The organism is Pseudomonas sp. Pseusp10 (assembly GCF_059492225.1).
Genome location: NZ_CP168528.1, coordinates 6,027,208 through 6,084,878, shown reverse-complemented (window position 1 = coordinate 6,084,878; position 57,671 = coordinate 6,027,208). Strand labels below are relative to the sequence as shown.

Genomic DNA, 57,671 nt, shown 5'->3' with positions numbered 1-57,671 from the left:
TCAACGAGCTGTCGAAGCAGGAAGGGCAGATCATCCTGTTCATCGACGAACTGCATACCATGGTCGGCGCCGGTAAGGCCGAAGGCTCGATGGATGCGGGCAATATGCTCAAGCCGGCCCTGGCCCGCGGTGAACTGCACTGCGTGGGTGCCACCACGCTCAACGAATACCGCCAATACATAGAGAAGGACGCCGCTCTCGAGCGACGCTTCCAGAAAGTGCTGGTGGACGAGCCGAGCGAAGAAGACACCATCGCCATCCTGCGTGGCCTCAAGGAGCGTTATGAGGTTCACCACAAGGTGGCGATCACCGACGGCGCGATCATTGCCGCGGCCAAGCTCAGCCATCGTTACATCACTGACCGGCAGCTACCGGACAAGGCAATCGACCTGATCGACGAAGCCGCCAGCCGCATCCGCATGGAGATCGACTCCAAACCGGAAGTGCTGGACCGTCTGGAGCGTCGCCTGATTCAACTTAAGGTGGAATCCCAGGCGCTGAAGAAAGAAAGCGACGACGCGGCGAAGAAGCGTCTGGAAAAACTGCAGGAAGAAATCGCTCGTCATGAGCGTGAGTACTCGGATCTCGAAGAAATCTGGAACTCGGAAAAAGCCGAAGTCCAGGGTTCGGCGCAGATCCAGCAGAAAATCGAGCAGTCCCGTCAGGAGCTGGAAGCGGCCCGCCGTAAGGGCGACCTGAACCGTATGGCGGAGTTGCAGTACGGGGTGATCCCGGACCTGGAGCGCAGCCTGCAAATGGTCGACCAGCATGGCAAACCTGAAAACCAGTTGCTGCGCAGCAAGGTGACCGAAGAAGAGATCGCCGAAGTCGTGTCGAAGTGGACCGGTATTCCGGTGTCGAAAATGCTCGAAGGCGAGCGCGAAAAACTGATGAAGATGGAAAGCCTGTTGCACCAGCGTGTGATCGGCCAGGACGAAGCGGTCGTGGCGGTTTCCAATGCGGTGCGGCGTTCGCGTGCCGGGTTGTCCGACCCGAATCGCCCGAGCGGCTCGTTCATGTTCCTCGGCCCGACCGGTGTCGGTAAAACCGAGCTGTGCAAGGCGCTGGCCGAATTCCTCTTCGATACTGAAGAGGCAATGGTGCGGATCGACATGTCCGAGTTCATGGAGAAACATTCCGTGGCTCGCCTGATTGGTGCTCCTCCAGGCTATGTAGGCTACGAGGAGGGCGGTTATCTGACCGAGGCGGTGCGTCGCAAGCCTTACTCGGTGATCTTGCTGGACGAGGTCGAGAAGGCGCATCCGGATGTGTTCAACATCTTGCTGCAAGTGCTCGAAGACGGGCGTCTGACCGACAGTCATGGCCGTACGGTGGATTTCAAGAACACCGTGATTGTCATGACGTCCAACCTGGGCTCGGTGCAGATCCAGGAGCTGGTCGGTGATCGTGAGGCCCAGCGTGCAGCGGTGATGGATGCAATTTCCAGCCACTTCCGGCCGGAGTTCATCAACCGGGTCGACGAAGTGGTGATCTTCGAGCCATTGGCGCGGGATCAGATCGCCGGCATTACCGAGATCCAGTTGGGTCGTCTGCGTAGCCGTCTGACCGAGCGGGAGCTGAAGCTTGAACTCAGCCCTGAGGCCATGGACAAGCTGATCGCGGTCGGATACGACCCGGTATATGGTGCTCGACCGCTCAAGCGCGCGATCCAGCGCTGGATCGAGAACCCGCTGGCGCAGTTGATCCTGTCCGGTCGATTCATGCCGGGCGATACCGCTCACGGTGTGGTGGAAAACGACGAAATCGTCTTCGTCTGATCCTCTGTGGGAGCGAGCTTGCTCGCGATGGTCGTTAACGATAACGCGTACTTCCTGGATGAGCGCGGTGTCATTGAGTCCATCGCGAGCAAGCTCGCTCCCACAAGAACAGCATTGTTCGCATTGCGAGGCCTTTTTTTCGTTAGGCTGTTGAACTCAAAGGAAAAGGCTTGTAAAGTGCGCCCCGCAGTAAGTCACCCGCCAGGGTTTCCGCTCCCCAAGCAGGAATCCAAAATAAGTTGCAAATCATTAACTTGAAAGCAATTTAGGGGGTTGACAGAGGTGCTGAAGATTGTAGAATAGCGCGCCTCAGACACACGAACGCAGCGATGCGAACGGGTTGAAGAGAACGCTGTAAAGCTTCAAAGTTGTAAATTGAAATGTGTAGTTCCGTGATAGCTCAGTCGGTAGAGCAAATGACTGTTAATCATTGGGTCCCAGGTTCGAGTCCTGGTCACGGAGCCAATTTCAAACCGGGGTATAGCGCAGTCCGGTAGCGCGCCTGCTTTGGGAGCAGGATGTCAGGAGTTCGAATCCCCTTACCCCGACCATATTTGGGTCGTTAGCTCAGTTGGTAGAGCAGTTGGCTTTTAACCAATTGGTCGTAGGTTCGAATCCCACACGACCCACCATTTTTGAAACCAGCTAGCGCTGGAATCGAATCTTAAGATCAGACGCCAAAAGCTCTGTTCGCAGAAGGCGCCTTTCAAAGGTGCCTTTTTTTACCGGGGTATAGCGCAGTCCGGTAGCGCGCCTGCTTTGGGAGCAGGATGTCAGGAGTTCGAATCCCCTTACCCCGACCATATTAAAAATCCTCGTATCGAAAGATACGGGGATTTTTTTTGCTTTCGAAAATACTGGGCGTGCCGCAAAACCCTGTGGGAGTGAGCTTGCTCGCGATGACGGTGTATCAGGCGACATTGATATCGACAGAAAGGACGCCATCGCGAGCAAGCTCGCTCCCACAGGTTTACATCAGTGCAGCTTGAGCCGTGGCTCAGTACCACGCCCGATCTTGCTGCCGAGCATCAGCATCGCCGTGCGAAACGGCCCGTACAGCGCCATCTGGTGCATGCGGTACAGCGACACGTAGAACATCCGCGCGAGCCAGCCTTCGAGCATCACACTGCCGGTGAGGTTGCCCATCAAGTTACCCACAGCCGAAAAACGCGACAGCGAGATCAGCGAGCCGTAGTCGGTGTACTTGTACTCCGGCAACGCCTTGCCTTCGATGCGCAGTTTCAACGATTTGGCCAGCAATGAAGCCTGTTGGTGAGCGGCCTGGGCACGTGGCGGCACATTGCGGTCGCTGCCCGGTTGCGGGCAGGCGGCGCAGTCACCGAACGCGAAGATGTTCTCGTCACGGGTGGTTTGCAGGGTCGGCAGCACTTGCAGCTGATTGATGCGGTTGGTTTCCAGGCCATCGATGTCCTTGAGGAAACCCGGTGCGCGAATCCCTGCGGCCCAGACTTTCAGGCTGGCCTTGATCACGTTGCCATCGGCGGTGATCAGGCTGTCTGCCGTCACTTCGCTGACAGCGGCATTGGTCATGACGTTGACCCCGAGTTTCTCCAGGGTTTTATGCACCGGTCCACCGATACGCTCGGGCAGGGCAGGCAATACCCGTTGCCCGGCTTCGATCAGGGTGATGTGCATGTTTTCCGGTTTGATCCGGTCCAGGCCATAGGCCGCCAGTTCATGGGCGGCGTTGTGCAGCTCGGCGGCCAGCTCGACCCCGGTGGCACCGGCACCGACGATGGCCACGCTGATTTGTTCGACCGCGTCGGTTTGCCCTGCGTGAGCACGCAAGTAGTGATTGAGCAGTTGCTGGTGGAAACGCTCGGCCTGTTTGCGAGTGTCGAGGAACAGGCAGTGTTGCGCCGCGCCCTGGGTGCCGAAATCGTTGGTGGTGCTGCCGACTGAGATCACCAGCGAGTCGTAAGGCACTTCGCGGGCTGGCACCAGTTCCAGGCCGGCTTCGTCATAGGTGGCAGCCAGCTGGATTTTCTTGCGCGCGCGATCGAGCCCGCTCATGCGCCCCAGCTGGAACTCGAAGTGGTTCCATTTGGCCTGGGCGACATAGTTGAGTTCGTCTTCGGAAGAGTTCAGGGAGCCGGCCGCCACTTCGTGCAACAACGGTTTCCAGATGTGGGTCAGGTTCGCGTCGACCAGCATCACACTGGCCGTGCCGCGCTTGCCCAGAGTCTTACCCAGACGGGTAGCCAACTCCAGACCGCCGGCGCCGCCGCCAACGATGACAATACGATGAGTCATGGGGATATCTCGCAAGGCTAAAAGAAATCTTTGTCGTCGTTACCCAAGCGAGCGCAAGGCAGCTCATAGCGTCAGGTAACTGATAAGTCGGCTCAACAGGCCCAGACCAATGGTCACTGCCAGCACCAGCACCAGGAGCATCCACGGCCGGAATGGCCGGCGCTCGACTCGGTGCTGGGACAGTTGCAGGTACTCTTCGACATGCTTCTGGTCGTCGGGGTTCAGGCGGCTGGTCATATCGGGCCTCGTCAGGGGTAGACGTTGCTGAGTGTGTAGAAGCTACAGGGAAATTATTCAGCTGTGAACGGAGCTTAGCTGCTGACCGGGGAAAGGCTCGAGGCTCAAAGGCTGATCCCGACGTCAAAGACAATGCTGCGCCCCAGGTTGCTGCGCAGGAAGTCCGGTGCATCCGGATGGGCGAACAGCACGCGGGCAAATGTCGGCCCAACCAATGACAGCGAACGCCAGCCCTGGCGCAGGTATTCGGTCGGCGGCGGGAAATGGCTGTTGAGGTCCAGCACTTCGCGTTTGAGGCTGGCGAAGGCAATGATGTCCAGCTCACCCAGATCCATGCCGCGTTCTTTGTAGTTGTGCGCCTTTTTGCGCAAGGTCGGCGCCAGTCTGAGCAAAAACTCATTGGCCGGTATGCGCCGGGGCTTGGCTTCGCGGCGCACCAGTTGGCTCAGGGAAAACGCGCTGCGGCGCCTTTGCAGTTCGTTGCGCCATTCATCGTTGAGGCGCCGGCCTTCGTCGAGCACGAAGAACACCTCGAAACTGGCATCGCGAAACAACACATCCGGTGGCTCCCCGGCGGGGGCAAATTCATCGGCACGATAGGGAATATTCAAGCCTTGCAGCAGGCGCTGGCAAACCCAACGCTCACGCTCCCATTTGCGGGCATTGGACAGGAATGCGTTGGCCTGCTCGGCGGCGATGGTCAGCAGGCGTAAATAATCTGAGTCATCCATAGGCCCAAGCTTAGCGTTCAATTGCGACAAGCAGAAAGCTTTGCATCGGCTGGAGCAACTTTGCCGCCGTAGTAGACTGCCGGGTATCGGGCCTGAACAACCAGGGAGTCTGCGGTGAAGGACAGAGGATTGGCCACATGATTGGTGCAGAGCTGCTGACACTGGAAACGCTGTCAGTCGGCTGGCTGATTTACCTGCCAGTGCTGATCTGGGCGGTCTGCCGCGCCCCATGGGTTGAGTTGTTCACCGACAGTCGGCGCCAGCATTTGCTGTTCGGGACGGTATTTTCGCTGTTTCTGCTGTGGCTGGTGCGGCGGGATTTCGATACTGGCGTTTCATATCACTTTATCGGCATGACGGCGGTGACCCTGCTGCTGGACTGGCCACTGGCGATCGTCGGCGGGCTGGTGGCGCAAGCGGGGCTGGTGCTGCTGGGGCGTCAGGACCTTACGGCGATGGGAGTGAATGGCGCGCTGTTCATTCTGTTGCCGGTACTGGTCACTGAATGCTGCGCGATTCTGGTAGAGCGTGCGCAGCCAAAAAACCTCTTCGTGTATATCTTCGTCTCCGGTTTCTTTGCCGCGGCACTTTCGGCGTTGCTGTGTCTGGTGCTGGCGCTCACGGTGTTGTGGTACGACGAGTTGTTTGCCATGCCGTACTGGCTCGAGGATTTTGTCGGTTACCTGTGGCTGATCATCTTTCCCGAGGCGTTTATCAACGGCATGGTGGTCAGTGCGCTGGTGGTGTTCTGCCCGGAATGGCTGGAGACGTTCAACCGCACCCGCTACCTCTCGGCACCGTGGAAAGACGACGACCCCAAGCCTTGATCCGGATCAAGGCCTGAAATCGCCGCAGTCGGGATCAATGACGCGGGTCGAAGTCGCCGCTGAACATCTCGTCCTCGGCATCGGGGGGCACTGGAATCTTGTGTTCTTCGGACGCCCAGGCACCCAGGTCGATCAGTTTGCAGCGGTCGGAGCAGAATGGTCGGAATTTACTCTCGGCCGTCCATTCCACGGGGGCGCCACAGGTTGGGCATTCGACGGTTGTTGGTTGGCTCATGACTGGCCTCCACGCAAAGAAAGATAAAAGTGATGCAGGCGTTCGACCTCGCTGTTCAGCCAGGCAAGGTCGCGGTCATTGACCACGACGTCGTCGGCATGGCTCACGCGATCCTGGCGGCTGGACTGGGCCTTGAGGATCGCCTGGACTTGCTGCTCGCTGGTCTGGTCACGTTGCAGGGTGCGTTCGATCTGCAATTGTTCGGGCGCATCGATCACCAGCACCCGTTGGGTCATGGCGTATTGCCCGGACTCGATCAGCAGCGGCGAAACCAGAATTGCATAAGGCGATTTTGCCAGCGCCAGGTGGTGAGCGATTTCCTCGCCGATCAGTGGATGCAGGAGGGCCTCCAGCCAGCGGCGTTCTTCGGGAACCTCGAAGATCAACTTGCGAAGCGCAGCGCGGTCCAGTTGCCCGTCGGATTGCAACACGCCGGGGCCGAAGTGTTCGGCGATTTTTGTCAGTGCCGGGCGGCCAGGTTCAACTACCCAGCGAGCGGCATGATCGGCGTCGACCACATGCACGCCCAGATCGATGAAGTGTTGGGCAGCCGCACTTTTGCCGCTGCCGATGCCGCCGGTCAGGCCGAGAATCCAGGGTTTTTCCACAGGGGTATTCATTTCAAACCGACAAACTGCCAATAGAGGTCGGTTATTTGACCACCCCAGAGCAAGGCAATCCAGCCGGCAATGGCCAGATAGGGGCCGAAAGGGATCGGCGTTGAAGTTTTTGCATTGCGCAAGCGCAGGGTAATCAGCCCGATAATGGCCCCTACCAGCGAGGACAGCAGAATGGTCAGTGGCAAAATCTGCCAGCCACCCCAGGCGCCCAGCATCGCCAGCAGCTTGAAATCACCGTGGCCCATGCCTTCCTTGCCCGTGATCAGCTTGAATAGCCAGAACATCGACCACAGGAGGGTGTAACCGGCTATCGCACCCCATAACGCCTCGTGCAGCGACACGAACAGGCTGAAACTGTTGACGATCAACCCCAGCCACATCAACGGCAGCACCAGTACGTCCGGCAATATCTGATGTTCGGCGTCGATCAGGCTCATCGCCAGCAAACCCCAGCTCAGGATCAGCACCAGGCCGGCGGGCCAACCGAAGCCGAAGTGCCAGGCAACAAACGCCGACAACAGCCCGCAAGCCAGTTCGGTCAACGGATAGCGCGGGCTGATCGCTGCTGCACAGGCTGAACAGCGGCCGCGCAAAAACACATAACTGAGCAGCGGGATGTTTTCCCAGGCGCGGATTCGGTGACCGCAGTGCGGGCACTGGGAGTGGGGCAGCATCAAGTTGTAGGTCGGCAGCGGCGTTTCGCCAGGCAGCCCGAGAATGTCATGGGCCTGCTCACGCCAGTCGCGTTCGAGCATTTTCGGCAGGCGCCAGATCACGACATTGAGGAAGCTGCCGACCAACAGGCCGGTGATGCCTGCGAGAAGGACAAAGGCCAGCGCAGAGTGAATCAGGATTTCATTCAAGGGCATGTCAGATCGCTGAGCCGAGTTGGAAGATGGGCAGGTACATGGCAACTACCAGTCCACCGACGATAACACCCAGCACCACCATGATGAACGGTTCCATCAGGCTGGTGAGGTTATCGACCATGTTATCGACGTTTTCTTCGTAAAATCCCGCGACTTTGTCGAGCATGGCGTCCAGGGTCCCTGACTCTTCGCCGATGGCCGTCATCTGTATCGCCATGTTCGGAAAGACGCCGCAGGTACGCATGGCGAAATTCAATTGCATGCCGGTCGAAACGTCTTGCCGGATGCGCAATACCGCGCGCTTGAACACGATATTGCCGGTCGCGCCGGCCACTGATTCCAGGGCCTCGACCAGTGGCACGCCGGCAGCGAAAGTGGTCGACAGTGTACGGGCGAACCGGGCCACGGCGGACTTGTGCATCAGGGTGCCCACCAGCGGCAGTTTCAGCAGCCAGGTGTCCATGCGGTCACGAAAGGCCGGGGAAGTCTTGAAGGCGTGGCGCATACCGAAGGCCATCGCGGTCAGCGCGCCAAGGACCGTCCACCACCAGGCCTGCATGAATTGCGAAAGGCCAATGACCATCACGGTGAAAGCCGGCAGTTCGGCGCCAAAGCCTTTGAACACCGACTCGAACTGCGGCACTACATTGACCAGCAGAATCCCGGTGACAATCGCCGCGACGAACACCACCACCAGCGGGTAGGTCATGGCTTTCCTGACCCTGGCCTTGAGACTTTCGCTTTTTTCCTTGTAGGTCGCGACCCGCTCCAAAAGGGTGTCGAGAGCACCGGCCTGCTCGCCGGCATCCACCAGGTTGCAATACAGTTCATCGAAATACCGGGGCTTCTTGCGCAGGGCGGCGGCAAAGCTGTTGCCTGCCACGACTTCCTGTTTCAGTTCGTCTACCAGCTTGCGCATGGCCTGATTGTCGAAGCCTTCGCCGATGATGTCGAACGACTGCAACAACGGCACGCCGGCCTTCATCATCGTCGCCATTTGCCGGGTGAACAGGGCGATGTCCTGGGCCTTGATGCGCTTGCCCATGTTGAACAGCGAATGGTTTTTTTTGCGAACCTTGCCGGGATTGATGCCTTGCTTGCGCAGTTTCGCCTTGATCAGCGCCGGGTTTTGAGCGCTGAGCTCGCCGGTTACCTTTGTACCTTTGCGGTCGATGCCTTCCCATGCATACACGCTGATTTTCGTTGCCTTGACCGTCATGTTCAGTCCTGGGTAATCCGGTTGAATTGCTCTTATAGCCTAGTCAAACGACTGAGCCAAACCCGCAAGGGTGAGGTGACAAAAAACGTCAGTTAGTGCTGATCCCGGTAGTAGGGCCGGGCTTTGCGGCCGCTACGGCCCCAGCCAATAGGGGCTTTGGCGTTGGCACAGGCTGTGCTGCCATGGGGCAGATCATGAGCCTTCGACTCATGCATGGAGCCTGTACATGAACAATCAAAAAGGTTTTACCCTGATCGAGTTGCTCGTCGTGGTGGCGATCATCGGGATCCTGGCAACACTGGGTCTGCCGATGTATTCCAAATACCAGGCTCGGGCCAAAGTCACGGCGGCGCTGGCCGAACTGACAGCAATGAAGGTGCCGTTCGAGGATGTGATCAACCAGGGGGACACCCCGACAATTGCCAACGTGGCGCCCGCCGGCGCGACATCGACTAACCACTGCGCCCTGTCAGTGACGGCTTCAACGCCAGAAGGGGCGGGATCAATCGTTTGTACGTTGCAGAATGCCCCGGGGGTGGTCGTGGGCAAAACCGTCACCCTGACACGGAACGAAACTAAAGGCTGGTCGTGTAAAGGCACCGTATCCCAGGATTATTTGCCTAAAGGGTGTTCCGGTCCTGCGACATGAATAGCTGAATCAAGTCCCCGCCATTGCGTAATGCCGATCAGTTAAGCCACAACGCAATCTGTAGCAGCTGCCGAAGGCTGCGTCCGGCTGCGCAGCAGTCGTAAATCCGGCTTTCACGATCTCTCTGACGTACCGCGAACTTTGATTTTACGACTGCTGCGCAGCCGGACGCAGCCTTCGGCAGCTGCTACAAGGAAGGCGTAGCGGTACCGCCATTGCGAGGTTTTTTGTTTGTCGGCTGGTTATCTAAAGCTACAGGGAAAGCTCAGAAATTCAGCACCTTAGGAACTTTCCACAAACCCGCAACTTGCATGCAGCGTTTCTGCGTCTCGTGCATTTTGCATGATTCCGGGGATTAGCTAATTTTATAACTTATTGATTTTAAAGATTTTATATCTGCTTAAAAGTTGGCACAGCGTTCGCAATATCCTTGGTAACCCTGCCGACAAGACAACCGGCAGACTTTCCAGAAAAACAGGAGTTACTCGTATGAAGAAGTTCGCTATTGCTGCCGCTACTGCTACCGCGTTGACCCTGACCATGGCAAACGCGGCATTCGCCCAGACCACTCAAGCCACCCAGGCTCCAATGACCCTGGCGGCGGGTGAAATGACCAAGGCTACAGAAGCTACTTCCGATACCTGGATCACCACCAAAGTCAAAGCCGACCTTATGACCGAAAAAGGCATTCCAGGTAGCGACATCAAGGTTGAAACCAACAAAGGCGTGGTATCGCTGTCGTCGACCACCGCCGTGACCGAAATGCAAAAAGATACGGCTGTGGCCATCACCAAGAAAATCAAAGGCGTCAAGGCGGTCTCCGCTGACGGCCTCAAAGCCGAGTAAGGCAAGGCTTCTCGCCTGGACCGGGAGAGGGCGCGATAGACGGGCCGAGCCATACGTCTGTTGCAACCTGAGCGTTCATGCGAACGGCCCACAGGATCTGGCCACCACAGGCCCCGCGCATTTTTGCCGGGGCCTGTTCCATGTGTAGCACCGCAAATCAATTTGTAGGAGCGAGCTTGCTCGCGATGGTGTCAGAACAGTCGAAATCAATGTTGCCTGAAAGACAGTCATCGCGAGCAGGCTCGCTCCCACATTGAGTGGTGTTCACGTGAATAGGTGACGGCTTCAGTTTCCGCGTTTGCTGGTGATCTGCTTCAGCCGGTTACCTTCGAACCGCAAGTATTGATACATCCCGCCATTGGGTCCGTAGGTCCATTCCTCGACCTGGAACTCCTCGCGCCGATCGGCACTGCGCTTGTAACCCAGCAAGTCGCGGCTGACCGGCTCGCCGCATTTCTGCAGGACCTCACTCGAGCGATCGCCGACGCTGATCAATTGGCTGCCACAGCGCAAGGTATCGGCCGCCCAGGCCTGACTGGCGGATAGCGCCAGAACCAGGCCTGCCAGCCGCCGAATCATCACTCGGCATCCAGATGCATCGGTGTCACTACGCGGCCGTCACTTTGCGCCTCCCCCAGATTGGCGTCGATGAAGTACACACGGTCATCTTCCAGCTGGGCCTTGTCGACCAGATAATCCTTGATGCTGCTGGCGCGTTCCTGGCCCAGTTGACGCAACAGCACGTCGCTGGAGCTCCAGAACTTGATCACCTCGCCACGCATTTTCGCTGTGCGCTCTTCCTTGCCCAGGTCCTTCCATTCGGCAGGGGGTTGGGTTTTCAGGCGGGTGCGGTAGATGCCTTCGAGCAGAGGGCCTTTTTCCCCTTCCGGCACTTCCAGCAACGACGCCTGGGCCGGGACCTTGTCGCCGCGACGCTGGAGCATTTTGTAGTAGTTGTATTGGTATTCACGCTCCAGGCGTTGTTCGGCGATCAGCGGGCCATCGCTGCTCTGGGCGGCGGTGCCTTCGATTTCCAGGCGCAGGGCCGGGCGTTCCTTGAGCGCTTTGGACAGTTTGTCCAGGGCGCCTTCAGCGTCCTTGCTCAGGTCGCTGGAACCGGCTGCGAATGAAACGCTGCCCAGGTCTTCCGAGCCACCACCGTTGACCAGTCCGCCAATGAGTTTGAACGGCGCTGCCGCGGCTTTGACGATCAGGTTGCGCAGGGTTTGCCAGATAATCGGCATGACGCTGAACTGAGGGTTGTTCAGGTCGCCGCTGACCGGCAGTTCGATGGAGATCTTGCCATCGACGTCCTTGAGCAAGGCAATCGCCAATTTCAGCGGCAGGCTCACGGCATCCGGGCTATCGACTTTTTCACCCAGTTGCAGTTGTTCGACCACCACTTTGTTTTCAGCTTTGAGCTGGCCCTTGGTGATCTGGTAGTGCAGGTCGAGGTTGAGCCGGCCTTTGCGGATACGGTAGCCAGCGAATTTGCCGGAGTAGGGCGTCAGTGTGGTCAGTTCCACGCGTTTGAAGCTGGTGGCGATGTCGAGGCTGGCCATCGGGTCGAACGGATTGACCGAGCCCTTGATGGTCACCGGCGCATAGCGATCGACCTTGCCCTTGACGTCGACACCGGCCGGTTTCGGCTGGCGACTGTCAATGGTGCCGATCTGCCCGTTGAGTTGCTGGATGGCGGTGGCGAAGTTCGGGGTCAGGCTGAAGTCGGCGAAGTTGGCCGAACCATCATTGATGAAAATGCCGCCGATGTGGATGCCCAACGGTTTTTCATTGCTGGCCGGTTTGCTCGCCGCCGGTTTTTCCCCGGAGTCCGCCGGTTGCGGGATCAGCAGGTCATCGATGTTGGTGGTGCGATCATCGTTGATCATGAAACGCGCATAGGGCTGGAACAGGTTGATCTTGTCGATCGACAGGCTGTCCCCATGCTGATAGTTCAGGCCTTCGACCACGACCTGTTGCCACTTGAGAAAGTCGCGGGTCTTCAGAGTGTCCAGGGTATGCAACTGATCGACCTGGGCGCGGCCGGTGACGTTGAAGGCCAGGGGCTCGGTGCTTTTCAGGTCGACCGCCAGATCGCTGCCGAGCATGCCGCTGCGCAGTTCCAGGCGAATGAACGGCGTGATGTAGGACTGGGCAACCCGCAGGTCGATATCCTTGGTCTGTACCTTCAGTCTGGCGCTGACCGGGGCCAGGTTGACCTCGCCGTCGGCCATGATCTTGCCTTGCTTGCCCACGCCGGTATCGAGCTTGAGGGTAAAGGGTGAACCGTTGAGGCTGTCGAAGTTTTGCAGGTCGAGGTTCAGCGGGCTCAATTCCAGGGCGACGGCGGGTTGAGCCTTGCGGTCGGCCAGATGCACCTGGTAGTTGCGCAACTGCACGTCCTTGAGCAGCACCTGCCAGGGTTTGCCTGGCGCGGCCGGTTCAGGCTTCGGTGAATCTGCCGCCGCCGGAGCACTGGCCGGTTCGGCATCCGCCTTGGCTTTGGCAGCAGGTTTTGACGGTTGGCTGGCGAACAGTTTCTGCCAGTCGAGTTGGCCGTCCGATTCCAGCGCGGCCCAGGTTTCCAGTTTGTTGCTGCGGATCTTGCCGACCACCACTTGCTGTTTGGCCAGATCCACTGTGGTTTCGCTGACGTCCAGGCGCTCAAGCTTCACCAGTGGCCGGCCATCCGGGGCCTTGATTGCGAAGGGTGCGATGTTGACTGCCAGATTGCTCAGCAGCAGCTCGGTTTCCTTGGCCAGGTTGAACTTGTAGTCGGTACTGATGCTCATGACGCCGTTTTCGAGGTCCAGTGGCACGGCATCGCGCACATAGGGCCAGAAGGCTTTCATCTTGCCATCGGTGATTTTCAGCTTACCTTCGGAGGCGATCGGGATCAGGCTGAAGTTGCCGGTCCAGTCGATCTGTCCGCCATTGGGGCCGACGGCCACCAGGGTCATGTCGGCGCTGTCATCGGGCAGGGTGCTGAGGTTCTTCAGCTCGAAATCGAGTGTGTCGTAGAGAAACTCGATGGGCTCACTGGGCCGGGCATCTTCAAAGTGTACGGCGCCGCCCGCCAGTTTGATCCGCTCGATGCGCAGCGGAAACGGCTTGGCATTCGGGTCGGCGGGTGTGGGTTCGCTCGCTGGCAGCTTGAACAGCCCAAGCAGATTGAGTTGGCCGTCCTTGCTGAACAGGATTTCGGTCTTTGGCTTGTCCAGTTCGACATCGGACAGGTGCACCGCCTTGGTCCACAGGCTGTCGAATTGCAGATTGGCGTACAGGCGTTCGAAGGCGACCTGCTCCTTGCCGGGCTCGCCGATGTTCAAGCCCCAAAGGGTCAGTTCAAGGCTGAACGGATTGAATTCGATCCGCTGGATCGTGGCGGGGATGGTGGCGTAGTTGGCCAGTTGCTGGTTGGCAACGCGCAACGCGACACCCGGTAAAATCAGAAAACCCAGCAAGCTGTAGAGGGCCAGAGCAGTCAACAAGGCGCCGATGGCGCGAATCAATCCTTTGTACATGTGCGGCGTCATCTGTCTGATTCGGAGTGCGTTGGAGTATGGCACGCGTTTCCGGTTCCGAAGTGATCGGCCTGTTCAGGAAATTCAAGATTTCTCCCACAGCGCTCAGAGCTGCAAAATCAGGGTTTTCAGCGGTGGTTGCTGATCCATCGACGGGAAGTCGGCGCCTGGCTTCATCACGCTCCACTCACGCACCGGCCGCCCGGCCTTCTCTGCGCAACGCAAAACCTGCTCGCGCCAGTCGTCCATGCTGACTTTCGCCAGGTTATTGCAGCAGATCAGCACACCGTTATCAGCGGTGGTCAGCAGGGCCGGTTTGAGCAGGCTCTGGTAGTCGCGCAGCAGGTCGACGGTGCCGAATGCGCTCTTGGCCCAGGCCGGAGGGTCCAGCAGTACCAAATCGTACTGGCGCTGCTCCAGGCGCTGATAGCTCGGCAGTTTTTGCCCGCGACGCTGGCTGATCGGCAGGCCGGCCAGTTGGCGAATGGCCGGGAAGTAGTCGGACTGGATAAATTCCATGGTCGGCAACTGCGGATTGAGTACACCGTTCTCCCGACCGACCGCCAGGTTGCCTTCGGCGAAGTCCAGGTTGCACACCTCGCGTGCGCCACCGGCGGCGGCACTGAGGCCGACACCACAGGTGTAGGCGAAGAGGTTCAGCACGCTTTTGTTCTTGCTGTGATCCTTTACCCAGCCGCGGGTATTGCGCAGGTCGAGGAACAGCAATGGGTCCTGTCCGGCATGGCGACCTCGCACCCGATAGTTCAGGCCCCATTCGTGGCCGACCAGATCTTGCAGGGCGGCTTCGTCGGCGCGGTAGACGATGTCTTCGCGATCGATGCGCGAATTGCCACGGGAGCGGTCGTTGTAGACCAGCAGGGTGTCAAACCCTAGATGTTGATTGATCGCTTCGTGCAGTTGCAGCAGTTCCTCGCGCAACAGCGATTGGTGGAAGCTCTGCACCATCAGTTGCGGACCGTAGCGGTCGATGGTCAGCCCGCCGGCACCTTCCTGGCTGCCGTGGAACAGGCGATAGCAATCGGTGCCTTGCTGGTGCAGTTCGGCGAGCAGGTCTTGGCGTTGATCGAGGGCGGCGCGCAGCGCCTGATTCAAGGAAGACATGCTGGGCGCCTTGCAGGAGAGAATTGGGCGCGGGAGTTTAACAGTTTTGGCGCGGGACCGAGGCGCGGCCTTCGCGAGCAAGCCCGCTCCCACATCGGATTTTCTGTGAACATAAAACCTGCATTCGACATAGATCCAATGTGGGAGCGGGCTTGCTCGCGAAGCTTTTGATCTTTGTTCTTTCTAAGTAATCCCCATCCGCCGCTTCGCCCGCTGCACCGATCCGTTACGCACCGCCCAGCGCAGCATCGGCGCACTGCGATTGACGCTGGCGCGGATCAGCTTGCGTTGCAGCGGGTTCTGGCTGACGCCGAGCATATCGCTGGCCCAGTCCGGCAGCAGATCGATCCCGGCCTGCATCATCAAACCACCGAAAGGCTTGGCCAGGCGGCTGGGGGCGGGGGCGTTCAACAACAGGCGCAAGACTTCCCGACTGCGTTCGTCGCACAGCAACTGTGGACGCATGCGCTCAAGGTAGTCGGCAATTTCCTGCCGCGAGCGGGGCACATCCCGGGCCCCGAGTCGCTCGGCGATCAGGGCAATTTCAGCGTAGTAGCGATCCTGATCGGCCAGGGACAGGTGCGGGTTGCGATAGCGCAAATGCGCGGCCAGGAAGTTGCTGACTTCTGCCACGTGCACCCACGTCAGCAATTCGGGATCGCTGGCGGCGTAGGCGCGTCCGTCCGGTGCCGTGCCAGTGATCTGCAAATGGATGGTGCGGACTTTTTCGATCAGCCAGTCGGCGTCCTGTCGAGAACCGAACGTGGTGCCTGAGATGAACTGCCCGGTGCGGCGCAAGCGGCCGAGCATGTCTTCTCGAAAGTTCGAATGGTCCCAGACCCCGGCCAATGCCAGCGGGTGCAGGGCCTGCAGCATCAGGGCGCTGATGCCACCGATCAGCATGCTGCTGAAATCACCATGGACTTGCCAGCTCACCGAGTCCGGCCCGAACAGCCCGGGGTCGCCCTTGGGGTTTTCCAGGTCGAGTTTGCCCAGGGACAATCCGCTCAGGCTCATGATCTGGGTTTCGATGCGGGTGCGGATGAATTCCATGGCAACTCAATAGGTTCTGTAGGAGCGAGCTCGCTCGCGATGGACGTTAACGATAACGCGTATTTCCTGAATATACGCGGCGCGCCTGAGTTCATCGCGAGCGAGCTCGCTCCTACAGAGGGCAGTACGTTACCGGTTCAGGCGTTTGTCGATCAGGCCCTGCACCACGCTCGGGTCAGCCAGGGTCGAAGTATCACCCAGGCTGTCCAGTTCATTGCAGGCGATCTTGCGCAGAATGCGCCGCATGATCTTGCCTGAGCGGGTTTTCGGCAAGGCCGGCGCCCACTGGATCAAGTCCGGTTTGGCGAAACTGCCGATTTCCTGGCTGACGAGGGCCAGCAATTCTTTCTTCAGTTCATCGTTGGTTTCGACGCCGTTCATGGGCGTGACGAAAACATAGATGCCCTGACCCTTGATGTCGTGGGGGTAACCGACCGCAGCGGCCTCGGCGATGCTCTCGTGCAGCACCAGCGCGCTTTCCACTTCGGCGGTGCCGATACGGTGGCCGGATACGTTGATCACATCGTCGATGCGCCCGGTGATCCAGTAGTCGCCATCCTCATCGCGCCGAGCGCCGTCACCGGTAAAGTAGTAGCCGGGGTAGGGCTTGAAGTAGGTGTCGACCATGCGCTGGGGGTCACGATAGACACTGCGGATCTGCGCCGGCCAGCTGGACTTTATGGCCAGTACACCGCTGCCGGCGCCTTTGATTTCCCTGCCTTGCTCGTCGAGCAGCACCGGTTGCACGCCGAACATCGGTTGTGTGGCGCAACCGGGTTTGATCCGCCGTGCACTGACCAAAGGACTGAGCATGATGCCGCCGGTTTCGGTCTGCCACCAGGTATCGACGATCGGGCAGCGCTCTTCGCCGACCTCATGGAAGTACCATTCCCATGCTTCCGGATTGATCGGTTCGCCGACCGTACCGAGTAGCCGGATGCTGGTGCGAGATGTTTGCTTCAACGGTTCGGGGCCTTCGCGCATCAGTGCGCGCAGCGCCGTCGGGGCGGTGTAGAAAATGTTCACCTTGTGTTTGTCGATCACCTGCCAGAAGCGCGAGGTACTCGGGTAGCTCGGTACGCCTTCGAAGATCAGCGTGGTCGCGCCGTTGGCCAGCGGGCCGTAGACGATGTAGCTATGGCCGGTGACCCAGCCGACGTCGGCGGTACACCAGAAGACTTCGCCGTCGCGGTAGTCCAGCACATACTTGAAGGTCATCGCTGCTTGCAGCAGATAGCCGCCGGTGGTGTGCAACACGCCTTTGGGTTTGCCGGTGCTGCCGGAGGTGTAGAGGATGAACAGCGGGGCTTCGGCGTCCATCGGTTCGGGCGGGCAATCGGCGCTGGCATCGCGCAGGGCCTGCTGATACTGGATGTCCCGTCCTTCGACCCAGTTCACTTGTCCTTTACTACGCTCGACCACCAGCACGGTGCTCACGTCCGGGCAGCTTTGCAGCGCCTTGTCGACGTTCTGCTTGAGTGGCACGACCTTGCCGCCACGCACGCCTTCGTCCGCGGTAATCACGGTGCGGCAGTCGGCGTCGAGAATACGGTCACGCAACGAGTCCGGGGAGAAGCCGCCGAACACCACCGAGTGCACCGCGCCAATGCGGGTGCAGGCCAGCATGGCGTAGGCCACCTCGGGAATCATCGGCATGTAGATGCACACGCGGTCGCCTTTTTTCACGCCACGGCTTTTCAGCACGTTGGCCAGGCGGCAGACGTTTTCATGCAGTTTTTTGTAGGTGATCGATGTGGAGTCGGCAGGGTTGTCGCCTTCCCAGATGATGGCGACCTGATCGCCGCGTTTCTCCAGGTGCCGGTCGATGCAGTTGTAGCTGACGTTCAATTGCGCACCGGCAAACCAGCTGGCCTCACCTGTTTTCAGGTTGTAGCGCTGGACGGTTTCCCAGGGCGCGCTCCAGTCGAGAAAACGCGTGGCCTGTTCGGCCCAGAAGGAGCTGGGGTGTTCGACGGATTCGCGGTACAGGCGCTGATAGTCGTCTTGACTCAATTGTGCAGCCCGGCGGACGGCATCGGCTTTGGGGAACTTGCTGATATCGAACATGACGGTTCCTTATTCTTGTTTTGCGACAAAGATAAAGATGCGCCGAGAGGTCAATGGGTTCAAGTCGGATGCAAAACAACTGTGGGAGCGGGCTTGCTCGCGAAGAGGCCGGTACATTCAACATTCTGGTTGACTGAACCACCGTCTTCGCGAGCAAGCCCGCTCCCACATTGGATATTGGTTGCCCACAAAGTTTGTACTCAATACACACTTTGTGGGCAGGCTTCAAATCAACCGCGGTGACGACCACGGAAGTAATTGATCAGCCCTTGGGTCGAGGCGTCCTCGGCCGGGGTTTCTTCGCTGCCGACCAGACGGTTGTAGACGCCTTTGCCCAGCTCTTTGCCCAGTTCCACACCCCACTGGTCGAAGGCATTGATGCCCCAGATCACGCTTTGCACGAAGACTTTGTGTTCGTACATCGCCACCAGTGCGCCGAGGCGACGCGGGCTGATGCGTTCGACCACCAGGGTGTTGCTCGGACGGTTGCCCGGGATCACCTTGTGCGGCGCGAGTTTCTGCACGTCGGCGTCACTCATGCCTTTGTCACGCAGCTCGGTTTCGGCCTCGGCAAGGGTCTTGCCGAGCATCAGCGCCTGGCTCTGCGACAGACAGTTGGCGTACAGCCACTGGTGGTGGTCGGACACCGGGTTGAAGCTGACGATCGGCACGATGAAGTCGGCCGGGATCAATTGGGTGCCCTGGTGCAGCAACTGGTGATAGGCGTGCTGACCGTTGCAGCCGACGCCGCCCCAGATCACCGGCCCGGTGTCGGTGGACACTGGCTTGCCGTCCTGGCGCACGCTCTTGCCATTGGACTCCATGTCCAGCTGTTGCAGGTGCTTGGTGATGTTACGCAGGTAGTGATCGTACGGCAGGATCGCGTGGCTTTGCGCGCCCCAGAAGTTGCCGTACCACACGCCGAGCAAGGCCAGCAGCACCGGCATGTTCTGTTCGAACGGCGCGCTCTGGAAGTGCTGGTCCATGGTGTAGGCACCGGACAGCAACTCCTTGAAGTTGGACATGCCGATGGCCAGGGCAATCGGCAAACCGATGGCCGACCACAGCGAGTAGCGCCCGCCGACCCAGTCCCACATCGGGAAGATGTTCTCTTCGCGGATGCCGAACGCTACGGCGGCGGCGTTGTTGCTCGATACCGCGATGAAGTGACGATACAGCTCGGCTTCCGAACCACCCTGGGCCAGATACCAGGCACGGGCAGCCTGGGCGTTCTTCAGGGTTTCGAGGGTGTTGAAGGATTTCGACGAGACGATGAACAGCGTGGTCTCGGCGCGCAGCTTCATGGTCAGTTCGTGGAACTCGCTACCGTCGATGTTCGCCAGGTAATGGCAACGCACGCCTTTCTGGGCGTAGGACAGCAAGGCTTCGGACACCAGCTCCGGGCCGAGGAAGGAACCGCCGATGCCGATGTTGACCACGTCGGTGATCGGCTTCTCGGTGTAACCGCGCCACAGACCATCGTGGATACGGCCGACAAGGTCGGTGATCTGGTTCAGCACCTTGTGCACTTCCGGCATCACGTTGACGCCATTGACCGACAGCTTGTCGCCGACCGGGCGGCGCAGAGCGGTGTGCAGGGCTGGACGACCTTCGGAAGAGTTGACGATTTCGCCGTCGAACAGCGACTTGATCGCGCCCTTGAGGTCGACTTCGTTGGCCAGGCCCACCAGCAGATTGCGGGTCTCGGCGTTGATCAGGTTCTTCGAGTAGTCGAGAAACAGACCGCAGCTGCTGAGGGTGAATTGAGTGAAACGCTGCGGATCGGCATTGAAGGCCTCGCGCATGCTGAAATCCTGCATGGCTTGGCGGTGGTCATTCAACGCTTGCCAGGCAGGCAGAGCGGTAACGTCGTGAGGAGTGCGGTAGTACGCCATCGCTGCGGGTTTCCTTTTTACTTGAACGGCCTTTTGAACACTAAAAATCCCGGAGCGCTATGGGGGGGCGTTCCGGTCAACTGCGTCGACACGATTTCATGGCGCAGGGCGAATACAGTAAACCCCGCGCAATGATCTGTCTTGACTTTGTCTGACCTGTTTCCGGTACTTTTTTAACATCGAAGTCAGGAGCGGTCCGACAAACGGAAGAGACAGGACTCGGATCAGGCGACCTGGACCGGAATGGCGTTGCTGGTATGGCTCAGTTCATTGCCCGGCGCCATATAGAGCATGCGCGGCTTGAAGTTGAGCAGTTCGGCTTCGCTGTAGTGTGCGTAAGCGCAGATGATCACGCGATCGCCAACCTTGGCCTTGTGCGCGGCGGCACCGTTGACCGAGATCATGCGCGAACCTTCTTCGCCGCGGATGGCGTAGGTGGTGAAGCGCTCGCCGTTGTCGACGTTGTAGATCTGGATCTGTTCGTACTCACGGATGCCGGACAGGTCCAGCCATTCACCGTCGATGGCGCAGGAGCCTTCGTAATCGAGTACAGCGTGGGTGACTTCGGCGCGATGCAGCTTGGCTTTGAGCATGATGGCGTGCATGAGTGTTTCCCAGGTCGGAATCGAACGGCGGGCAGTTTGCCCGAAGGGTTTGTGGGCGGCAATACAGTCTGTTTGGGCACAGAAGTCCCACTGTGGGAGCGAGCTTGCTCGCGATGAGGGCCTGACATTCAACAGGTGTGCTGGCTGACAGTCCGCTATCGCGAGCAAGCCCGCTCCCACAGGGTTTTTTGGTGTTTAGACGGGCGCGTCGAGGTTCAGGTGCAGGTTGTCGATCAACCGCGTCGTACCGAGGAACGCCGCCACCAGAATCACCAGGTCACGATCCTGCGCCGTTGCCGGGCGCAGGGTCAGTGCATGGCGGATTTCCAGATAGTCAGGACGCAGGCCAGCCATTTCGAGCTGTTTGATCTGTGTGCCGATCAGCGCCGGGTAATCGCGTTCGCCCTGCTTGATCGCCTCGCTGATCACATTCAGCGTGCGGTAGACCACCGGTGCCACAGCGCGCTGCTCTTCGTTGAGGAAGCCGTTGCGCGACGATAGCGCCAGGCCATCGGCCGCCCGTACAGTCGGCTCACCGATGATCTGGATCGGCATGTTCAGGTCATGTACCAGCGCGCGAATCACCGCCAGTTGCTGGAAGTCTTTCTCGCCGAAAATCGCCAGGTCCGGCTGGACCATGTTGAACAGCTTGCTGACCACCGTCGCCACGCCTTCGAAATGCCCCGGACGGCTGGCGCCGCACAGTCCTTCGGACAATTGCGGGACACTGACACGGGTCTGGCCGGTCATGCCGTCGGGGTACATCTCTTCAACAGAGGGGGCAAACAGCAAATGGCAACCGGCCTGGAGCAGTTTTTCCTGGTCGGCGGCAAGGGTGCGCGGGTACTTGTCGAGGTCTTCGCCAGCGCCGAATTGCAGCGGATTGACGAAAACGCTCGCGACCACGAAGTCCGCCCGTTGAGAGGCTTTGGTCACCAGCGCAACGTGGCCGCTGTGCAGGTTGCCCATGGTCGGTACAAAGGCGATGCGTTTGCCTTCGCTACGGGCACGGGCCACGGCGGCCCGCAGTTCGCGTACGGTTTTTACAGTGTTCATGCAGAGAATCCGTGTTCGATCCCAGGGAAAGTCGCCGCCTTGACTTCAGTCACGTAGGCATTCAGTGCAGCTTCAATGCTGGTCTGGCCAGTCATGAAGTTTTTCACGAATTTTGGCACGCGGCCGGTAATGGACAGCCCCAGCATGTCGTGCAGAACCAGCACCTGGCCATCCGTGCGATTGCCGGCGCCAATACCAATCACCGGAATCTTCACCGCCTGGGTGATTTCTTCTGCCAGTTCGCTCGGGACGCACTCGAGCAGCAGCATTGCCGCGCCAGCCTGCTCCAGGGAAATTGCGTCGGCACGCATCTGCCGCGCCTGGTTTTCGTTGCGCCCCTGGACCTTGTAGCCGCCGAGGATGTTCACCGATTGCGGGGTCAGGCCCATGTGCGCGCAGACAGGGATGCCACGCTCGGCCAGCAGGCGGATCGAATCGGCCAGCCACAACGCTCCTTCAACCTTGACCATGTGCGCGCCGGCCTGCATCAACTGGGCGCTGTTGGTCATGGCTTGCTCGGTGGTGGCGTAGGCCATGAAAGGCAGGTCGGCGAGGATCAGGGCATCGCTGTTACCGCGTTTGACGGCGGCCACGTGATAAGCCATTTCTGCGGTGGTGACAGGCAACGTGCTGTCGTGGCCCTGCAAAACCATGCCGAGGGAGTCGCCCACCAGCAGCACTTCGACGCCGGCCTGATTACAGGCATGGGCGAAGGTCGCGTCGTAGCAGGTCAGCATGGTGATCTTTTCACCTTTTTGCTTCAGACCTTGCAGTGTGGTCAGGGTGATGGCTGGCATGAAAAGTTCCTCATTCAGGCGCTGTGGAAACTACTGCGAGTAACGCGCGTGATTCTTCGTTAAATACAGGCGCACGTTCTGTTGTCGTGCTTTTAAGGCCTGGATTGCGCCCTTGAACACCGTGTTGGCGGCAGCGGGACGCCTATAGTCGTGAGGAGAACGAGGGAAGTCAATTGCGTGTGTTACCGCATTGTTACGGGTGGGGTGTTACCGGGGTAACTGATGCGATTCAGCAGCAGATCTTGTGCTCGACACAAAACCAATGTGGGAGCGGGCTTGCTCGCGAAAGCGGCCTGACAGTCAATTTTTATGTTGAATGTTAAATCGTCTTCGCGAGCAAGTCGGATCGCCGCACCGCCACTCCCACAGGGGGGGTGGGTCAGTTCGGGGGCAGGCGTTCCAGGCCGACGAACGGGCATGCCTTGAGCAGTTCGGCCAAGGTCCGGCCATCGGCCAGTCGCAGATCCGCAGGTGCCAATTCCGCCAGCGGATACAGCACGAAGGCCCGTTCCTGCATGTGGTAATGGGGAATCTTGAGGCGCGGTTCGTCGATCAGACGATCACCGAACAGCAATATGTCGAGGTCTAGCGTACGCGGCCCCCAGCGCTCAAGGCGCTCGCGACCCTGGCCGTTTTCGATGGCCTGCAAGGCATCGAGCAAGTCCAGCGCTGCCAGCGTGCTGTCGAGAGCGGCCACCGCATTGGTGTAGCGTGGTTGTCCGGGTAGCAGCGAGTCACTTTGATAAAACGCAGAAACCCCGACCAGCTCCGATTGTGGCAATTGCGCCAGCGCCTCGACGGCGCTGCGCAATTGTTCGGCAGGGTCAGCCAGATTGCTGCCCATGCCGATGTAGATGCGTTCCATGGATTACTCGCCCGTGGTGCTCGAAGCGCCGGCGGCGCGTTTGCGCTTGGAGCCGCCGCTGCGGCGACGCTTGCGCGGGGCGCCGGTGCCGTCTTCCTTACCGCTGAGGTCGCGGATCATGTCGCGGCGCTCGCTTTCATTGGCGTCCTGATAGTCGGTCCACCATTCGCCGAGGCCGTCAGTCTGCTCGCCTGCACTCTCGCGCAGCAGAAGGAAGTCGTAACCGGCACGGAAGCGCGGATTGTCCAGCAACAGATCGGCACGCTTGCCGCTGCGGCGCGGCAGGCGTTCCTGCATGTCCCAGATCTCGCGGATCGGCATGGTGAAGCGTTTCGGAATAGCGATCCGCTGGCACTGTTCGGCAATCAGCTCGTGTGCCGCTTCCTGCATCGCCGGAATCGGCGGCATGCCACGCTCCTGCAGGCGCAAGACGCGGGCCGGCAGGGCAGGCCAGAGCAGGGCTGCAAACAGGAACGCCGGGGTGACCGGTTTGTTCTGCTTGATCCGCAGGTCGGTGTTGATCAGCGCTTCGCTGATCAGGGTGTGGGTGTACGTCGGGTTGTATTCCAGTGCTTCGGCGCTGGCCGGGAACAGTGGATCGAACAACTGCAGGTCGACCAGCATTTCAAACGTATCGGCGGCATGGCCGGAGAGGAACAGCTTGAGCACCTCTTCGAACAGGCGGGCCGACGGGATTTCGCGCAGCATCGGCGCCAGGCCGCGGATCGGCAGGGCGCTGTGCTTTTCGATGCCGAAGTTCAGCTTGGCGGCGAAACGCACGGCCCGCAGCATCCGTACCGGGTCTTCCTGGTAGCGTTGCGTCGGATCGCCAATCAGGCGGATCAGGTGGTTGCGGATGTCGTGTACGCCGTTGGCGTAGTCGAGGATGCGTTCGCTGACCGGATCGTAATACAGGGCATTGATGGTGAAGTCGCGACGTTGCGCGTCTTCTTCCAGGGTCCCGTAGACGTTATCGCGCAAGATGCGCCCGCTTTCGTTGCGCGAAGACTGGTTGCTGTCTTCCTCGTCTTCGTTCTGCGGGTGATTGGCGCGGAAGGTCGCGACTTCGATGATTTCGCGGCCGAAGTGGATGTGCACCAGCTTGAACCGGCGCCCGATGATTCGCGCGTTACGGAATTCGGCCCGTACCTGCTCGGGTGTGGCGCTGGTGGCAACGTCGAAATCTTTCGGTGTGATACCCAGCAGCATGTCGCGCACGCAACCGCCAACCAGGTAAGCCTGATAACCGGCGCTCTGCAGGCGTTCAACGATATTCACCGCGTAACGGCTGAATTGCGCCTTCTGCAGCGAATGTTGGCCGCTGTTGAGCACTTCAGGCGTGCTGCGAATGTGTTGCGTAGGACGCTTGGGAGAACGGAATGACTGGAACAGCTTCTTCAGCATGGGATGCACTGTTTGAAGGAATATTCGGCCATAACAGAAGAATGACCGCATGATGGGCGGGGATTCTAGCATTTAGTCGGGGGATGGTGTAGGACACAGCAGATATGAGCTGTAGGTCCGTAGGAGCGAGCTTGCTCGCGATGGACGTGAACGATGACGCGTTCAGCCAGATTCCCAACTGCGCCTTCAGGTTATTCGCGAGCAAGCTCGCTCCTACAGGTACAGGTACAGGTACAGGAAGCGGGTATGGGGGGGCTTGAATCGCAGAAACCACAAGGGGAGCCGAAGCTCCCCAAGAAGTAGTTGCATGCTCTATTTTTATTTTTGGTTTCGGGCTTCTTGTTTTTGTTGAGTGCCCTCGTCATGAAGCTTTCCTTCATGACCCTCCCAATCGGGAGCCAAGAGCAAACGGATTGCTTTGGTCGCTGAATTGCAGTGATCTTTCGATCCAACCAGTACAGGCTCTGTCTTAAGACAGTTTTTTGTTGTTCTCGGCCTGGTCGTGGGGCTAGCCCCAAATACAACGCCTCTCCAAAAGAATCAGTTAGCTGCGCCTCTCGCCGTCTTGTTTTTATTGTGCGTGAGTCGATTCGTCTTATTTTTATTGTCTTGTGCATTGCTTGTTATTGTTCTTGTATCAAACATATAGCAGGGTGCGTGCCAACTTTTTAGAAACCCAGTAAAACAAGGGGTTAGGCCGATTGCCAGGCGTTTTGAGGGCCAAAAAAAGCCGGGGCTTCGTTACCGTAAGCCCCGGCTTCTGTTACGTGAAAAAGCTGAGGTAACAGTTTTTCCACAATGTCACGTGTTACCCGCACATGAGACAGGTGCGGTTCAGCTTTCGCTGGCCACCCCGGTCTTGCGCCGCGGGATGCCCAGGCGCTGACGGCGCTCCCACAGGCATTTGCGGCTGACCCCGAGCTTGCGGGCCAACTCGGTTTCGGTCATATGGTCCTGATGCTCGAGGACGAAATGCTGGAAATAGTCTTCCAGGGAAAGGTCTTCGGTCGGTTCGTGGTTGTTGTTACTGGCGTTGCCGTTGCCCTGTTGTGGGGACAGGCCAATGAACTCGTCGTCTTCCAGGTCGCCCAGCTCGATGTCGATGCCCAGCAGCTCGGCGGAAATTTCCGGGCTTTCGCACAGAATAACGGCGCGCTCGACGGCGTTTTCCAGTTCACGAACGTTGCCCGGCCAGGAGTAGTGACGAATGGCCTGCTCGGCATCCGCGGCGAACTTCAGGTCGGTGCGGTTGATTCGCGCACTTTGCCGCGCCAGGAAGGCGTTGGCAATCTCATTGACGTCCGCACCGCGTTCGCGCAGGGCTGGCAGCTTCAGCGCGATAACGTGGAGGCGGTAATACAAGTCTTCCCGGAACTGGCCGATCTTCGCCAGACTCTTGAGGTCGCGGTGAGTCGCGGCGATCAGGCGCACATCGACTTTCTGCGACTGCACCGAGCCTACCCGGCGAATTTCACCTTCCTGCAATACGCGCAGCAGGCGAGCCTGGGCCTCCAGCGGCAGTTCACCGATTTCGTCGAGGAACAAGGTGCCGCCGTCCGCCGCTTCCACCAGGCCGGCGCGCCCGGCGCTGGCGCCGGTGAATGCGCCTTTTTCGTGGCCGAACAATTCGGATTCGATCAGGCTTTCCGGAATGGCCGCGCAGTTAACCGAAATCATCGGCGCCTTGGCGCGTTTGGACAGGTTGTGCAGGGCGCGCGCCACCAGTTCCTTACCGGTACCTGATTCGCCCTGGATCAGAACGTTGGAATCGGTCGGTGCCACTTTGCGGATCTTGCCGTACAGGTCCTGCATCGGCGGGCACGAGCCAATAATGCCGATTTCACCGTTGCTGTTGTCGGCACCGGATTTCGCCGCGCCGTTGGCGGCTTTGCCGGCAGCCGGCTCAGCGCCGGCCTGTACCGTTTGTCGGTCACGCAGGATTCGTGCGGCGGCTTGCAGCATTTCGTCGTGGTCGAATGGCTTGGCAATGTAATCCACCGCGCCCATTTTCATCGAGTCGACCGCCGAGCGCAGGCTGGCATAGCTGGTCATGATCAGCACCGGCGTGCCTTGGGCGAGCTTGATCAACTCCGTGCCAGGCGCACCCGGCAGGCGCAGGTCACTGATGATCAGATCGAACGAGGGAATGGTGAAGCGTTCTTGTGCTTCCTGCACTGAACCGGCTTCGCTGACCTGGTACTGGTTACGTTCCAGCAGGCGGCGCAAGGCGGAGCGGATAATGGTTTCGTCTTCGACGATCAAAATGTGCGGCATTGATTCGATACTCTCGACGGTCTCAGTTCACAGCGGACGTCGCTTCGACATGACGCGGCAAGGTAACCCTGATTCGGGTGCCGCGTTGGCTTTGAACATCAGCCGGGCTGTCGATGGTGATTTGTCCATAATGCTCTTCAACGATGGAATAGACCAGTGCAAGGCCCAGACCGGTGCCTTCGCCAGGGTCCTTGGTGGTGAAGAAAGGTTCGAACAATCGGTCCATGATGCTCGACGGAATACCGCTGCCTTCGTCTTCCACGATCAGATCGACCGTGTGTTCGCCGGCTTCGCTCTTGACCCGTACCGCACTGCCGGGAGGCGAGGCGTCACGGGCGTTTGAGAGCAGGTTGATCAATACTTGGGCCAACCGTTGCGGGTCGCCTTCGACCCAGTGTTCGGGGTCGCACAGGTTGTAGAACTGCACTTCGAAATTGCGTCGGTTCAGGGCCAGCAGGCCGATGGCATCCTGAGCCACTTCGGCCAGACAGACGGGCTCGTCGCTGTGCTGATGGCTGCCGGCATGGGCAAAGCTCATCAGCGACTGGACAATGCGCGACACGCGTTTGGTCTGTTCGAGGATCTGCCCGCTGATTTCCTTCAGCTCGCCGTCTTCTTCACGTTCTTCGCGCAGGTTCTGCGCCAGGCACGCGATACCGGTGATCGGGTTGCCGATTTCATGGGCCACGCCGGCCGCCAGTCGACCGATGCTGGCCAGGCGCTCGGAGTGCACCAGTTTGTCCTCGAGCATCTGGGTTTCGGTCAAGTCTTCCACCAGCAACACCAGGCCACTGTTGCCCGGTGCGAGGGGTTCGTCGATCGCGGCTTTGTGCAGGTTCAGCCAGCGTGTCTGGCCGTCGAGGGCCAGGTGCTGCTTGTGCAAGTGTTCGTCCGGCAGATTGATGAAGCCTTGCAGCAACTCCTTCCACGGGTCGGCAATGGTACTCAGGCGCGAACCGACCACGCGCTGTGCGGCGATACCGGTGAGTTCCTCCATGGCCTTGTTCCACATGAGGATTTCCTGATCCTTGGCCAGCGAGCAAACGCCCATCGGCAACTCCTGCAGGGTCTGGCGGTGATAGCGGCGCAGGGCATCGAGTTCGGCGGCCAGGCCAGTCAGGCGCGAGTGGTAATCCTCGAGGCGGCTTTCGATGAAGTGAATGTCTTCGGTCACGTAGTTTTCGCCGCCAGCCTTGTACGGCAGGAACGTCTCGACCATGTCCTGGGCCACGCTCGGGCCCATCAGGCCGGAGAGGTTGGCCTCGATGCGGTCCCGCAAGCGGCGCAGGGCATACGGTCGACGCTCGTCGAAGGGCAGATAGAGATCGCGCAGTGCCTGTTCCACTTCTTTCTGCGCCGCTTTTGCACCCAATGGCTTGGCCAGTTGCGTGGCGAATTCCTGGGGGGAGGCGGCGTGCAGTTCCCGGCGTTGCGGGCGGCGCACGTTATCCACGGCGCAGGCTTCGGCAGCGCTGGCCTCTTCGGTGCTGGCGTTGGTGAACAGCGAGATCAGGGTGAACATCAGCACGTTGGCCGCCAGCGAGGCAATCGCCGCCATGTGCCAGCTGGTGTCGTCCAGCACGTAGATCATGTTCAGCAGTGGAATGTAGAAGCCTTGCAGGTTGCCAACCAGCGGCAACAACATGGTCACCAGCCACACCAGAATCCCCGCCAGCAAGCCGGCGATGAAGCCGCGACGGTTGGCGGTCGGCCAGTACAGGACCGAAAGTACGCCCGGCAGGAACTGCAACGTGGCGACGAACGCGACAATGCCGAGGTTGGCCAGGTCCTGCTCGGCACCAAGCATCAGGTAGAAGCCGTAGCCGGCCATGATGATCGCGACAATCAGCGCGCGGCGGGTCCACTTCAGCCAGCGGTAGATGTTGCCTTCGGCCGGAGGTTGATACAACGGCAGCACCAGGTGGTTCAAGGCCATCCCGGACAGCGCCAGCGTGGTGACGATGATCAGGCCGCTGGCGGCGGACAGCCCGCCGACATACGCCAGCAACGCCAGCGCCTTGCTGTTGGCGGCGATACCGATGCCCAGGGTGAAGTATTCCGGATTGGTGGTGGCACCCAGTTTCAGGCCGGCCCAGAGAATCAGCGGCACCGCCAGGCTCATCAGCAGCAGGAACAGCGGCAGGCCCCAGCTCGCACTGACCAGCGAACGCGGGTTGAGGTTCTCGGTGAAGGTCATGTGATACATGTGCGGCATCACGATGGCCGAGGCGAAGAACACCAGCAACAGGGTGCGCCACGGGCCTTCCTGCAATGGCGTGTGCAGGGCCGCGAGCGCGGTCTGGTTTTGCAGCAGCCACAGTTCCAGCTGTTGCGGGCCGTCGAACACGCCGTAAAGCGCATACAGCCCGACGCCGCCGAGGGCGATCAGCTTGATTACCGATTCGAAGGCAATCGCGAACACCAGGCCTTCATGCTTTTCGCGGGTGGCAATGTGGCGGGAACCGAAGAAAATCGTGAACAGCGTAATCAATGCGCAGAAGCTCAGGGCCACGCGATGCTGCACCGGCTCTCGGGTGAGGATGCCGATGGAGTCGGCGACCGCCTGAATCTGCAACGCCAGCAACGGCAATACGCCGACCAGCATGAAAATCGTGGTCAGCGCTCCGGCCCAGGTGCTGCGGAAGCGGAAGGCAAACAAGTCCGCCAGGGACGACAGTTGATAAGTGCGGGTGATCTTCAGGATCGGGTAGAGCAGCACTGGCGCCAGCAGAAATGCCCCGGAAACGCCCAGGTAGCTGGACAGAAAACCGTAGCCGTACTGATAGGCCAGGCCCACGGTGCCGTAAAACGCCCAGGCACTGGCATAGACGCCCAGTGACAGGGTGTAGGTCAGTGGGTGGCGAATGATCGCCCGGGGGATCATGCCCCGTTCACTGATCCAGGCCACACCGAACAGCACCGCCAGGTACGCGGCGCTGATCAGGATCATCTGGGTCAGGCTAAAGCTCATCGGCATCTTTTTGGCTCTGCAGGATGAAGGTCACGACGATCAGAATCAGCCAGAGCAGATAAGGGCGATACCAAGCGCCAGTGGCGTCGATCCACCAATCCATGATGGCCGGGGAAAACAGGTAAATCCCCACTACCAAAAGCAGGACCAAGCGATAGATGTACATCCCGGCCTCTCTTTTTTATGCGCGTGCCCGAAAACGTGCGGCGATGGTAACGGATGGGCGCGCCACTGCAAGTGCGATCACAGCAACTGTGCCTCGGGCAGGCTCAGTGTGCGCGGGATCAACGAGGCATCCCAGTGGGCAATGCCCCAGTTCAGCACTTCCCGTGGCGTGGCGTAAGCCAGTTCGGCTCCTGGGTTCTGCCCCAGTGCGCGTAGCGCCCGCAGCAACAGCGGTGTTGCCTGATCCTCGGTCAACGGCGGCGAGCGGTAGGATTTACCCAGTTTATTGCCATCAGGCTGAGTAATCAGCGGGATATGCAGATAACGCGGTTGAGGCAGGCCGAGCAGTTCTTGCAGGTAGAGCTGGCGGGGCGTGGAGTCCAGCAGGTCGGCACCCCGAACGATATCGGTGATGCCCTGCCAGGCATCGTCCAGGACCACGGCCAATTGATAGGCGTAGAGTCCATCGCGGCGGCGGATCACAAAGTCGCCGACTTCCCGGCCCAGATGTTGGCGGTATTCGCCCTGCACCCGGTCGATGAAGTGGTATTCCAGTTCCGGTACGCGCAGGCGGATGGCCGCATCGTCGGCGCCATGGCCGGCATTGCGGCACAGCCCCGGATAAATCCCGTGATACGGTTCCAGCTGTTTGCGCGAGCAGGTGCAGGCGTAGGCCAGACCATGATTGAACAGGCGATTGAGCACCTCGGCGTAGGCATCGTGCCGTTCGCTTTGGCGAACCAGGTCGCCATCCCACTCGAAGCCATAGCTTTCCAGTGCCTTGAGAATGGCCACCTGGGCGCCGGGTTCCTCGCGGGGCGGATCAAGGTCTTCCATGCGCATCAGCCAGCGTCCGCCCACCGAGCGCGCGTCAAGGTAGGAGGCTAGCGCTGCGACCAGTGAACCGAAATGCAGGTGGCCACTGGGCGTGGGGGCGAAGCGACCGATGTAAGTGGGGGAGGTGGCGGTCATGAATGCAATGTCACTTGTTCCGGACTTGCGCCAGGCACCTGTGGGAGCGAGCCTGCTCGCGAAAGCGGTGTATCAGCCAGCATCAATGTTGAAGTTGATGGACCCTTCGCGAGCAGGCTCGCTCCCACAGTGTTTTGCCTAGGCGAATTTTAGAAACAAAAACGGAGCGTTCGCACGCTCCGTTCTTCGTTCAAGTCGCAATTATTTGCCGACTTGCTTTTCCTTGATTTCCGCCAGGGTCTTGCAGTCGATGCACAGGTCGGCGGTAGGACGCGCTTCGAGGCGCTTGACGCCGATCTCGATGCCGCAGGATTCACACCAGCCGTACTCTTCGTCTTCGATCAGCTGAAGTGTCTTGTCGATCTTCTTGATCAACTTGCGTTCACGATCGCGGGCACGCAGTTCGAGGGCGAATTCCTCTTCCTGGCTGGCACGGTCTGCCGGATCAGGAAAGTTGGCCGCTTCGTCCTTCATGTGGTCCACGGTCTTGTCGACACCTTCCATCAGCTCTTGTTTCCACTGATTCAGAACCTTGGTGAAGTGCTTGCGCATGGGCTCGCCCATGTACTCTTCGCCGGCTTTCTGAACATAGGGCTCGAAGCCGCTGATCGTCTGGTTTTGCTGCTTTGCTTGGGTGGACATGAAATAGACCGCCTCTACTCTTGTAATCCATCTGCGCAGGATTGCTCCATCACCGGCACCTGCCGGCCCTGCGGCTGCAAGCGGGCGAACTTACCAGATCAACTCGGGCCGCGCTACTCCCGGATGTCGAGCTCGCGGCACAGGGTGCTTGCCAATGATGACAAACCGTTGACTGGTGGCTCTGGAACCCTGCTCAATTATTGATTTTAGTCAAACCTTGCGCTCGCGCTTGAGTCGTTTGCGGCCGGGAGTTATAAGGCCTCTGACCGCATTAGGTTCTCGCTCGTTCCTGCGCTTGGGTAGAATCGGTTTTTTTCCCGTTGAAGGAAGGCCAATGGCTCAGCCCTACAGTGCCCGCAGTCGCGCGATCGAACCTTTCCATGTCATGGCGCTGTTGGCGCGAGCCAACGAGTTGCAGGCGGCCGGCCATGACGTGATCCACCTCGAAATCGGTGAGCCAGACTTCACCACTGCCGAACCGATCATCCAGGCCGGCCAGGCTGCTCTGGCGGCAGGGCGGACCCGTTACACCGCCGCGCGCGGTATTCCTGAGCTGCGTGAGGCCATTTCGGGCTTTTATCAGCAGCGTTACGGTTTGAACATCGACCCGCGGCGCATCCTCATCACACCTGGCGGCTCCGGCGCGTTGCTGCTGGCCAGCGCTTTGCTGGTAGACCTCGGTAAACACTGGCTGCTGGCGGACCCGGGCTACCCATGTAACCGGCACTTTCTGCGATTGGTGGAAGGCGCGGCACAACTGGTGCCGGTCGGTCCGGATGTGCGTTATCAGTTGACGCCTGGACTGATCGAACGTCATTGGGATCACGACAGTGTTGGTGCATTGGTGGCGTCGCCGGCCAATCCGACCGGCACGATCCTGACCCGCGACGAGCTGGCGAAGCTGTCTGTCGCGATCAAGGAGCGCCACGGTCATCTGGTGGTCGACGAGATTTATCACGGCCTGACCTACGGCACCGATGCGGCCAGCGTGCTGGAAGTCGACGACAGTGCATTCGTTCTGAACAGTTTTTCGAAGTATTTCGGAATGACCGGTTGGCGACTCGGATGGCTGGTGGCCCCCGACGCTGCCGTCGGTGAGCTGGAAAAACTCGCCCAGAATCTCTATATCAGTGCTCCGAGCATGGCGCAGTACGCTGCCCTGGCCTGTTTCGAGCCAGCAACCATCAGTATTCTCGAAGAGCGTCGCGCCGAATTTGGTCGGCGCCGGGATTACCTGCTGCCGGCCTTGCGAGATATGGGGTTCGGCATTGCCGTGGAGCCAGAAGGGGCTTTCTACTTGTACGCCGATATCGGCAAGTTCGGCGGCGATGCCTTCGCGTTCTGTAAACATTTTCTCGAAACCGAACATGTGGCATTCACCCCGGGGCTGGATTTCGGGCGTTATCAGGCCGGGCATCATGTGCGGTTTGCCTATACGCAGAATCTTGAGCGTTTGCAGGAGGCGGTGGAGCGTATCGCTCGTGGTTTGCGGAGCTGGAAAGGCTGATGCATTTTCATCCTCCCCTCGAAGAAGGTCGCCTGATCCGTCGTTACAAGCGTTTTCTCGCCGACATCGAAACCGTTGGCGGCGAGTTGCTGACCATTCACTGCCCTAACACGGGCTCGATGCTCAATTGTCAGGTCGAGGGCGGGCAGGTCTGGTTCAGCCGCTCCAACGACCCGAAACGCAAGTTGCCTGGCACTTGGGAGATTGGTGAAACCCCGCAAGGGCGGCTGTTTTGCGTGAACACTGCCCGGGCCAATGGTTTGATCGAAGAGGCGCTGCGAGCGGGTGTCATCACAGAACTGAACGGCTTTACCGGGCTCAAGCGCGAAGTGGCTTACGGTCAGGAAAACAGTCGCATCGATTTTCGCCTTGATTATCCCGACGGGCCGGCCTACGTCGAAGTCAAAAGCGTGACCCTGGGTTTCGACGGTACGGCGGTGGCGGCGTTTCCCGATGCGGTCACCCAGCGTGGCGCCAAGCATCTGCGGGAGCTGGCCCATCTGGCCAGGGACGGTATTCGCGCGGTGCAGTTGTACTGTGTCTGCCTGACCGATATCGAGGCCGTGCGCCCGGCGCAGGAAATCGATGCGGCTTATGCGCAGGCCTTGCGTGAAGCTGTGGCCTGTGGGGTCGAAGTGTTGGCTTACGGTGTGCGGTTGAGCCACGAAGAAATGCGGGTCGACCGGCGTCTGGACGTGTTGTCGGGTGGCTAAAGGCTGATCCAGATCCCTTGTTCATCCTCGCGACAGGTCACGCCGGTCAAGGCTTGCCCCGCGCAAGGGCCGGCGACGCATTCACCGTCTTCGATCAGAAACAGTGCGCCATGGGTGGCGCACTGGATCAGGCTGTTGCTGGGGTCAAGAAACTGGTCGGGATGCCACTCCAGGCCGACGCCCCGGTGCGGACAGCGATTGATATAGACATAAACCTGTCCGCTGCGGCGCACCGCAAAAAACTTTTGGCCATCAATGTCGAACCCGCGACTGCTGCCATTGACCAGTTCGGCACCTGCGCAAAGCAACTTCATGTCTATCCTCGGTCCCGCAACTCGTGAGCAGATATGTCCGAGCTTGACGGTCAAATACTAACAATTATCAAAGGGCCGTCTTGCCCGTAGGGTGCAAGTGCCTGTCGACGAGGATACTTGGCCTGCTCCTTCGATGCCCGGGAAACCTTTGAAGAAAGCTGTTTATGCGCCTGACACACCTGTGTCGCCGTGCTCTGCATGGAGCATCCATCGCCGGACCCCGTCAGTACTTTTCAACAGGCAAAAAAAGACCCGGCAAGAGCCGGGTCAAATAACCGTGATTAGCCTGATGAGGAGATAATCCGAGAGTCCGAACCAAGGGCTTTTCAGAATATCGACCAGTCTCGCGACCAGTTGTGATAATCATATCGATTCTCATTACCAAGTCAACCGCTGTTTTTTGATTTCTTTGCGATTCGCCGAATTTACTTCTACAGGCCCTGTAATCATTGAGTTTCAGGTTGAAAAACTTCAGAAATATTTGCCGGATCAGTTCTTGTGGCGTGAAGAGATAGCTTCCAGTTGTTTGTTCAACGCTTCCTTGCGCTCGGCAGGAATGTCGTTCCAGTGAACGTCCATCAGGGCACCTTCAATTGCGTACAACAACACCTTGGACGCCCGAAAACCGCGCGTGCGCACGGCCCGATAAGCATCCACCGCCCCGAGGCGACGCAAGTCCGACGCGCTATGGATGCCCACGGCATGCAGCCATTGCGCTGACGTCTTGCCAAGATTCTTCAGGTGTTGCAGTTCATCATTCATCAAGCCTCCTTGCGATGGCCGAATGGAGAGCGTGGGCAATCTTCTGAGGAGTGTAGCCATCAGTAGGAAACGCGTGATTGTTTGCTGGTTTTCGACGCAAATGCTTCTAAGAGACGAGTATTGGCAGAGTGTGAAAAATCCGCGAACGCGGGAGGAATAGGTGGGGAATAGTCAGGAATTACGGGTGAGCATCCCCGCAGTCCAGCGCAACGAGGGGCGCTGGACGTGTCAGTCCGCGACGTTTATCAGCGGGTGCGATAGCGCAATCGTGTGCCGAAGTTCATCGACATCAGGATTTCGTCGGCGCTGAGCTCCACTGGAAAGTAGGCGCCGGAGATTTGTGCGTGGGCCAGGCTCGCGCCTTCCAGGTTCGCTTTGCTGAAGTCTATGCCGCGCAAGTCGGCGGAGCGGAAGTAAGCGTTGCTGAAATCCACACCGTCGGCATTCAGTTCGCGCAGGTCCAGCCCCCGGAAGTCTCCACCCGCCATGTCGATGGGGCCATCCTTGGGGCGCTCACTGTTGAAGCCTCTGATGTCGTCTTTGTGCAGCAGGGCATAAAGCGGTGTGTCGAGAAGTTTAGGCTGGCTCATGTCGCATCACCTGATGGTTTTATGACGCCATTATAGTGCCACTATTTGACAATCGTGAAGCCAGCGCGGGCCTCACGACTGAAATGGTTTCTTACAGGCCCGGAAGACGCTGGCGAATTTGCGCGACAACGGTATCGAGCGTCCCGCTTTCATTGGTCTGGACGCGCTTGCTGCAGAGGATTTCTGCGGGTGTCAGCGCTTCACGGCTGGCTTGCTGGGCTGCAATAACGGCCAGGGTGGCGTCGGACGGGTCTTTCTTGTCTGCCTGGCGCACGGCCAGCCAGCTTTCGATCACGGCCTGAGGTGCATTGCAGTCGAGGATCAGGAAGGGGGCGCCCGTGGCCTCGGCAATCTTCGCTGCACTGTCACGCTGATCACGCTTGAGGTAAGTAGCGTCGACCACCACCGGGAAGCCAGCACGCAGAATGACGTCGGCGATTTCGTGCAGGCGGGCATAGGTCGCCGCGCTGGCGTCGGCGCTATAGATACCGGCCTGGACGTCATTCTCGACGGTTTGCTCGCCGAACAGACGCTTGCGCTCGACATCGGAGCGCAAGCGAATCGCGCCCAGGGCTTCGACCAAACGCATGGCGACATGGCTCTTGCCGACTGCGGAAACGCCGTGGGTAATGGCCATGAAGCGCGAAGGAATGGTGCTGTAGCTTTCCGCCAGGTTGGCGTAGTTGCGGTACTGGCGCAGGGTCGTGGCGCGCTGCACCGCACTGGCTTCGGCCGGCATGCTGAACAGGGCGACCTTGGCGCGAACCAGTGCGCGGTAGGCCTTATAGAAGTTCAGCAGTTCGAGGCCGCGATAGTCGCCGGTCAGCTCCAGATACTGGCTGATGAAACGGCGCGCCAGGCACTTCAGGCCGCGATCTTCCAGGTCCATCGCCAGGAAGCCGGTGTCGGCATAAACGTCGGTAAAGCGAAACGGTTCGTTGAACTCAATGCAGTCGAAGATCACGACCTTGCCGTCGATCACGGTGGCGTTGCCCAAGTGGATATCACCGTGGCATTCACGAATGAAGCCTTCGGCCTTGCGCTGGGCGAACAGCGGTTTGAGGCGCTCGAAGCTGCTTTCGGCCCAGGCTTGCAGGGCGTCGAGTTGCAACAGATCGGCTTTATCGCTGAGGAACGGGCGGATCTGTTCGAAGTTCTGCCGCACCGGTGCCATGACGCTGTCCGGTGTGCCGGCTTCGTGCCCGGCCGGTACTTTCGGTGCGCTGAGGTGGAAGCGGGCGATTTGCTCGGCCATCTCGTCGATGTGTGCGGTGGTCAGTTCGCCATTGGCTTGAAGGGTGCTCAGTAATCCGTTTTGCGGGAACTGGCGCATCTTCAGTACATATTCGATGGCCGGGCCTTCGCCACCCAGTTGCGGAGCCTCGGCGCTGCCGGTGACGGGCAGCACTTCCAGGTACAAATCTTCGGTCAGGCGCTGGTTCAGGCGCAGTTCTTCGGCGCAAAAGTGTTCGCGAGCCTCAAGGCTGGTGAAGTCGAGAAAACCGAAATTGACCGGCTTCTTCACTTTATAGGCGAAGGGGCCCGTGAGAACGACCCAGGAAATATGGGTTTCGATGACCTGGAATCCGTCTACAGGATGCGGGTAGAGGGCAGGGTTTTGCAGGGCAGCGATCAGGGACTGGCTCACAGGCGATCCTTCAGAGTCTGGAAAATCAAGGCCGTCATTATGGCCGTAAGTCCGCCTGGCGCAAACCTCGGAGCGCTCCTGTTGAGTATGAATAAAGTGCGTATAATCCGCCGCCATGACTCGTACCCGAACTCCCCGTACCCCAAAAAAACCACCCTCCAGGGGCCTGCGCCCGTGGCTGGGCTGGGCCATTAAACTCAGTCTGGTCGGCCTGGTAGTGCTGGCCGGATTCGCCGTTTACCTTGATGCTATCGTCCAGGAGAAGTTCTCCGGCAAGCGCTGGACCATCCCGGCCAAGGTTTACGCGCGTCCGCTCGAGCTGTTCGTCGGACAAAAGCTGAGCAGGGACGATTTCCTGACCGAACTCGATGCCTTGGGCTATCGCCGTGAAAGCGTGGCCAATGGTCCGGGCGCGGCGTCGGTCAACGGTAATGTCGTTGATCTGAACACCCGTGGCTTCCAGTTCTATGAAGGCATGGAGCAGGCACAACCGGTGCGGGTGCGCTTCTCCGGCGATTACGTGGCCGAGTTGTCGGGAGCAAAAGGCTCGAAACTGTCGGTGGTGCGCCTGGAGCCGCTGCTGATCGGCGGTCTGTACCCGAAAAACCTCGAAGACCGGATCCTGATCAAGATCGATCAGGTGCCACCGTACTTGCTTGAAACGCTGGTGGCGGTCGAGGATCGCGATTTTTATCATCACTTTGGTGTTTCGCCGAAGTCGATCGCCCGTGCAGTCTGGGTCAACGGTTCGTCCGGCCGCATGCGCCAGGGCGGCAGTACCCTGACTCAACAATTGGTCAAAAACTTTTACCTGACCAACGAGCGCAGCCTGAGCCGCAAACTCACCGAAGCAATGATGGCGCTGCTGCTTGAACTGCATTACGACAAGCGCGAAATCCTTGAGGCTTACCTCAACGAAGTGTTTATCGGGCAGGACGGCCAGCGCGCGGTGCATGGTTTTGGTCTCGCCAGCCAGTTCTTCTTCAGCCAGCCGCTGGCCGAACTCAAGTTGCATCAAGTGGCGTTGCTGGTGGGCATGGTCAAGGGGCCATCCTCCTACAATCCGCGCCGTAATCCGGAGCGCGCCCTTGAGCGGCGCAACCTGGTACTCGATGTGCTGCAAGAGCAGGGCGTCGCTACCGCCGAGCAGGTTGAGGCGGCGAAGAAAATGCCGCTGGGCGTGACCAAGCGCGGCAGTCTGGCGGACAGCTCGTTCCCCGGCTTCCTCGATCTGGTCAAGCGTCAGTTGCGCGAAGACTATCGCGACGAAGACTTGACCGAGGAAGGGCTGCGGATCTTCACCAGTTTCGACCCGATCCTGCAGATGAAGGCTGAGGCCTCGGTCAACGACACCTTCAAGCGTCTGTCGGGGCGCAAGGGTTCCGATGACGTCGAAGCGGCAATGGTCGTGACCAACCCGGAGACCGGTGAAGTGCAGGCCATGATCGGCAGTCGCCAGGCCAGTTTTGCCGGGTTCAACCGGGCGCTGGACGCGGTGCGGCCGATCGGCTCGCTGATCAAGCCGGCGGTTTATCTGACCGCGCTGGAGAAGCCGAGTCAGTACACATTGACCAGTTGGCTGTCGGACGAGTCCTTCTCGGTCAAGGGCGCCGATGGTCAGGTCTGGAAACCGCAGAACTACGATCGTCGTTCTCACGGTACGGTCTTCCTCTATCAAGGTCTGGCGCATTCCTACAACCTGTCGACTGCGCGTCTCGGTTTGGCGGTCGGTGTGCCTAACGTCCTGAAGACGCTGGGGCGCCTGGGTGTGACTCGTGAGTTCCCGGCCTTCCCGTCGATGTTGCTCGGGGCCGGTGGCATGACGCCAATCGAAGTGGCAACCATGTACCAGACCCTCGCCAACGGCGGCTTCAATACGCCGATGCGCGGTATTCGTAGCGTGCTGACTGCCGAGGGCGAGCCGCTCAAGCGTTATCCGTTCCAGATTCAGCAGCGTTTCGATCCGGCCTCCATTTACCTGATCCAGAACGCCATGCAGCGCGTGATGCGTGAAGGTACCGGCAGTTCGGTTTACAACGTGTTGCCAAGGACCCTGACCCTGGCGGGTAAGACCGGTACCAGTAACGACTCGCGGGACAGTTGGTTTGCCGGTTTCAGTCAGGACTTGCTGGCGGTGGTCTGGCTGGGGCGCGATGACAACGGCAAGACGCCTTTTACCGGCGCCACCGGAGCCTTGCAGGTCTGGACCAGCTTCATGCGCAAGGCCGACCCGTTGCCGCTGGACATGCCACAGCCGGATAATATTGTTCAGGCCTGGGTCGATTCCCGTACCGGGCAAGGTTCTGACGCCGGTTGCCCAGGTGCCGTGCAGATGCCGTATATTCGCGGCAGCGAACCGCCTCCCGGCGCTGCTTGCGGTGGTGAAAACCCTGCTGAGTCGGTGATGGATTGGGTCAAGGGCTGGATGAATTAAGCAAAGAGGGTTTCAAGTGAACAAGTGGTTGATTCCAGCGGTTGCCGCCGTAGCTTTGCTCAGCGGTTGCTCCACCGTACAACGTGGCTCGATCCCGGTCGTGGACTCCGGCACCGCCGTGTCCAATAGTGAGCGGATCTCGGCCAATGGCGGCTTCCGCCAGACGACCGTCAAGCGCCCTGCGCAGGGTCAGTCCCGGACCCAGGCGATTCCGCAAGGTGACAGCGGTGTAGTGGTGATGGTGCCAGGCGCTGCAACGACTTCAACGCCGATCAGCACCACGCCGATAACCCCGGGTCCGATCACGCCGGGGCCAATTGACACGTCGCCGGTCCAGTCGGCGCCGATCAATCAGGGCAGCTACAACATGCCGTCGTCGCCAAGCGGGATTCCGTCGGCCAGTTCGGGCGGACTTTCTGCGGACGAGCAACTGGACGGCCCGGTATTGGCCTTGCTGACCACCGCTCAACAGCAACAGGCAAGTGGTGATCTCAATGGTGCCTCCTCCAGCCTTGAGCGCGCCCAGCGCGTTGCTCCGCGTGAGCCGCAGGTGCTTTACCGCCTGGCGCAGGTGCGCATGGCTCAAGGCGATGCGGCGCAAGCCGAGCAGTTCGCTCGCCGTGGGCTGACCTTTGCCAATGGCCGTCCGGCCCTGCAGGCCAATTTGTGGGAACTGATTGGCCAGGCGCGTGAAAAACAGGGTGACTCCCAGGGCGCGGCATTGGCTCGTCAGAAGGCCAAGGTAACGGGGTGATGGACGCGCGTTTTCTGAAAATCGCCGATCAACTGTTGTTGATCGAGCGTGAGTTGCGGGTGCAAGGGTGGTGGGATGAAGTCTCGCCATCTGCTGAAGAGCTTTCCAGTGTCGAGCCTTTTTCGGTCGATACACTGGATTTCGAGCAATGGCTGCAATGGATCTTCCTGCCACGCATGAAGATGATCCTTGAGCAGGATTTGCCGCTACCCAACGCTTCGGGCATTCAGGAAATGGCCGAAATGGTCTTTGCCGGACGCAATGTCCAGGGCAAGGACCGGCAGTTGCAGGTATTGCTCAAACAGTTTGATCAGTTGATCACGGCGTCTCGCTGAGCCAGAAGCTGCCAGCGCCTGCTGGCAGTTATCCACAATCACTTTCTGTATGTCATTGGCCGATGCTGCGTCAGTGCGTTCGCGTGCCAATTCTTGGCAAAAGTTGCGCAATTGGAGCTAACGCGCTGGCGGTTTATGGGTTTTTTCTTGCGTTCTCATGTGCTTACTAGAATAAAACACTTAGACGGCTTGACTTGCGAGGGACGAAACAGAAGAATCCAAAGTCCGCTGTACAGGGACTGCCAGAAGCAGACCCTCTCGGCAGATCATGAGGCGCATATCCGCGTCGACCTGTTACACCCGCAACGCGTTACCTCGCGCTGGGTGGGAAAAGCCCGCAACACTTGGGACGATCCCAATACTTGCTCAGTCAGTGCTGACGTAGTCGGCGACCACCGTCGCTCATGCTCTGCCGAGAAGTAAACCTATTAAGACCCGTCCCATTTTTCGTGGGCGGTATTCTGGCGTTTTAGAGGTGAGCAACGTGGAGCTTTTATCTGGCGGTGAGATGCTCGTCCGCTTTTTGCGCGACGAAGGCGTCAAATATATCTACGGGTACCCGGGTGGTGCTCTTCTTCATGTTTACGATGCCCTGTTCAAAGAACCGGAAGTGACCCACATCCTGGTTCGTCACGAGCAAGCGGCTACCCATATGGCTGACGGCTACGCCCGTGCCACCGGTAAAGCCGGTGTGGTACTGGTAACTTCCGGTCCTGGTGCAACAAACGCCATCACCGGTATCGCCACTGCCTATATGGACTCCATTCCGATGGTGGTCATTTCCGGCCAGGTGCCGAGCACCATGGTCGGTACCGATGCGTTCCAGGAAACCGACATGATCGGTATCTCCCGGCCGATCGTGAAGCACAGCTTCATGATCAAGCACGCGTCGGAAATCCCGGAAGTCATGAAGAAAGCCTTCTATCTGGCGCAATCCGGTCGTCCTGGTCCGGTCGTTGTCGATATCCCGAAAGACATGACCAACCCGGCCGAGAAGTTCGAATACGTCTTCCCGAAAAAAGCCAAGTTGCGCTCCTACAGCCCGGCTGTTCGCGGTCACTCCGGTCAAATCCGCAAGGCGGCAGAAATGCTCCTGGCGGCCAAGCGCCCTGTGTTGTACTCGGGCGGCGGCGTGATCCTTGGTGGCGGTTCCGCACCACTGACCGAACTGGCGAAGATGCTCAATCTGCCAGTGACCAATACCCTGATGGGCCTCGGTGGCTACCCTGGCACCGACCGTCAGTTCATCGGCATGCTCGGCATGCACGGCAGCTACACCGCCAACCTGGCGATGCACCATGCTGACGTGATCCTCGCTGTCGGCGCGCGTTTCGACGACCGTGTCATCAACGGTGCATCGAAGTTCTGCCCGAACGCCAAGATCATTCACATCGACATCGACCCGGCTTCGATCTCCAAGACCATCAAGGCCGACGTGCCTATCGTGGGTCCGGTTGAGAGCGTCCTGACTGAAATGGTCGCGATCCTCAAGGAAATCGGCGAGACCCCGAACAAGGAGTCCGTTGCCAGTTGGTGGAAGCAGGTTGACGAGTGGCGTGGTGATCGCGGCCTGTTCCCGTATGACAAGGGCGACGGCAGCAAGATCAAACCGCAAACCGTGATCGAAACCCTGTGCGAAGTGACCAAGGGCGACGCCTTTGTGACCTCCGACGTTGGTCAGCACCAAATGTTCGCCGCGCAGTACTACAAGTTCAACAAGCCGAACCGTTGGATCAACTCTGGTGGCCTCGGCACCATGGGCTTCGGTTTCCCTGCGGCCATGGGCATTCAGTTGAGCTTCCCGGATGCGGACGTCGCCTGTGTAACGGGCGAGGGCAGCATCCAGATGAACATTCAGGAACTGTCCACCTGTCTGCAATATGGTTTGCCGGTAAAAATCGTCATCCTGAACAACGGCGTGCTGGGTATGGTTCGTCAGTGGCAGGACATGAGCTATGGCAGCCGTCACTCGCACTCCTACATGGAGTCGTTGCCTGACTTCGTCAAGCTGGCTGAGGCCTATGGTCACGTCGGCGTACGCATCACCGAATCGAAAGATTTGAAGTCGAAGATGGAAGAGGCGTTCGCCATGAAAGATCGCCTGGTAGTGATCGATATTTCGGTCGATACCAGCGAGCACGTCTACCCGATGCAAATCAAAGACGGCTCCATGCGCGATATGTGGCTGAGCAAGACGGAGCGTACCTAATCATGCGGCACATTATTTCCTTGCTTCTGGAAAACGAACCTGGCGCTCTGTCTCGTGTGGTTGGTCTGTTCTCGCAGCGCAACTACAACATCGAAAGCCTGACCGTGGCGCCGACCGAAGACCCGACTTTGTCGCGTCTGACGCTGACCACAGTTGGCCACGATGAAATCATCGAACAGATCACCAAGAACCTGAACAAGCTGATCGAAGTGGTAAAACTGGTCGACCTGTCGGAGAGTGCTCACATCGAGCGCGAACTGATGCTGGTCAAGGTCAAGGCCACCGGCGCCCAGCGCGCCGAGATCAAGCGCACTACCGATATTTACCGTGGACAGATCGTCGATGTCAGCGCCAGCGTGTATACCGTTCAACTGACCGGTACCAGCGACAAGCTCGACAGCTTCATTCAGTCCATTGGCACCGCCTCGATTCTGGAAACCGTCCGTAGTGGCGTGACCGGCATTGCCCGCGGCGACAAAGTACTCAGCATCTAAACCAAATTAGCGAACGGCCTGAACGGCCTGATATAGGGGAAATTCATGAAAGTTTTCTACGATAAAGACTGCGACCTGTCGATCATCCAGGGCAAGAAAGTTGCCATCATCGGTTACGGTTCCCAGGGTCACGCTCAAGCGTGCAACCTGAAAGATTCCGGCGTTGACGTGACTGTTGGCCTGCGTAAAGGTTCGGCTACCGTTGCCAAGGCTGAAGCCCATGGCCTGAAAGTGACCGACGTTGCTTCCGCTGTCGCGGCTGCCGACCTGGTCATGATCCTGACCCCGGACGAATTCCAGTCCTCCCTGTACAAGAACGAAATCGAGCCGAACATCAAGAAAGGCGCCACCCTGGCCTTCTCCCACGGCTTCGCGATCCACTACAACCAGGTTGTGCCGCGCGCTGACCTCGACGTGATCATGATCGCGCCGAAGGCACCAGGCCACACCGTACGTTCCGAGTTCGTGAAGGGCGGCGGTATCCCTGACCTGATCGCTATCTACCAGGACGCCTCGGGCAACGCCAAGAACGTCGCTCTGTCCTACGCTGCCGGCGTTGGCGGCGGTCGTACCGGCATCATCGAAACCACCTTCAAGGACGAGACTGAAACCGACCTGTTCGGCGAGCAAGCCGTTCTGTGCGGCGGTACGGTTGAACTGGTCAAAGCCGGTTTCGAAACTCTGGTTGAAGCTGGCTACGCGCCGGAAATGGCCTACTTCGAGTGCCTGCACGAACTGAAGCTGATCGTTGACCTCATGTACGAAGGCGGTATCGCCAACATGAACTACTCGATCTCCAACAACGCCGAATACGGCGAATACGTGACCGGCCCGGAAGTCATCAACGCCGAATCCCGTCAGGCCATGCGCAACGCCCTGAAACGTATTCAGGACGGCGAATACGCCAAGATGTTCATCAGCGAAGGCGCTACCGGCTATCCTTCGATGACCGCCAAGCGTCGTAACAACGCCGCTCACGGTATCGAAATCATCGGTGAGCAACTGCGCTCCATGATGCCGTGGATCGGTGCCAACAAAATCGTCGACAAAGCCAAGAACTAAGTCACGCGCTTGTACGAAAAACGCGGCTTAGGCCGCGTTTTTTCGTTTGGGAGGCCGGTTCTGGTATAAAGCTGCATCGTTTGCGGCCGAACCGTCGTCCCAGACACCTGTCCAAACTTTCCACCCCGTTGCAAGGTAATGTCCATGAGCGAACGCCCCGAAGAGCCAAACCAGGCTTCTGACGCCGAAAGCCTGCTGCCCATCGATGAACATGTCGAGGAAGGGCATGACGCTGAAGGTCGTAAAGTCCGGCATCGTGGTATCTATCTTCTGCCGAATCTGTTCACCACTGCGAACCTGTTCGCGGGGTTCTATTCCATCATCAACTCGATGAGTGCGCAGGCTGCCTTGAGCGCCGGCGACTCGGTCAATGCAAGCAAGTACTTTGCTTTTGCCGCCATCGCGATTTTCGTTGCCATGGTGCTCGACGGCCTCGATGGTCGCGTTGCCCGCATGACCAATACCCAGAGTGCCTTCGGCGCCGAATATGACTCGCTGTCGGATATGGTTGCCTTTGGTGTTGCGCCGGCATTGCTGGCCTTCGGTTGGGCCCTGGGTGACATGGGCAAGGTTGGCTGGATGGTCGCCTTCGTTTATGTCGCGGGTGCGGCGCTGCGTCTCGCACGTTTCAATACTCAGGTCGGTACGGCGGACAAGCGCTATTTCATCGGTCTGGCCAGCCCGGCGGCGGCGGGTGTTGTTGCGGGCATTGTCTGGGCGTTCAGCGATTACGGCATCCAGGGCTCCAAAATGTCTTTCCTGGTTGCGTTGATGGTGGCTGCGGCCGGCATGCTGATGGTCAGCAACATCAAGTACAACAGCTTCAAGGAGCTGGACCTGAAAGGCCGTGTGCCGTTCGTGGCAATCCTCGCTGTGGTGCTGGTGTTCGCAGTGGTGTTCAGTGATCCGCCGCGCATCCTGCTGCTGGTGTTTCTCGCCTATGCAGCCTCCGGCCCGGTTCAATACCTGTTACGTCTTCGTCGTAACAAGAGCGTGTAATTTCCCTCATACTCCGCAGTCTATGGGTGCATCTGTCCTCCAGAGCTGCGGAGTAACCATGCTGATCAAAGTCTCCAAAGCGTCCGACTGCCATGAGTCGGACGTCACGCCTGAATCCCTCTATCTATCTCGGCGCAATGTGCTCTGTGCCACGGTTGCCGGCTTCGCCCTGGGCAGCCTGCCGCAATGGGCCAGCGCTGGCGACAGTGCGCGCTACCCGGATGTTGAATCCGGTAAGGCGCCTTCCTGGTTCAGCGAAAAGCTTCCGGCTACCAGGTGGGGTGCGATCAACGTCAAGGATGAGGCGATCACGCCTTTCAAGGATGCGACCCACTACAACAACTTCTACGAGTTCGGCACCGACAAAGGTGATCCGGCCGCCAATGCCGGCACGTTGAAAACGGAGCCGTGGTCGGTGGTGGTGGACGGGGAGGTGGGCAAGCCAGGGCGGTATGCGCTGGAAGACTTCATGAAACCGTATCAGTTGGAAGAGCGAATCTACCGCCTGCGCTGTGTGGAAGCCTGGTCGATGGTCATTCCCTGGATCGGTTTTCCCCTCTCGGCCTTGCTCAAGGAGGTCGAGCCGACCTCGAAAGCCAGATTCATCCGTTTCGAAACCCTGCTGGATCCCAAAAGCATGCCGGGCCAGCGTTCCGGTTTTGCCTTGATCGACTGGCCGTATATAGAAGGGCTGCGTCTGGATGAGGCGATGAACCCGTTGGCGATTCTTGCCGTTGGAATGTACGGGCGTGAATTACCTAATCAAAACGGCGCGCCGCTGCGTTTGGTGGTGCCTTGGAAGTATGGCTTCAAGAGCATCAAGTCCATCGTCCGCATCAGTCTGGTCAGTGAGCAGCCGAAAACCACCTGGCAGAGTATTGCTTCGGATGAATATGGCTTTTATGCGAACGTGAACCCCACTGTTGATCATCCTCGCTGGACTCAGGCTCGTGAACGCCGCTTGCCCAGCGGTTTGTTCAAGCCCAATGTACGCGACACGCAAATGTTCAACGGCTATTCAGAAGAAGTCGCTTCTCTATATGCGGGGCTCGACCTGAGGAAGAATTACTGATGCGCCATCCGTTTTGGCGTATCGGCGTCTTTGTCGTGGCGTTGGTGTGGCCGCTGCTGTGGTTGTACCAGGCTTGGGAAGATCTCCTCGGGCCGGATCCAGGCAAGGTGCTGGTCGATCGATTGGGTTTGGGGGCGCTTGTTCTGCTGCTTGTAACGTTGAGCATGACGCCTTTGCAGAAGCTCACCGGTTGGTCGGGGTGGTTTGCCGTACGGAGACAGTTGGGGCTGTGGTGTTTTGCCTATGTGCTGCTCCACCTCGGTAGTTATTGCGCATTCATTCTTGGTTTTGACTGGTTGCAGCTGGGTGTCGAGCTGCGCAAGCGGCCTTACATTATTGTCGGGGCGCTGGGTTTTCTTGGTTTGCTGGCATTGGCGGTGACGTCCAATCGATATAGTCAGCGACGATTGGGTGTTCGCTGGAAGAAGTTACATCGCCTGGGTTATGTAATTCTTGGGCTCGGATTGCTGCATATGCTCTGGATTGTGCGTGCGGACCTGAAGGAGTGGGCGATCTATGCATCTATAGGTGCGCTGCTGTTAGTGCTGCGGCTACCGCCTTTAGCCCGTCGAATCCCGCGTTTAATGGCTAAAAAGGCCTCTTCTGCCAAAAAGGCGTAAATAGTGGTTGACGGCAGATTCTGGAGGCCTATAATTCGCCCCACTTCCGGCGCAGTCGAAACGGAAAACTCCTTGATAAACAAAGAGTTACGCAGTTTTCGGCAGTGGTTGCTTCAGGTCATCGAAGCGCAAAGGAAGTTGAAAAAGAGGTGTTGACAGCAGCGTGTAACGCTGTAGAATTCGCCTCCCGCTGACGAGAGATCGAAAGCGCAAGTGGTTGAAGTTGTTAAGGAAATCCTTGAAAACTTCTGAAAAAATCACTTGACAGCAAATGAGGCTGCTGTAGAATGCGCGCCTCGGTTGAGACGAAAGCTCTTAACCAACCGCTCTTTAACAACTGAATCAAGCAATTCGTGTGGGTGCTTGTGGAGTCAGACTGTTAGTCAACAGATTATCAGCATCACAAGTTACTCCGCGAGAAATCAAAGATGTAACCAACGATTGCTGAGCCAAGTTTAGGGTTTTCTCAAAACCCAAAGATGTTTGAACTGAAGAGTTTGATCATGGCTCAGATTGAACGCTGGCGGCAGGCCTAACACATGCAAGTCGAGCGGATGACGGGAGCTTGCTCTCTGATTCAGCGGCGGACGGGTGAGTAATGCCTAGGAATCTGCCTGGTAGTGGGGGACAACGTTTCGAAAGGAACGCTAATACCGCATACGTCCTACGGGAGAAAGCAGGGGACCTTCGGGCCTTGCGCTATCAGATGAGCCTAGGTCGGATTAGCTAGTTGGTGAGGTAATGGCTCACCAAGGCGACGATCCGTAACTGGTCTGAGAGGATGATCAGTCACACTGGAACTGAGAGACGGTCCAGACTCCTACGGGAGGCAGCAGTGGGGAATATTGGACAATGGGCGAAAGCCTGATCCAGCCATGCCGCGTGTGTGAAGAAGGTCTTCGGATTGTAAAGCACTTTAAGTTGGGAGGAAGGGCATTAACCTAATACGTTAGTGTTTTGACGTTACCGACAGAATAAGCACCGGCTAACTCTGTGCCAGCAGCCGCGGTAATACAGAGGGTGCAAGCGTTAATCGGAATTACTGGGCGTAAAGCGCGCGTAGGTGGTTTGTTAAGTTGGATGTGAAAGCCCCGGGCTCAACCTGGGAACTGCATTCAAAACTGACAAGCTAGAGTATGGTAGAGGGTGGTGGAATTTCCTGTGTAGCGGTGAAATGCGTAGATATAGGAAGGAACACCAGTGGCGAAGGCGACCACCTGGACTGATACTGACACTGAGGTGCGAAAGCGTGGGGAGCAAACAGGATTAGATACCCTGGTAGTCCACGCCGTAAACGATGTCAACTAGCCGTTGGGAGCCTTGAGCTCTTAGTGGCGCAGCTAACGCATTAAGTTGACCGCCTGGGGAGTACGGCCGCAAGGTTAAAACTCAAATGAATTGACGGGGGCCCGCACAAGCGGTGGAGCATGTGGTTTAATTCGAAGCAACGCGAAGAACCTTACCAGGCCTTGACATCCAATGAACTTTCCAGAGATGGATGGGTGCCTTCGGGAACATTGAGACAGGTGCTGCATGGCTGTCGTCAGCTCGTGTCGTGAGATGTTGGGTTAAGTCCCGTAACGAGCGCAACCCTTGTCCTTAGTTACCAGCACGTCATGGTGGGCACTCTAAGGAGACTGCCGGTGACAAACCGGAGGAAGGTGGGGATGACGTCAAGTCATCATGGCCCTTACGGCCTGGGCTACACACGTGCTACAATGGTCGGTACAGAGGGTTGCCAAGCCGCGAGGTGGAGCTAATCCCACAAAACCGATCGTAGTCCGGATCGCAGTCTGCAACTCGACTGCGTGAAGTCGGAATCGCTAGTAATCGCGAATCAGAATGTCGCGGTGAATACGTTCCCGGGCCTTGTACACACCGCCCGTCACACCATGGGAGTGGGTTGCACCAGAAGTAGCTAGTCTAACCTTCGGGAGGACGGTTACCACGGTGTGATTCATGACTGGGGTGAAGTCGTAACAAGGTAGCCGTAGGGGAACCTGCGGCTGGATCACCTCCTTAATCGACGACTCAGCTGCTCCATGAGCTCCCACACGAATTGCTTGATTCATTGAAGAAGACGATAGAAGCAGCTTTAAGCTCCAGGCTGATAGCTCACGCTAACAGTTACGCGCTCGAAATTGGGTCTGTAGCTCAGTTGGTTAGAGCGCACCCCTGATAAGGGTGAGGTCGGCAGTTCGAATCTGCCCAGACCCACCAATTTTGTATGGGGCCATAGCTCAGCTGGGAGAGCGCCTGCCTTGCACGCAGGAGGTCAACGGTTCGATCCCGTTTGGCTCCACCATAAACTGCTTCAGATGTCTGAGAGTTTAGAAATGAATATTCCGCGATGAATATTGATTTCTAGTCTTTTGATTAGATCGTTCTTTAAAAATTTGGGTATGTGATAGAAAGATAGACTGAACGTTACTTTCACTGGTAACGGATCAGGCTAAGGTAAAATTTGTGAGTTTAATCGCGAATTTTCGGCGAATGTCGTCTTCACAGTATAACCAGATTGCTTGGGGTTATATGGTCAAGTGAAGAAGCGCATACGGTGGATGCCTTGGCAGTCAGAGGCGATGAAAGACGTGGTAGCCTGCGAAAAGCTTCGGGGAGTCGGCAAACAGACTTTGATCCGGAGATGTCTGAATGGGGGAACCCAGCCATCATAAGATGGTTATCTTGTACTGAATACATAGGTGCAAGAGGCGAACCAGGGGAACTGAAACATCTAAGTACCCTGAGGAAAAGAAATCAACCGAGATTCCCTTAGTAGTGGCGAGCGAACGGGGACTAGCCCTTAAGTGGCTTTGAGATTAGCGGAACGCTCTGGAAAGTGCGGCCATAGTGGGTGATAGCCCTGTACGCGAAAATCTCTTGGTCATGAAATCGAGTAGGACGGAGCACGAGAAACTTTGTCTGAATATGGGGGACCATCCTCCAAGGCTAAATACTACTGACTGACCGATAGTGAACTAGTACCGTGAGGGAAAGGCGAAAAGAACCCCGGAGAGGGGAGTGAAATAGATCCTGAAACCGTATGCGTACAAGCAGTGGGAGCCTACTTTGTTAGGTGACTGCGTACCTTTTGTATAATGGGTCAGCGACTTATTTTCAGTGGCGAGCTTAACCGAATAGGGGAGGCGTAGCGAAAGCGAGTCTTAATAGGGCGTCTAGTCGCTGGGAATAGACCCGAAACCGGGCGATCTATCCATGGGCAGGTTGAAGGTTAGGTAACACTGACTGGAGGACCGAACCGACTACCGTTGAAAAGTTAGCGGATGACCTGTGGATCGGAGTGAAAGGCTAATCAAGCTCGGAGATAGCTGGTTCTCCTCGAAAGCTATTTAGGTAGCGCCTCATGTATCACTGTAGGGGGTAGAGCACTGTTTCGGCTAGGGGGTCATCCCGACTTACCAAACCGATGCAAACTCCGAATACCTACAAGTGCCGAGCATGGGAGACACACGGCGGGTGCTAACGTCCGTCGTGAAAAGGGAAACAACCCAGACCGTCAGCTAAGGTCCCAAAGTTATGGTTAAGTGGGAAACGATGTGGGAAGGCTTAGACAGCTAGGAGGTTGGCTTAGAAGCAGCCACCCTTTAAAGAAAGCGTAATAGCTCACTAGTCGAGTCGGCCTGCGCGGAAGATGTAACGGGGCTCAAACCATACACCGAAGCTACGGGTATCACTTAGGTGATGCGGTAGAGGAGCGTTCTGTAAGCCTGTGAAGGTGAGTTGAGAAGCTTGCTGGAGGTATCAGAAGTGCGAATGCTGACATGAGTAACGACAATGGGTGTGAAAAACACCCACGCCGAAAGACCAAGGTTTCCTGCGCAACGTTAATCGACGCAGGGTTAGTCGGTCCCTAAGGCGAGGCTGAAAAGCGTAGTCGATGGAAAACAGGTTAATATTCCTGTACTTCTGGTTATTGCGATGGAGGGACGGAGAAGGCTAGGCCAGCTTGGCGTTGGTTGTCCAAGTTTAAGGTGGTAGGCTGAGATCTTAGGTAAATCCGGGATCTTAAGGCCGAGAGCTGATGACGAGTTACCCTCTGGGTGACGAAGTGGTTGATGCCATGCTTCCAAGAAAAGCTTCTAAGCTTCAGATAACCAGGAACCGTACCCCAAACCGACACAGGTGGTTGGGTAGAGAATACCAAGGCGCTTGAGAGAACTCGGGTGAAGGAACTAGGCAAAATGGCACCGTAACTTCGGGAGAAGGTGCGCCGGTGAGGGTGAAGCACTTGCTGCGTAAGCCCACGCCGGTCGAAGATACCAGGCCGCTGCGACTGTTTATTAAAAACACAGCACTCTGCAAACACGAAAGTGGACGTATAGGGTGTGACGCCTGCCCGGTGCCGGAAGGTTAATTGATGGGGTTAGCTAACGCGAAGCTCTTGATCGAAGCCCCGGTAAACGGCGGCCGTAACTATAACGGTCCTAAGGTAGCGAAATTCCTTGTCGGGTAAGTTCCGACCTGCACGAATGGCGTAACGATGGCGGCGCTGTCTCCACCCGAGACTCAGTGAAATTGAAATCGCTGTGAAGATGCAGTGTATCCGCGGCTAGACGGAAAGACCCCGTGAACCTTTACTATAGCTTTGCACTGGACTTTGAATTTGCTTGTGTAGGATAGGTGGGAGGCTTTGAAGCGTGGACGCCAGTTCGCGTGGAGCCATCCTTGAAATACCACCCTGGCAACTTTGAGGTTCTAACTCAGGTCCGTTATCCGGATCGAGGACAGTGTATGGTGGGTAGTTTGACTGGGGCGGTCTCCTCCTAAAGAGTAACGGAGGAGTACGAAGGTGCGCTCAGACCGGTCGGAAATCGGTCGTAGAGTATAAAGGCAAAAGCGCGCTTGACTGCGAGACAGACACGTCGAGCAGGTACGAAAGTAGGTCTTAGTGATCCGGTGGTTCTGTATGGAAGGGCCATCGCTCAACGGATAAAAGGTACTCCGGGGATAACAGGCTGATACCGCCCAAGAGTTCATATCGACGGCGGTGTTTGGCACCTCGATGTCGGCTCATCACATCCTGGGGCTGAAGCCGGTCCCAAGGGTATGGCTGTTCGCCATTTAAAGTGGTACGCGAGCTGGGTTTAGAACGTCGTGAGACAGTTCGGTCCCTATCTGCCGTGGACGTTTGAGATTTGAGAGGGGCTGCTCCTAGTACGAGAGGACCGGAGTGGACGAACCTCTGGTGTTCCGGTTGTCACGCCAGTGGCATTGCCGGGTAGCTATGTTCGGGAAAGATAACCGCTGAAAGCATCTAAGCGGGAAACTTGCCTCAAGATGAGATCTCACTGGGACCTTGAGTCCCCTGAAGGGCCGTCGAAGACTACGACGTTGATAGGTTGGGTGTGTAAGCGCTGTGAGGCGTTGAGCTAACCAATACTAATTGCCCGTGAGGCTTGACCATATAACACCCAAGCAATTTGCGAACTCGGAAGAGGCCAGATTGCGGTGTGTGAAGACGCAAGAACCGAAAGTTCGAGATACTCACCAAACACCGAAGCTATCACCTACCCAATTTGCTGAAGCGAGGCCATCTGGTCACGACTCGGTACCCGAATTTCTTGACGACCATAGAGCATTGGAACCACCTGATCCCATCCCGAACTCAGCAGTGAAACGATGCATCGCCGATGGTAGTGTGGGGTTTCCCCATGTGAGAGTAGGTCATCGTCAAGATTAAATTCCGAAACCCCTATCTGCGTATGCAGGTAGGGGTTTTGTTTTTGCGCGTGAAAAAAACAGGACTGGTTGTTGCACATTTCGCACAGTTATTTTCAGTCCATGGCACTAGAATAGGCCCAACTTTTTCAGAATCAGAGCCTTTATGCCGGATCCGGTTGACGCCCAAGGGCTGTCAGAATTACCGCTAGACAATCTGGTTGCCTGTCATGAGTGCGACCTGCTGATGCGTAAGCCAGAACTCGCCCACGGCGAAAAAGCCCTGTGCCCGCGCTGTGGCTACGAGCTTTATGCCCATCGCTACAACGTCGTACAGCGCAGCCTTGCCTTGGTCATTGCCGCCTTGATGTTGTTTATTCCGGCGAACTTTTTACCCATCATGCAACTCAATCTGCTCGGGCAATCTTCGCAAGACACTGTCTGGAGCGGTGTTGTCGCCCTTTTTGATACCGGCATGCAAAGCGTTTCAGTGGTCGTGTTCCTGTGCAGCATGGGGATCCCACTGCTCAAGCTACTGTGCCAACTGGCTGTATTGTTGAGTATCCGTTTTGATATCGGACGCAGCTACGGCTTGTTGCTCTATCGCATTTATCACCATATACGCGAATGGGGGATGCTCGAGGTTTACTTCATGGGCGTGCTGGTGGCGATCGTCAAGCTGGCAGATATGGCAGCAATCACCGTAGGCCTCGGCTTGGCGTGCTTCATTGGTTTGTTGCTGATTCAAGTCTGGCTGGAGGTCGTGATGTCGCCTCACCAGATCTGGCAAGCATTATCAGGAGAGGATGCCCATGCGGGCGATTGATGCAGGCATTCTGATTTGCAAGGAATGTCATGAATTGAACAGGCAGGAAGCTGATACCGATGAGCAAGTCTGTACACGCTGCGGAGCGTTGGTGCATGCCCGCAGCCCAAATAGCCTGGTGCGTACTTGGGCATTGCTGATTACAGCCGCCATTCTTTACATACCGGCCAATTTGTTGCCGATCATGACCGTGAACTCCTTGGGCAAAGGTGCGCCCAGCACGATCATGGCCGGTGTGATCGAGTTGATGCACTACGGAATGTTCCCCATTGCGGCCATGGTGTTTATCGCCAGTATCGTGGTGCCCACGTTCAAGCTGGTGGGCATCGCTCTGCTGCTGTTTTCCGTACAGCGCCGTCAGCCCCTTTCGGCTCGCCAGCGTATCTGGATGTACCGTTTCATTGAATTCATCGGCCGCTGGTCGATGCTCGATATCTTTGTGATCGCCATCCTCGTGGCGGTCGTGAATTTTGGGCGGCTTGCCAGCATCGAAGCCAATCTTGGCGCCATCGCTTTCGCCACGGTGGTGATTCTGACGATGCTTGCCGCAGTAACTTTCGATCCCCGACTGATTTGGGATAACACGGAGTCGGACGACGACCATGACTGATTTGCCTGTAGCGAAAACCCGACCGGCCTCGAACTGGTCTGCCATTTGGGTGTTGCCCCTGATCGCCTTGATCATCGGTGGCTGGCTCGGCTGGCGTGCCTATAACGAGACCGGTATCGAAATTCAGGTGCGTTTTGAGAGTGGCGAAGGCATTCAGGTCAACAAGACCGAAGTTGTCTATAAAGGCATGCCGGTCGGTAAGGTCAAAAGCCTGAAGCTCGATGATGAGGGAAGTTCCAAAGGTGTGATTGCCAGCATCGAAATGAACAAGGATGTGGAGCAATACCTGCGAACCAGCACGCGATTCTGGCTTGTGAAGCCGAGCGTGACTCTGGCTGGTATTACCGGCCTCGAGACGCTGGTTTCGGGCAACTACGTTGCGATCAGTCCGGGTGAAGGTGAACCGGTTCGCAAGTTCAAGGCCCTGGCTCAGGAGCCACCGCTCTCCGATGCCCAGCCGGGTCTGCACCTGACCATCAAGGCCGATCGACTGGGTTCGCTGAACCGTGGCAGTCCGGTGTTCTACAAACAAATCAAGGTGGGCCAGATCAAGAGCTACGTGCTGTCCGAGGACCAGAGCACCGTTGAGCTCAAGGTCTTCATTGAGCCGACTTACGCCAAACTGGTGCGCAAACACACACGTTTCTGGAACGCCAGCGGCATCAGCATCGATGCCAATCTGTCGGGTGTGAAAGTTCGCAGCGAGTCGTTGGCCAGCATCGTCGCTGGTGGTATTGCATTCGCTACGCCTGAAAACCGCAAGGACAGCCCGCCTACCGACCCAAGCCTGCCGTTCAGACTCTACGAAGACTTCGATGCAGCGGCGGCGGGTATCCGGGTCAAGGTCAAACTCAGCGACTTCGAAGGCTTGCAGGCCGGTCGTACGCCGGTGATGTACAAAGGTATTCAGGTCGGCAATCTCAAGGCGCTGAAGGTCGATCCTGACCTGTCCGGGGCCACCGCCGAATTGACGATGGACCCATTGGCCGAGGATTACCTGGTCGAAGGCACCCAATTCTGGGTGGTCAAACCCTCGATTTCCCTGGCGGGCATTACCGGCCTCGAGGCGTTGGTCAAAGGCAACTACATCGCTGTGCGACCTGGCGACAAGGGTTCGGCACCACAACGGGAGTTTGTGGCACGAGCCAAGGCGCCGCCGCTGGATCTGCGTGCACCGGGTCTGCACCTGGTGTTGTTCACGGAAAATCTCGGCTCGCTGGAAGTCGGCAGCCCGGTTCTCTACAAGCAGGTTAAAGTCGGCTCCGTGCAGAGCTATCAGTTCTCACGCACCAGGAAACAACTGATCATTGGTGTGCACATCGAGAAGGAATACGAAGGCCTGGTCAACGCCTCGACGCGCTTCTGGAACGCCAGTGGCATCACCCTCACGGGCGGGCTGACCGGTGGAGTCCAGGTTAAAAGTGAATCGTTGCAGAGCTTGATGGCCGGCGGCATTGCCTTCGAGACCCCACGAGACAAAGCCCCGTTGCAAAAGCGTGTTCCACGTTTCCGTCTGTTCGCTAACCATGAAGAGGCCACGCAGAAAGGCGAAGTCATCACGATCAAGCTCGATCGCGCTGATGGCTTGCGTACCGGCACTCCGATTCGTTTCAAGGGGCTGGATGTCGGCAAGGTGGAAGACGTTGATCTGAGCGAGGATCTGCAATCGGTGCTGCTGACCGCGCGGATTACAGAAGTGCCGGAGCGCATCGCTCGGGTCGGTAGTCAGTTCTGGGTGGTCAAGCCTGAACTGGGGCTGATCAAGACGTCCAACCTTGAAACCCTGGTAACCGGGCAATACATCGAGGTGCAACCGGCGTCGAAGAATCTGGGACCGCAGAAGAACTTTGTCGCTTTGGCCACTGCGCCAGAAACTGCCAGGCAGGAAGAGGGATTGAGTCTGGTGCTGAGCGCCGCTCGTCGTGGTTCGCTGAAGGCCGGTGTGCCGGTGACGTATCGCGAAATTACAGTGGGCAAGGTGACTGGCTATGAACTGGGGCAGACCGCTGATCGCGTGCTGATCCATATCCTGATCGAGCCGAAGTACGCGCCACTGGTGCGTAGCGGTACACGGTTCTGGAACACCAGCGGTTTCGACTTCGATGTCGGCCTGTTCAAAGGCGCAACGGTGCGTACTGAATCCCTGGAAACGATGATTCAGGGCGGAGTCGCCTTCGCCACGCCGGACGGCGAGCGCATGGGCAGCCCGGCGCGACCGGAGCAGACGTTTGCGTTGTTCGACAAGTTTGAAGAGGAATGGCTGGGTTGGGCGCCGAAGATTAGCCTTGGTAAATAACAGGGATTTGATTGGGCGTCTGTGATGGCGCCTTCGCGGGCAAGCCCGCTCCCACAGGGGCTGGGTTGTTCCTGAAGAAATAGGATCAAATGTGGGAGCGGGCTTGCTCCGGGCGGCGTTCCGACGAAGAGGCCCTTGAGCTCACTGAAAATCTGATTCAGCGCCCACAAAAAAGGCCGCGACCCATAGGATCGCGGCCTTTTTATTGCTTCAAGCCTCAGACCGCATCCAGCTCCGGTTCATCCGCTTGTTCGTTGACCGTTGCCTTGACCTGGTCGTGGCGACGGATGTACTTCCAGTCCGCCTCGTCGATGTAGATACCGGCCGGGCCGCTGCCGCCTTCCAGGTCGATGGCGACGCTGGCGCAGACCTGCGGCTTCACGCTCGCCAGAATCGGCACGAAGCCCAGTTGCAGGCTGGTTTCCAGCAAGGCGGCCTGGTTTTTCTCGTCGATGTCCGCGGCCTCGTCGAGGTAGTACGGCAGGCGCACGCGACCGGCCTGGTCACGGTCCATCAAGTGCAGCAACAAGTACATGTTGGTCAGTGCCTTGATGGTCATGGTGGTGCCGTTGGAGGCGGCGCCGTCGATGTCAGTGTGGATCACCGGCTGACCATTGACCTTGGTGATCTCGAACGCCAGTTCGAACAAGTCCTTGAGGCCGAGCTGGTTGTGGTTGGCCGCCACCAATCGCGCCAGGTATTCCTTGGCCTCTTCGTTCTTGTTGTCCTGCTCGGCGCTTTGGCTGAGGTCGAACACCGACAGGGTTTCGCCTTCCTCGTACTGACCGGCGCTGTGGATGATCTGGTCGATGTGCTTGAGCGCTTCCTTGTTCGGTGCGAGCACGATGCGGAAGCTTTGCAGGTTGGAGACCTGACGTTTGTTGATCTCGCGGTTGAACAGCGCCAGTTGGTGTTCGAGGCTGTCGTAGTCGCTGCGGATGTTGCGCAGGGTACGGGCGATGTCCGTCACGGCGGCACGGCGAGCCTTGCCCAGGGTCAGAGCTTCGTCAGTGCGGTGCGCATAGGCGTTGATCAACAATTGCAGGCGAC

General features: G+C 58.1%; 46 protein-coding genes, 6 tRNA genes and 3 rRNA genes (2 of these 55 only partly in view). 27 read left to right on the top strand and 28 right to left on the bottom strand.

The features are described from left to right. The 5 genes from clpB to ACEN8Z_RS27635 all read left to right on the top strand — a co-directional run. A protein-coding gene (gene clpB, locus ACEN8Z_RS27655; protein WP_495596281.1) for an ATP-dependent chaperone ClpB crosses the window boundary here: on the top strand, positions 1-1,778 show its 3' portion. 787 nt of this gene lie to the left of the window's left edge; the window shows 1,778 of its 2,565 coding nt (coding positions 788-2,565); the start codon falls outside the window, past its left edge; the stop codon is at positions 1,776-1,778. 389 nt (positions 1,779-2,167) lie between these two features. Continuing rightward, positions 2,168-2,243, top strand: a tRNA-Asn gene (locus ACEN8Z_RS27650). Between the two features lie 9 nt (positions 2,244-2,252). Continuing rightward, positions 2,253-2,329, top strand: a tRNA-Pro gene (locus tag ACEN8Z_RS27645). A 5-nt stretch (positions 2,330-2,334) separates the two neighbouring features. Beyond that, positions 2,335-2,410 (top strand) — tRNA-Lys (locus ACEN8Z_RS27640). Between the two features lie 94 nt (positions 2,411-2,504). Further along, positions 2,505-2,581, top strand: a tRNA-Pro gene (locus ACEN8Z_RS27635). Positions 2,582-2,753: 172 nt separating this feature from the next. Here ACEN8Z_RS27635 and ACEN8Z_RS27630 read toward each other — a convergent pair. The 3 genes from ACEN8Z_RS27630 to ACEN8Z_RS27620 form a co-directional block, all read right to left on the bottom strand. Continuing rightward, entirely contained in the window at positions 2,754-4,052 is a 1,299-nt protein-coding gene (locus ACEN8Z_RS27630; protein WP_495596280.1) for an NAD(P)/FAD-dependent oxidoreductase, read from the bottom strand. 63 nt (positions 4,053-4,115) lie between these two features. Then, on the bottom strand, positions 4,116-4,289 hold the full coding sequence (locus ACEN8Z_RS27625) for a DUF3094 family protein (protein ID WP_007996394.1): 174 nt from the start codon (positions 4,287-4,289) through the stop codon (positions 4,116-4,118). A gap of 104 nt (positions 4,290-4,393) precedes the next feature. Beyond that, positions 4,394-5,020, bottom strand: a complete 627-nt coding sequence (locus ACEN8Z_RS27620) for a DUF1780 domain-containing protein (protein ID WP_007996391.1) — start codon at positions 5,018-5,020, stop codon at positions 4,394-4,396. Positions 5,021-5,157: 137 nt separating this feature from the next. Here ACEN8Z_RS27620 and ACEN8Z_RS27615 point away from each other — a divergent pair, with 137 nt between their 5' ends. Then, positions 5,158-5,847 (top strand): energy-coupling factor ABC transporter permease, encoded by a 690-nt coding sequence (locus ACEN8Z_RS27615; protein WP_495596279.1) that lies wholly within the window; start codon positions 5,158-5,160, stop codon positions 5,845-5,847. A 34-nt stretch (positions 5,848-5,881) separates the two neighbouring features. On the opposite strand, the gene yacG is transcribed toward ACEN8Z_RS27615, so the two are convergent. Genes yacG through ACEN8Z_RS27595 form a run of 4 tightly spaced genes read right to left on the bottom strand, consistent with a single transcriptional unit; the run spans position 5,882 to position 8,790 of the window. Continuing rightward, entirely contained in the window at positions 5,882-6,082 is a 201-nt protein-coding gene (gene yacG, locus ACEN8Z_RS27610; RefSeq protein ID WP_218432541.1) for a DNA gyrase inhibitor YacG, read from the bottom strand. Beyond that, positions 6,079-6,702 carry a dephospho-CoA kinase gene (coaE, locus tag ACEN8Z_RS27605; protein ID WP_495596278.1) on the bottom strand — a complete coding sequence of 208 codons (624 nt, stop codon included), beginning with the start codon at positions 6,700-6,702 and terminating at the stop codon, positions 6,079-6,081. The genes yacG and coaE overlap by 4 nt, the downstream gene beginning before the upstream one ends. Beyond that, positions 6,699-7,571 carry a prepilin peptidase gene (locus ACEN8Z_RS27600; protein WP_495596277.1) on the bottom strand — a complete coding sequence of 291 codons (873 nt, stop codon included), beginning with the start codon at positions 7,569-7,571 and terminating at the stop codon, positions 6,699-6,701. Before ACEN8Z_RS27600 ends, coaE begins: the two co-directional genes overlap by 4 nt. Position 7,572: 1 nt before the next feature. After that, positions 7,573-8,790: a type II secretion system F family protein gene (locus ACEN8Z_RS27595; protein WP_495596276.1), complete on the bottom strand. Its 1,218-nt coding sequence runs from the start codon at positions 8,788-8,790 to the stop codon at positions 7,573-7,575. A gap of 226 nt (positions 8,791-9,016) precedes the next feature. Between ACEN8Z_RS27595 and ACEN8Z_RS27590 the strand changes: the two genes are divergently transcribed. Together ACEN8Z_RS27590 and ACEN8Z_RS27585 are read left to right on the top strand one after the other, a co-directional pair. Beyond that, the gene (locus ACEN8Z_RS27590) at positions 9,017-9,439 is read left to right on the top strand and encodes a pilin (RefSeq protein WP_108231259.1); all 423 of its coding nucleotides are present in this window, start codon (positions 9,017-9,019) and stop codon (positions 9,437-9,439) included. A 489-nt stretch (positions 9,440-9,928) separates the two neighbouring features. Then, the gene (locus ACEN8Z_RS27585; RefSeq protein WP_007990383.1) at positions 9,929-10,285 is read left to right on the top strand and encodes a BON domain-containing protein; all 357 of its coding nucleotides are present in this window, start codon (positions 9,929-9,931) and stop codon (positions 10,283-10,285) included. Positions 10,286-10,570: 285 nt separating this feature from the next. Here ACEN8Z_RS27585 and ACEN8Z_RS27580 read toward each other — a convergent pair whose 3' ends face one another. The 16 genes from ACEN8Z_RS27580 to dksA all read right to left on the bottom strand — a co-directional run bounded on the left by ACEN8Z_RS27580 (position 10,571) and on the right by dksA (position 31,697). Beyond that, positions 10,571-10,864 (bottom strand): DUF2845 domain-containing protein, encoded by a 294-nt coding sequence (locus ACEN8Z_RS27580; protein WP_108231261.1) that lies wholly within the window; start codon positions 10,862-10,864, stop codon positions 10,571-10,573. Then, positions 10,864-13,821: a DUF748 domain-containing protein gene (locus tag ACEN8Z_RS27575; protein WP_495596275.1), complete on the bottom strand. Its 2,958-nt coding sequence runs from the start codon at positions 13,819-13,821 to the stop codon at positions 10,864-10,866. The genes ACEN8Z_RS27580 and ACEN8Z_RS27575 overlap by 1 nt, the downstream gene beginning before the upstream one ends. Positions 13,822-13,914: 93 nt before the next feature. Next, the gene (locus ACEN8Z_RS27570) at positions 13,915-14,931 is read right to left on the bottom strand and encodes a class I SAM-dependent rRNA methyltransferase (protein WP_495596274.1); all 1,017 of its coding nucleotides are present in this window, start codon (positions 14,929-14,931) and stop codon (positions 13,915-13,917) included. 183 nt (positions 14,932-15,114) lie between these two features. Next, positions 15,115-15,984, bottom strand: coding sequence for an oxygenase MpaB family protein (locus ACEN8Z_RS27565; protein ID WP_495596273.1), 870 nt, complete (start codon positions 15,982-15,984; stop codon positions 15,115-15,117). A gap of 129 nt (positions 15,985-16,113) precedes the next feature. Then, the gene (gene acs, locus ACEN8Z_RS27560) at positions 16,114-18,051 is read right to left on the bottom strand and encodes an acetate--CoA ligase (protein ID WP_495596272.1); all 1,938 of its coding nucleotides are present in this window, start codon (positions 18,049-18,051) and stop codon (positions 16,114-16,116) included. Positions 18,052-18,281: 230 nt separating this feature from the next. Further along, entirely contained in the window at positions 18,282-19,946 is a 1,665-nt protein-coding gene (pgi, locus tag ACEN8Z_RS27555; protein WP_008004485.1) for a glucose-6-phosphate isomerase, read from the bottom strand. A gap of 224 nt (positions 19,947-20,170) precedes the next feature. Next, entirely contained in the window at positions 20,171-20,551 is a 381-nt protein-coding gene (panD, locus tag ACEN8Z_RS27550; RefSeq protein WP_003228271.1) for an aspartate 1-decarboxylase, read from the bottom strand. 195 nt (positions 20,552-20,746) lie between these two features. Beyond that, positions 20,747-21,607 (bottom strand): pantoate--beta-alanine ligase, encoded by an 861-nt coding sequence (gene panC, locus ACEN8Z_RS27545; RefSeq protein WP_008004489.1) that lies wholly within the window; start codon positions 21,605-21,607, stop codon positions 20,747-20,749. Further along, positions 21,604-22,404 (bottom strand): 3-methyl-2-oxobutanoate hydroxymethyltransferase, encoded by an 801-nt coding sequence (panB, locus tag ACEN8Z_RS27540; RefSeq protein ID WP_008004491.1) that lies wholly within the window; start codon positions 22,402-22,404, stop codon positions 21,604-21,606. The genes panC and panB overlap by 4 nt, the downstream gene beginning before the upstream one ends. Before the next feature lie 379 nt (positions 22,405-22,783). After that, complete coding sequence (folK, locus tag ACEN8Z_RS27535) at positions 22,784-23,269, bottom strand: 2-amino-4-hydroxy-6-hydroxymethyldihydropteridine diphosphokinase (protein ID WP_495596271.1); 486 nt, start codon at positions 23,267-23,269, stop codon at positions 22,784-22,786. 3 nt (positions 23,270-23,272) lie between these two features. Continuing rightward, positions 23,273-24,673 carry a polynucleotide adenylyltransferase PcnB gene (locus ACEN8Z_RS27530; RefSeq protein WP_008004495.1) on the bottom strand — a complete coding sequence of 467 codons (1,401 nt, stop codon included), beginning with the start codon at positions 24,671-24,673 and terminating at the stop codon, positions 23,273-23,275. A gap of 834 nt (positions 24,674-25,507) precedes the next feature. Further along, entirely contained in the window at positions 25,508-26,947 is a 1,440-nt protein-coding gene (locus ACEN8Z_RS27525) for a sigma-54-dependent transcriptional regulator (RefSeq protein ID WP_495596270.1), read from the bottom strand. Positions 26,948-26,969: 22 nt separating this feature from the next. Further along, a complete protein-coding gene (locus tag ACEN8Z_RS27520) occupies positions 26,970-29,924 on the bottom strand; it encodes a sensor histidine kinase (protein WP_007990065.1) in 2,955 nt (984 codons plus the stop codon). Next, the gene (locus ACEN8Z_RS27515; protein ID WP_003176118.1) at positions 29,908-30,084 is read right to left on the bottom strand and encodes a hypothetical protein; all 177 of its coding nucleotides are present in this window, start codon (positions 30,082-30,084) and stop codon (positions 29,908-29,910) included. Before ACEN8Z_RS27515 ends, ACEN8Z_RS27520 begins: the two co-directional genes overlap by 17 nt. Positions 30,085-30,161: 77 nt before the next feature. Next, entirely contained in the window at positions 30,162-31,055 is an 894-nt protein-coding gene (gene gluQRS, locus ACEN8Z_RS27510) for a tRNA glutamyl-Q(34) synthetase GluQRS (RefSeq protein ID WP_495596269.1), read from the bottom strand. A gap of 201 nt (positions 31,056-31,256) precedes the next feature. Continuing rightward, positions 31,257-31,697, bottom strand: a complete 441-nt coding sequence (gene dksA / locus ACEN8Z_RS27505) for an RNA polymerase-binding protein DksA (RefSeq protein ID WP_108232433.1) — start codon at positions 31,695-31,697, stop codon at positions 31,257-31,259. A 334-nt stretch (positions 31,698-32,031) separates the two neighbouring features. On the opposite strand from dksA, the gene ACEN8Z_RS27500 reads away from it, so the two are divergent. After that, a complete protein-coding gene (locus ACEN8Z_RS27500) occupies positions 32,032-33,204 on the top strand; it encodes a pyridoxal phosphate-dependent aminotransferase (protein ID WP_495596268.1) in 1,173 nt (390 codons plus the stop codon). Then, on the top strand, positions 33,204-33,917 hold the full coding sequence (gene sfsA / locus ACEN8Z_RS27495) for a DNA/RNA nuclease SfsA (protein ID WP_495596267.1): 714 nt from the start codon (positions 33,204-33,206) through the stop codon (positions 33,915-33,917). Before ACEN8Z_RS27500 ends, sfsA begins: the two co-directional genes overlap by 1 nt. Here the strand turns inward: sfsA and ACEN8Z_RS27490 are convergent. The 4 genes from ACEN8Z_RS27490 to ACEN8Z_RS27475 all read right to left on the bottom strand — a co-directional run bounded on the left by ACEN8Z_RS27490 (position 33,914) and on the right by ACEN8Z_RS27475 (position 37,231). Beyond that, positions 33,914-34,231 carry a Rieske (2Fe-2S) protein gene (locus ACEN8Z_RS27490; protein WP_495596266.1) on the bottom strand — a complete coding sequence of 106 codons (318 nt, stop codon included), beginning with the start codon at positions 34,229-34,231 and terminating at the stop codon, positions 33,914-33,916. The two genes, sfsA and ACEN8Z_RS27490, sit on opposite strands and share 4 nt — an antisense overlap. Before the next feature lie 489 nt (positions 34,232-34,720). Then, the gene (locus ACEN8Z_RS27485; RefSeq protein ID WP_007971093.1) at positions 34,721-34,993 is read right to left on the bottom strand and encodes a TfoX/Sxy family protein; all 273 of its coding nucleotides are present in this window, start codon (positions 34,991-34,993) and stop codon (positions 34,721-34,723) included. Between the two features lie 245 nt (positions 34,994-35,238). Next, positions 35,239-35,583 carry a pentapeptide repeat-containing protein gene (locus ACEN8Z_RS27480; RefSeq protein ID WP_007990076.1) on the bottom strand — a complete coding sequence of 115 codons (345 nt, stop codon included), beginning with the start codon at positions 35,581-35,583 and terminating at the stop codon, positions 35,239-35,241. A 91-nt stretch (positions 35,584-35,674) separates the two neighbouring features. Continuing rightward, positions 35,675-37,231: a bifunctional aminoglycoside phosphotransferase/ATP-binding protein gene (locus ACEN8Z_RS27475; RefSeq protein WP_007995313.1), complete on the bottom strand. Its 1,557-nt coding sequence runs from the start codon at positions 37,229-37,231 to the stop codon at positions 35,675-35,677. Between the two features lie 115 nt (positions 37,232-37,346). Between ACEN8Z_RS27475 and mrcB the strand changes: the two genes are divergently transcribed. The 17 genes from mrcB (at position 37,347) to ACEN8Z_RS27390 (ending at position 56,621) form a co-directional block, all read left to right on the top strand. After that, positions 37,347-39,665: a penicillin-binding protein 1B gene (gene mrcB, locus ACEN8Z_RS27470; protein WP_495596265.1), complete on the top strand. Its 2,319-nt coding sequence runs from the start codon at positions 37,347-37,349 to the stop codon at positions 39,663-39,665. A 16-nt stretch (positions 39,666-39,681) separates the two neighbouring features. Next, on the top strand, positions 39,682-40,419 hold the full coding sequence (locus tag ACEN8Z_RS27465; protein WP_442100338.1) for a tetratricopeptide repeat protein: 738 nt from the start codon (positions 39,682-39,684) through the stop codon (positions 40,417-40,419). After that, the gene (locus tag ACEN8Z_RS27460) at positions 40,419-40,754 is read left to right on the top strand and encodes a YqcC family protein (RefSeq protein WP_495596264.1); all 336 of its coding nucleotides are present in this window, start codon (positions 40,419-40,421) and stop codon (positions 40,752-40,754) included. Before ACEN8Z_RS27465 ends, ACEN8Z_RS27460 begins: the two co-directional genes overlap by 1 nt. 484 nt (positions 40,755-41,238) lie before the next feature. After that, the gene (locus ACEN8Z_RS27455) at positions 41,239-42,963 is read left to right on the top strand and encodes an acetolactate synthase 3 large subunit (protein WP_108232442.1); all 1,725 of its coding nucleotides are present in this window, start codon (positions 41,239-41,241) and stop codon (positions 42,961-42,963) included. A gap of 2 nt (positions 42,964-42,965) precedes the next feature. After that, on the top strand, positions 42,966-43,457 hold the full coding sequence (gene ilvN, locus ACEN8Z_RS27450) for an acetolactate synthase small subunit (RefSeq protein WP_003205610.1): 492 nt from the start codon (positions 42,966-42,968) through the stop codon (positions 43,455-43,457). Between the two features lie 45 nt (positions 43,458-43,502). Continuing rightward, the gene (gene ilvC / locus ACEN8Z_RS27445) at positions 43,503-44,519 is read left to right on the top strand and encodes a ketol-acid reductoisomerase (protein ID WP_003228216.1); all 1,017 of its coding nucleotides are present in this window, start codon (positions 43,503-43,505) and stop codon (positions 44,517-44,519) included. A 144-nt stretch (positions 44,520-44,663) separates the two neighbouring features. Next, positions 44,664-45,518, top strand: coding sequence for a CDP-diacylglycerol--serine O-phosphatidyltransferase (gene pssA, locus ACEN8Z_RS27440; protein ID WP_277531793.1), 855 nt, complete (start codon positions 44,664-44,666; stop codon positions 45,516-45,518). A gap of 58 nt (positions 45,519-45,576) precedes the next feature. Then, positions 45,577-46,590: a protein-methionine-sulfoxide reductase catalytic subunit MsrP gene (gene msrP / locus ACEN8Z_RS27435; RefSeq protein ID WP_495596263.1), complete on the top strand. Its 1,014-nt coding sequence runs from the start codon at positions 45,577-45,579 to the stop codon at positions 46,588-46,590. Next, a complete protein-coding gene (gene msrQ, locus ACEN8Z_RS27430) occupies positions 46,590-47,210 on the top strand; it encodes a protein-methionine-sulfoxide reductase heme-binding subunit MsrQ (protein WP_495596262.1) in 621 nt (206 codons plus the stop codon). Before msrP ends, msrQ begins: the two co-directional genes overlap by 1 nt. A 485-nt stretch (positions 47,211-47,695) precedes the next feature. Beyond that, a 16S ribosomal RNA gene (locus tag ACEN8Z_RS27425) occupies positions 47,696-49,232 on the top strand. Positions 49,233-49,353: 121 nt separating this feature from the next. Next, positions 49,354-49,430 (top strand) — tRNA-Ile (locus ACEN8Z_RS27420). Between the two features lie 9 nt (positions 49,431-49,439). Next, positions 49,440-49,515, top strand: a tRNA-Ala gene (locus tag ACEN8Z_RS27415). 229 nt (positions 49,516-49,744) lie between these two features. Beyond that, positions 49,745-52,635, top strand: a 23S ribosomal RNA gene (locus tag ACEN8Z_RS27410). 156 nt (positions 52,636-52,791) lie between these two features. Further along, positions 52,792-52,907 (top strand): 5S ribosomal RNA (gene rrf, locus ACEN8Z_RS27405). The 16S, 23S and 5S rRNA genes sit together here with 2 tRNA genes alongside, the layout of an rRNA operon. A 148-nt stretch (positions 52,908-53,055) precedes the next feature. Further along, positions 53,056-53,715 carry a paraquat-inducible protein A gene (locus ACEN8Z_RS27400; protein WP_277531788.1) on the top strand — a complete coding sequence of 220 codons (660 nt, stop codon included), beginning with the start codon at positions 53,056-53,058 and terminating at the stop codon, positions 53,713-53,715. Further along, entirely contained in the window at positions 53,702-54,325 is a 624-nt protein-coding gene (locus ACEN8Z_RS27395; RefSeq protein WP_495596261.1) for a paraquat-inducible protein A, read from the top strand. Before ACEN8Z_RS27400 ends, ACEN8Z_RS27395 begins: the two co-directional genes overlap by 14 nt. Beyond that, positions 54,318-56,621 carry a PqiB family protein gene (locus ACEN8Z_RS27390; protein ID WP_495596260.1) on the top strand — a complete coding sequence of 768 codons (2,304 nt, stop codon included), beginning with the start codon at positions 54,318-54,320 and terminating at the stop codon, positions 56,619-56,621. The genes ACEN8Z_RS27395 and ACEN8Z_RS27390 overlap by 8 nt, the downstream gene beginning before the upstream one ends. A 217-nt stretch (positions 56,622-56,838) precedes the next feature. On the opposite strand, the gene mksF is transcribed toward ACEN8Z_RS27390, so the two are convergent. After that, on the bottom strand, positions 56,839-57,671 hold the 3' end of the coding sequence (mksF, locus tag ACEN8Z_RS27385) for an Mks condensin complex protein MksF (protein ID WP_495596259.1). It continues 2,008 nt past the right edge of the window; the window shows 833 of its 2,841 coding nt (coding positions 2,009-2,841); its start codon lies beyond the right edge, outside the window; it ends in the stop codon at positions 56,839-56,841.

Bases quoted from the DNA above. Each gene is read 5' to 3' on its own strand.
- ACEN8Z_RS27630 (WP_495596280.1), bottom strand. From the start codon at position 4,052: ATGACTCATCGTATTGTCATCGTTGGCGGCGGCGCCGGCGGTCTGGAG.
- ACEN8Z_RS27625 (WP_007996394.1), bottom strand. From the start codon at position 4,289: ATGACCAGCCGCCTGAACCCCGACGACCAGAAGCATGTCGAAGAGTAC.
- ACEN8Z_RS27620 (WP_007996391.1), bottom strand. From the start codon at position 5,020: ATGGATGACTCAGATTATTTACGCCTGCTGACCATCGCCGCCGAGCAG.
- ACEN8Z_RS27615 (WP_495596279.1), top strand. From the start codon at position 5,158: ATGATTGGTGCAGAGCTGCTGACACTGGAAACGCTGTCAGTCGGCTGG.
- yacG (WP_218432541.1), bottom strand. From the start codon at position 6,082: ATGAGCCAACCAACAACCGTCGAATGCCCAACCTGTGGCGCCCCCGTG.
- coaE (WP_495596278.1), bottom strand. From the start codon at position 6,702: ATGAATACCCCTGTGGAAAAACCCTGGATTCTCGGCCTGACCGGCGGC.
- ACEN8Z_RS27600 (WP_495596277.1), bottom strand. From the start codon at position 7,571: ATGCCCTTGAATGAAATCCTGATTCACTCTGCGCTGGCCTTTGTCCTT.
- ACEN8Z_RS27595 (WP_495596276.1), bottom strand. From the start codon at position 8,790: ATGACGGTCAAGGCAACGAAAATCAGCGTGTATGCATGGGAAGGCATC.
- ACEN8Z_RS27590 (WP_108231259.1), top strand. From the start codon at position 9,017: ATGAACAATCAAAAAGGTTTTACCCTGATCGAGTTGCTCGTCGTGGTG.
- ACEN8Z_RS27585 (WP_007990383.1), top strand. From the start codon at position 9,929: ATGAAGAAGTTCGCTATTGCTGCCGCTACTGCTACCGCGTTGACCCTG.
- ACEN8Z_RS27580 (WP_108231261.1), bottom strand. From the start codon at position 10,864: ATGATTCGGCGGCTGGCAGGCCTGGTTCTGGCGCTATCCGCCAGTCAG.
- ACEN8Z_RS27575 (WP_495596275.1), bottom strand. From the start codon at position 13,821: ATGACGCCGCACATGTACAAAGGATTGATTCGCGCCATCGGCGCCTTG.
- ACEN8Z_RS27570 (WP_495596274.1), bottom strand. From the start codon at position 14,931: ATGTCTTCCTTGAATCAGGCGCTGCGCGCCGCCCTCGATCAACGCCAA.
- ACEN8Z_RS27565 (WP_495596273.1), bottom strand. From the start codon at position 15,984: ATGGAATTCATCCGCACCCGCATCGAAACCCAGATCATGAGCCTGAGC.
- acs (WP_495596272.1), bottom strand. From the start codon at position 18,051: ATGTTCGATATCAGCAAGTTCCCCAAAGCCGATGCCGTCCGCCGGGCT.
- pgi (WP_008004485.1), bottom strand. From the start codon at position 19,946: ATGGCGTACTACCGCACTCCTCACGACGTTACCGCTCTGCCTGCCTGG.
- panD (WP_003228271.1), bottom strand. From the start codon at position 20,551: ATGCACGCCATCATGCTCAAAGCCAAGCTGCATCGCGCCGAAGTCACC.
- panC (WP_008004489.1), bottom strand. From the start codon at position 21,607: ATGAACACTGTAAAAACCGTACGCGAACTGCGGGCCGCCGTGGCCCGT.
- panB (WP_008004491.1), bottom strand. From the start codon at position 22,404: ATGCCAGCCATCACCCTGACCACACTGCAAGGTCTGAAGCAAAAAGGT.
- folK (WP_495596271.1), bottom strand. From the start codon at position 23,269: ATGGAACGCATCTACATCGGCATGGGCAGCAATCTGGCTGACCCTGCC.
- ACEN8Z_RS27530 (WP_008004495.1), bottom strand. From the start codon at position 24,673: ATGCTGAAGAAGCTGTTCCAGTCATTCCGTTCTCCCAAGCGTCCTACG.
- ACEN8Z_RS27525 (WP_495596270.1), bottom strand. From the start codon at position 26,947: ATGCCGCACATTTTGATCGTCGAAGACGAAACCATTATCCGCTCCGCC.
- ACEN8Z_RS27520 (WP_007990065.1), bottom strand. From the start codon at position 29,924: ATGCCGATGAGCTTTAGCCTGACCCAGATGATCCTGATCAGCGCCGCG.
- ACEN8Z_RS27515 (WP_003176118.1), bottom strand. From the start codon at position 30,084: ATGTACATCTATCGCTTGGTCCTGCTTTTGGTAGTGGGGATTTACCTG.
- gluQRS (WP_495596269.1), bottom strand. From the start codon at position 31,055: ATGACCGCCACCTCCCCCACTTACATCGGTCGCTTCGCCCCCACGCCC.
- dksA (WP_108232433.1), bottom strand. From the start codon at position 31,697: ATGTCCACCCAAGCAAAGCAGCAAAACCAGACGATCAGCGGCTTCGAG.
- ACEN8Z_RS27500 (WP_495596268.1), top strand. From the start codon at position 32,032: ATGGCTCAGCCCTACAGTGCCCGCAGTCGCGCGATCGAACCTTTCCAT.
- sfsA (WP_495596267.1), top strand. From the start codon at position 33,204: ATGCATTTTCATCCTCCCCTCGAAGAAGGTCGCCTGATCCGTCGTTAC.
- ACEN8Z_RS27490 (WP_495596266.1), bottom strand. From the start codon at position 34,231: ATGAAGTTGCTTTGCGCAGGTGCCGAACTGGTCAATGGCAGCAGTCGC.
- ACEN8Z_RS27485 (WP_007971093.1), bottom strand. From the start codon at position 34,993: ATGAATGATGAACTGCAACACCTGAAGAATCTTGGCAAGACGTCAGCG.
- ACEN8Z_RS27480 (WP_007990076.1), bottom strand. From the start codon at position 35,583: ATGAGCCAGCCTAAACTTCTCGACACACCGCTTTATGCCCTGCTGCAC.
- mrcB (WP_495596265.1), top strand. From the start codon at position 37,347: ATGACTCGTACCCGAACTCCCCGTACCCCAAAAAAACCACCCTCCAGG.
- ACEN8Z_RS27460 (WP_495596264.1), top strand. From the start codon at position 40,419: ATGGACGCGCGTTTTCTGAAAATCGCCGATCAACTGTTGTTGATCGAG.
- ilvN (WP_003205610.1), top strand. From the start codon at position 42,966: ATGCGGCACATTATTTCCTTGCTTCTGGAAAACGAACCTGGCGCTCTG.
- ilvC (WP_003228216.1), top strand. From the start codon at position 43,503: ATGAAAGTTTTCTACGATAAAGACTGCGACCTGTCGATCATCCAGGGC.
- pssA (WP_277531793.1), top strand. From the start codon at position 44,664: ATGAGCGAACGCCCCGAAGAGCCAAACCAGGCTTCTGACGCCGAAAGC.
- msrP (WP_495596263.1), top strand. From the start codon at position 45,577: ATGCTGATCAAAGTCTCCAAAGCGTCCGACTGCCATGAGTCGGACGTC.
- msrQ (WP_495596262.1), top strand. From the start codon at position 46,590: ATGCGCCATCCGTTTTGGCGTATCGGCGTCTTTGTCGTGGCGTTGGTG.
- ACEN8Z_RS27400 (WP_277531788.1), top strand. From the start codon at position 53,056: ATGCCGGATCCGGTTGACGCCCAAGGGCTGTCAGAATTACCGCTAGAC.
- ACEN8Z_RS27395 (WP_495596261.1), top strand. From the start codon at position 53,702: ATGCGGGCGATTGATGCAGGCATTCTGATTTGCAAGGAATGTCATGAA.
- ACEN8Z_RS27390 (WP_495596260.1), top strand. From the start codon at position 54,318: ATGACTGATTTGCCTGTAGCGAAAACCCGACCGGCCTCGAACTGGTCT.